The sequence below is a fragment of the Brucella anthropi genome, assembly GCF_046630315.1.
Taxonomy (GTDB): Bacteria; Pseudomonadota; Alphaproteobacteria; order Rhizobiales; family Rhizobiaceae; genus Brucella; species Brucella anthropi_A.
Genome location: NZ_LQBD01000010.1, coordinates 1 through 56,916, shown reverse-complemented (window position 1 = coordinate 56,916; position 56,916 = coordinate 1). Strand labels below are relative to the sequence as shown.

Genomic DNA, 56,916 nt, shown 5'->3' with positions numbered 1-56,916 from the left:
TCGCCTCGCTTGTATGGGTGGTGACGGCGACATTCGCGGTCTTCTGGAAGAAAGCACGGATGGAGACGGCATTGGTGGTGTCGTCGGCGCCCTGATCGATGACCTTCAGCACATCGTCAGGCCCGATGATGGAGGCCGTCACCTGCACGCCGCCGGTGCCCCAGCCATAGGGCATCGGCATTTCGCGGCTGGCGAAAGGCACCTGATAGCCCGGAACGGCGATGGCCTTCAGGATGGCGCGGCGGATCATCCGCTTGGTCTGCTCGTCCAGATAGGCGAAGTTGTAATGGGCCAGATCACTCATTCTGCGGCTTCCCTGTTCTGGTGCTGCGCTTTTTCATATTCCGCGCGCATGCGGCGGATGAGATCGAGTTCGGCCTGAAAATCCACGTAATGCGGCAGTTTCAGATGTTCGACAAAGCCGGTGGACTGCACATTGTCGGAATGGGAAATGACGAATTCCTCGTCCTGCGCCGGTGCTGTCACATCCGTATCGAATTCGCGAACCCGCAATGCGCGGTCGCAAAGCGACATGGACATGGCCTTGCGCTCGCTCTGGCCGAAGACCAGCCCATAGCCGCGCGTGAATTGCGGCGGCTGCCTGGCCGAACCCTTGAACTGGTTGACCATCTGGCATTCGGTGAGCTGCACGCGACCGAGCGAAACGGCAAAGCCGAGTTCCGGCACGTCGAATTCGACATCCACTTCGCCAATGCGGATTTCGCCGACAAACGGATGGTTGTTGCCATAGCCGCGCTGGGTGGAATAGCCGAGAGCCAGCAGAAAGCCCTCGTCGCCGCGCGCCAGTGCCTGCAAGCGCAGGTCGCGCTCCATCGGAAAAGTCCACGGTTCGCGCGTCAGGTCGCCCGGTTCGTGCCCTTCCGGCAGCAAACCGTCCTCCTCGATCATGCCATTGGCGCCCAGAATATCAGTCACGCGCGGCGTTTCCTCCGGCTCCGCGGGGCGCGTCTCCGGTTCCGGCACGGCTGCGTCTCCGGCGAGATCCGGGTCAAGAAGCCGGTGCGTGTAATCGAAGGTCGGCCCGAGCAGCTGGCCACCCGGCAGATCCTTGTAGGTCGCCGAAATGCGGCGTTCGATCAGCATATGCGCGGTTTCCATGGGGCGCGAATAGCCAAAGCGCGGCAAGGTGGTGCGATAGGCGCGCACCAGAAAGATCGCCTCGATCAGGTCGCCACGCGACTGGCGAACGGCCAATGCCGCCAGTTCACGGTCATAGAGCGAGCCTTCGGCCATGACGCGATCGACCGCCAGCGCAAGCTGCTCGACAATCTGGTCGAGCCGCAGGGCCGGGACCGAACGGTCGCCGCGACGGCGATCATCGAGAAGGCGGTGGGCATTGCGGATGGCCGTTTCGCCACCCTTTACGGCAACATACATTTTCAGCCCTCCAGAGCGGAAATCCGGGTTGTGCGGGGCAGTGCCGCGACAGCGCCGTCGCAGACCAGAACAAGATCGACACCCAGCGGATATTGCGCGCCGTTCTCGCGCCACTGCCGGGTGAAATCCTGCGGCAGACCTTCGACATGAAGCGCACGCTCACCGTCGATGCCTGGGCCTTTGAGCACAAAACCCTGCCCGGCCGTCAGCGACGCAACGGCGAGGACAATGGTTGTCGAACGGTCGGGAAACTCGGCATCGCCCTGCGAAAACCCGGCCAGAGGCGGCAGTCCCGAAACATGGCTGACCAGAGCGAATTGCGCCGCATCCGCATGATCGACACGTGGCGCGCCAGTGTGGAAAGTCAGCCAGGCGGTCGCGCTTTCCTGGGCCCTTATGGCGGCATCGCACCAGACCGTCGCATCGTGGTCGAGCAAGGTGGCCGCAATAACCCCCAACTCCGGCGTCAGCGGCTTTGGCGGTGTGGCCGCATGTTGCAGCGGATAGATGCGGCCGGGATTGGCCATGGCGTGCATGACGGCGTGAAAAACCGCTTGCGCATCCGTCACCGGATCGACCAAACCGCCCTCGAAAGCTGGAGAATTATGGCGCATCAATTGTCTCCCCGGACCTTTGTGAAAAAATCGACCTTGGTGGCGGCGGCTTCGCCGCGTGCGGTGGCATCGGCATCGCAGAGCCGCTTGCGCAAAACGTCCAGCACCTGCTTTTCCACCGCATCGCGCCGGCTTTCATCCAGCCACAGCGCATCGAAAAGAGCGGCAAGGCGCGCCTTTTCCCGATCGCGGCCAAGCGCATGGGAATGGCCGACCAAGCCGTCGGAAAGCCGCACCGTCGCGCGCGTGACCGTCGCTTCACCCACATTGAAGGGCGCGCCGCCGCCGCCGATGCGGCCGCGCAGCATCACGAGGCCGGTTTCCGGCCCGCGCAGAACCTCGAATTCCGGCTTGTCGGACCATGCCTGCCAGAGGGCCTGCAATTCTTCACCGCTTGCACGGGCAAGAACCGCCATGCTTGCCTGCCGCGCGGCTTGAACCGGATCCGGCACTGCGGCCCTTCCGCTTTCGGTGGTGGAACCGGGTTCGCTTCTCTTCGTACTTTGCTGCGTACCGTACATGAGCTTCCCTGCCCTCAAATCCTGTTGACGTCATCTTTCAAATTGTCTAGTTATATAGACAACTATACAATATCAAAATGAATACACCCTGCCAATGACAGGACGATGACAATTGATGACAAAGAACCGGCGCATTGAGAGAAACAGCGGTGTGGCGATCTGGCGGCAAATTGCCGAAGAGATACGCGGCGAGATCATGGCCGGAAAGCTCGCTTCCGGCGCGCGCATGCCTGCCGAGATGGAACTTGCCGACAGGTTCGGGGTCAATCGCCATACGGTGCGCAGCGCCATTGCGGCACTCACGCAGGAAGGCGTGCTGCGGGCCGAACAGGGACGCGGCACTTTCGTTGCCAATGCAAGGCGCCTCACCTACCAGATCGGGCGGCGCACCCGCATTTCGCAATCGCTGGCCTCGCAGGTCCGGGAAATGCAGGGGATTTTGCTGGCTTCAGGTATCGAACCCGCCTCCCCGGATATCGCCGATGCGTTGGCGCTGCATCCCGGCGACGACGTGATCCGGCTTGAAACGATGCACAATGCCGACGGCTATTCCATTTCGATTGCGACCCACTGGATCGATGCCGCGCGCTTTCCTTCCTTTGCGAAGGATTATGCGGAAAGCGGCTCGATCACGGCTGCGTTCAAAGCGGCCGGCATTGCCGACTACCTGCGAAAATCGACCGTCATATCGGCCCGTCATGCCGACCCGGAAGACCTTGGAAACCTGAAACTGTCTCCCGGCGCCATCGTGCTTACGGCGCGCGCGGTAAACATCGACACGGAAGGACGGCCGATCCAGTATTCGCTGACCCGTTTTTCGGCTGACAGGATGGAATTTTCTATCGAGAATGACGAAAACAGCTAGGCTGTAGTGACGAATGAACTTCACGGTTTGGTATGGGCAAAAAATCTTCAGCTTTAGGAGCGAAACCGAAGGTGGGGTGGTTCCTCCCCCCAATCCCTTGGCGAGGTTTTGCGACGCCAAGATGGAGGTTTTTTGCCATATCCCGAAGGGACGCGGTGTATTTTGCTTCTGAATGCATCGAAACGCCCTTGTGGAGATCAACTCCACGGCGGTCGTTTCTCCTGTTCAGCAACAAAATACCCTCGCGCCAAACCATAAGTTCATTCGTCACTACAGCCTAAAAAGCACGATTCCTTCATTCACCGGCCACGGCGGAAAATTTCGATGACCATTACGATCTACCATAACCCGAAATGCGGCACCTCGCGCAATACGCTGGCGATGATCCGCGCCAGCGGCGAAGAGCCTGTCATTGTTGAATATGTGCAGAATCCGCCGACACGGGAACGTCTGATCGGCCTGCTGACGGCCATGAAGCTGACGCCGCGTGAACTGCTGCGTGAGAAAGGCACGCCCTATGGCGAACTCGGCCTGTCCGATCCCAAATGGACCGATGACGAGTTGATCGATTTCATGATCGCCCATCCGATCCTGATCAATCGACCCATCGTCGAAACGCCGCGCGGCACCAGGCTGTGCCGCCCCTCAGAACTGGTTCTGCCGCTTCTGGAGAACCCGGTTTCCTCATTCACAAAAGAAGACGGCGAACAGGTTTCATCTGCTAAAGCGTGTCGCATTTTATCGTAGTCATACGACACGCTTTAAGTTTTTGTTTTCCTGCATGTCTTTATCCCATCGTAGCGGGATCAGAAATCAGTCCAGTGGACTGATTTCCCCGCGAAGGCGGTTCCCACTTTTGGGAGACATGCATTAGCAAGGCGGGCTGAGAGGGCTTGTAAAGCCGCAGGCCGACAGTGCGCAGTCAGCCGCTTTGAGCATGTGTATACAAGAGAAAAGGCGCTGTAAAACAGCGCCTTTTCACATTTTGCTTATAAACCGGATGATGCCGGTTCTCAGAACGGGATTTCGTCGTCCAGATCGCGCGAGAAACCACCGCCGCTGCCGCCGCCCGAGGATGGGCCGGACGAGCCGAAATCTCCACCGCCGCCGGAATAGTCCGACATCTGGTTGCGATTGCCGCCGCCGCCGAACGAACGGCCCTCACCGCCGCCTTCGCCACGGCTGTCGAGCATCTGCAGTTCACCGCGGAACTTTTGCAGCACAACTTCCGTCGAGTAACGGTCATTGCCGTTCTGATCCTGCCACTTGCGGGTCTGGAGCGCGCCTTCGATATAAACCTTGGCGCCCTTCTTCAGATATTGTTCCGCGACCTTGGCAAGGTTCTCGTTGAAAATGACGACGCTGTGCCATTCGGTGCGGTCCTTGCGTTCGCCGGTCTGACGGTCGCGCCAGCTTTCCGACGTTGCAATGCGCAGATTGGCAACCACATCGCCGGAATTCAGACGACGAATTTCCGGATCGGCACCAAGATTGCCGACCAAAATGACTTTGTTGACGCTACCAGCCATCGAAAACTTACTCCGGGTCTCGCATGCACACTCTTTCCATGCGACACCGCACGGGCAAGAGGCGCTTTCCAAAAGAAAGGCCAGGCGCAACAATGCGCCATCACCAGAAACTCTACCTTCACCTTACAGGACTGGCTCAATGAGCGCTCAATCCGGGACGGCGAATTTATCAATGTCCACAGAGTTTATGTTCCTGCTTTGTTCAAAATGCAAGCTTTCGACATGAAAAAGTCACAGCTTCGCCACAGATTTCAGTGTGTTTTTGCACCAGATTCCACGCTGAAAATGCGGTTTGCCTCATTTCAGGGCCTAAAACTGCATTTGCCTTAATTTCAAAACAGGCGTCCTTGACCGACATGATACGGACCGGATCAGCCTCCAAGGAAAAGCCCTGCCGCTCACTGTATCTTTGGCGCGCAGGGCTTGGGGTTTGAGCAATGCTCATGTGTCGACAGTAATTCGTCGGCAGATTTTTTCGGATCACAAAGGCGCACGGCCATTTGCATTCCGCGCAAATTCAAATTGTCGGCAATCGCACCTTCGATCAACGAGGCATCATTCCTTGCGAAAAGATGCTGCCGCGACCGAAACGGATTGTGCTTTCATCCTTGTGAAAGCTAGGCAACGTAGTCAGGTGGACTCATGCTCCTTTACCTCCCTACCGGGTTTCCCGCCTCCTGCGGACCTCTTGCCGATGCCGTGTCATCCCACCGCGGCACCTCTCCGCTGTCAGCGAGTGAGAGTAGTCTGCTCCTGTCAGGAGTGACAGTCAACGCTCTTGCGTTCACATTTCGTATCGCCTATCAGAAGGCTGGTTGTTCGATATTTGTTCTGGTGATAAGAGTGCACACGAACGATTGAAAGACCCCTTCTTCTTGGAAGGTCCCACCCCATATAATGGAGCGGCGCGGCGTATTTCCACATTCGGCGCCCGGTTATCCATGGCAGGACGAAGCAGGCAGGACGCGGAATGAGCGATCAGAAATTCATTTCCATACGCGGCGCGCGCGAGCACAATCTGAAAAATGTCGATCTCGATCTGCCGCGCGACAAGCTGATCGTGATGACGGGGCTTTCCGGCTCGGGCAAGTCGTCGCTTGCCTTCGACACGATCTATGCGGAAGGCCAGCGCCGCTATGTCGAAAGCCTTTCGGCCTATGCGCGCCAGTTCCTGGAAATGATGCAGAAGCCGGATGTCGACCAGATCGACGGCCTGTCGCCCGCCATTTCCATCGAGCAGAAGACGACGAGCCGCAATCCGCGTTCGACGGTCGGCACCGTCACCGAAATCTACGACTATATGCGCCTGCTTTTTGCGCGCGTCGGCGTGCCCTATTCGCCGGCGACCGGCCTTCCCATCGAAAGCCAGACCGTCAGCCAGATGGTCGACCGCGTGATGACGCTGGAAGAAGGCACGCGCCTTTACATTCTCGCGCCCATCGTGCGCGGCCGCAAGGGCGAGTACAAGAAGGAGCTGGCTGAGCTTCAGAAGAAGGGTTTCCAGCGCGTCAAGGTCGACGGCACCTTCTATGAAATCGCCGATGTCCCGGCGCTGGACAAGAAATACAAACACGATATCGACGTGGTGGTGGACCGTGTGGTGGTGCGCCCCGACCTTTCGACCCGTCTTGCCGACAGCCTCGAAACCTGCCTCAAGCTTGCCGAAGGCCTGGCCATTGCCGAATTTGCCGACAAGCCGCTGCCGCCCGAAGAAACGGCGGAAGGCGGTTCGGCCAACAAGTCGGCCAATGAGACGCATGAGCGGATTCTTTTCTCGGAAAAGTTCGCCTGCCCGGTTTCTGGTTTCACCATTCCCGAAATCGAGCCGCGCCTGTTCTCGTTCAACAACCCGTTCGGCGCCTGCCCGACCTGTGATGGCCTCGGCACGCAGCAGGCCATCGATCCGAACCTGATCGTGCCCGACGAAACGGCGGTGCTGAAGGACGGCGCGATTGCCCCGTGGGCGCGATCCTCGTCGCCTTACTATAATCAGACGCTGGAAGCGCTGGGCAAAGCCTATGGCTTCAAGATCGGCGCGAAATGGGCTGATCTCTCGGAAGAAGCACAGCAGGCCATTCTTTATGGCACCAAGGGCAAGGAAATCACCTTCCAGTACGATGACGGGCTGCGTTCTTACCAGACGACCAAGCCGTTCGAGGGTGTCATCCCCAATCTGGAGCGTCGCTGGAAGGAGACCGATTCGGCCTGGTCGCGTGAAGATATCGAACGCTTCATGGCCTCGACGCCCTGCCCTGCCTGTGCCGGCTATCGGTTGAAGCCGGAAGCGCTGGCGGTCAAGGTCGGCATGAAGCATATCGGCGAAATCACGGAAATGTCGATCCGCAAGGCGGATCGCTGGTTCCGCGAGATTGACGGCAGCTTCAACGACAAGCAGCGTGAAATTGCCGCCCGCATCCTCAAGGAAATCCGTGAGCGCCTGCAATTCCTCAACGATGTCGGCCTCGACTATCTGACGCTGGCGCGCAATTCCGGCACGCTGTCGGGCGGTGAAAGCCAGCGCATTCGCCTTGCCTCGCAGATCGGCTCCGGCCTGACCGGCGTGCTTTACGTGCTGGACGAACCCTCCATCGGCCTGCATCAGCGCGACAATGCCCGCCTTCTCGACACGCTGCGCCATCTGCGCGACCTCGGCAATACGGTCATCGTGGTCGAACATGATGAAGATGCGATCCTGACTGCCGATTACGTGGTCGATATCGGCCCGGCGGCAGGCGTGCATGGCGGCAGGATCATCGCCCAAGGGTCGCCGCAGGACGTGATGTCCAACGCAAACTCGCTGACGGGTAAGTATCTGTCCGGCGCGATGGAAGTCGCCGTCCCGGCGCAACGCCGCAAGATTGAAAAATCCAAGCGCATCCGGGTGGTGGGCGCGCGCGGCAACAACCTCAAAAATGTCTCGGCGGATATTCCGCTCGGCACGTTTACCGCCGTCACCGGCGTTTCAGGCGGCGGCAAGTCCACCTTCCTGATCGAAACCCTGTTCAAGGCCGCTTCGCGCCGCATCATGGGGTCGCGTGAGCATCCGGCGGAACATGACCGCATCGAAGGGCTGGAATTCCTCGACAAGGTGATCGATATCGACCAGTCACCGATCGGCCGCACCCCGCGCTCCAACCCGGCAACCTATACCGGCGCCTTCACGCCGATCCGCGACTGGTTCGCAGGCCTGCCGGAAGCCAAGGCACGCGGCTATCAGCCGGGCCGCTTCTCGTTCAACGTGAAGGGCGGGCGCTGCGAGGCCTGCCAGGGCGATGGCGTCATCAAGATCGAGATGCACTTCCTGCCGGATGTGTATGTGACTTGCGACGTCTGCCACGGCAAGCGCTATAACCGCGAAACGCTGGAAGTCCTGTTCAAGGGCAAGTCCATCGCCGATGTGCTGGATATGACGGTTGAGGAAGGCGCGGAGTTCTTCTCCGCCGTGCCTGCGGTGCGTGATAAGCTGGAAACGCTCGTCAAGGTCGGGCTCGGCTATATCAAGGTCGGGCAGCAGGCGACGACGCTTTCCGGCGGCGAAGCGCAGCGCGTGAAGCTTGCCAAGGAACTGTCGCGCCGCGCGACGGGCCGCACGCTCTATATTCTGGATGAGCCGACAACCGGTCTGCATTTCCATGACGTGGCAAAACTTCTGGAAGTGCTGCACGAACTGGTCGAACAGGGCAATACGGTCGTGGTGATCGAGCATAACCTCGAAGTCATCAAGACCGCCGATTGGGTGATCGACCTTGGACCGGAAGGCGGCGATGGCGGCGGCGAGATTGTCGCCGTGGGCCGTCCGGAAGACATTGTGCAGGAGAAGCGCTCCTACACCGGCCACTTCCTCAAGGAATTGCTGGAACGCCGCCCCAAGCGCAGTTCAGAGGCTGCTGAATAGCAGCAGGCATTGAGAATTATTGGAAGCCGGGCCCAGTGCCCGGCTTTTTGCTATTCAAGTCGATTTCGGTATCGATCAATCATCCACAGGTGAAGGATTATCCACGATAAAGGCACTGCACTTGTTGTGAAGCCCATGAGAGCGGTCCCGGTTTAAATGGCAACGTCGGAACCGCTCTATCTTTTTGTTTTCAAGCATTTTCCGCAGAACCGCTTCGCACTTTTGGCCTGAAAATGCTCTAAATCAGCTGCAAGCATAGCCGTCCAGATTGGTGTGATCTTCAAGACGCCACATCGCGACAGACTGTAGAAATACGCACCGGCCCCATAACGAAAAAAGCCCGGACAAGCCGGGCCTTCTCGACAGCCATTCGCGATCATGCCGCGAGGGCTGGAAATTTGTCGTCACGATCCGTTCGAAGAGTTTTTACTCTCCAGATCATGATTAGCCGTTTACGGCGTCCTTCAGGCCCTTGCCAGCCGAGAACTTCGGCACGTTGCGCGCCGGGATGGCAACTTCCTTGCCGGTCGACGGGTTGCGGCCGGTCGAGGCAGCGCGATGCGAAACGGAGAAAACGCCGAAGCCAGGCAGACGGACTTCTTCACCAGCCTTCAGGGCGCCGGTGACAGCAGCGAGTACGGCGTCAACAGCAGTACCGGCATCAGCCTTCGTCAAACCGCCCTTTTCCGCAACTGCGGCAACCAATTCGTTCTTGTTCATTGGCATTTCCTTTCTTTATCTACCGGAACGGATAACGTGACCGGATTGGTCGGAGTTTATTCAAAACGCTTCACAAACCAAGCCTGTCAACATGAAAAAACCCCGGAAAACCGGGGTTAAACACAGAAATGCCGGGCATTTTGCCCGGCATTTCAATTATTGGTCCCGATAAGGCACTATTTAGTGAGCCATCGGGGCTCCTGCTTCCTCCTCGACGGAAGGCACAGGCGCCGGTGTTTCCGGCTCGGTCCATTCAATCGGTTCGGGCTCGCGAACCAAAGCGTGCTTGAGCACTTCGCCCACGCGGGACACCGGAACGATCTCAAGGCTGTTCTTCACATTGTCCGGAATATCCGCCAGGTCCTTGGCGTTTTCTTCCGGGATCAGAACCTTCTTGATGCCGCCGCGCAGCGCCGCGAGAAGCTTTTCCTTCAGGCCGCCGATCGGCAGGACACGGCCGCGCAATGTGACCTCGCCCGTCATTGCAATGTCCTTGCGCACCGGAATGCCGGTCAGCACGGAAACGATCGCCGTCACCATGGCGATACCGGCGGACGGACCGTCCTTCGGCGTCGCGCCTTCCGGCACGTGCACGTGGATGTCGCGCTTGTCGAACAGCGGAGGCTCGATGCCGAAATCGATGGCCCTGCTGCGGACATAGGAAGCCGCCGCCGAAATCGATTCCTTCATCACGTCGCGGAGGTTGCCCGTGACGGTCATGCGGCCCTTGCCGGGCATCATGACGCCTTCGATGGTCAGCAATTCGCCGCCCACTTCCGTCCAGGCAAGGCCTGTCACGACGCCAACCTGATCTTCGCCGTCGATCTGGCCGAAGCGGTACCGTTCGACACCCAGATAGTCGGAGAGGTTCTTGTCGGTGACTTTCACCGACTTCTTCTTCGACTTCAGGATTTCCGTCACGGCCTTGCGCGCCAGGGTCATCAATTCGCGTTCGAGGTTACGCACACCTGCTTCCCGCGTGTAAAGGCGGATGACATTGCGCAGCGCATCGTCCGTGACCGAAAACTCCTTCGGCTGCAGGGCGTGGTCCTTGATTGCCTTCGGCAGCAGGTGCCGCCTGGCGATCTCGAGCTTTTCATCCTCGGTGTAGCCGGCAATACGGATGATCTCCATACGATCCAGCAACGGACCCGGAATATTCAGCGTATTGGCCGTCGTCACGAACATGACGTTCGACAGATCATATTCGACCTCAAGATAGTGATCCATGAAGGTCGAGTTCTGTTCAGGGTCCAGCACCTCAAGCATGGCCGATGACGGATCGCCGCGGAAATCCTGGCCCATCTTGTCGATTTCATCGAGCAGGAAGAGCGGATTGGACTTCTTCGCCTTCTTCATCGACTGGATGACCTTGCCGGGCATCGAGCCGATATAGGTGCGGCGATGGCCGCGGATTTCGGCCTCGTCACGCACGCCGCCAAGCGACATGCGGACATATTCACGGCCTGTCGCCTTGGCGATCGAACGGGCGAGCGAGGTCTTGCCGACGCCGGGAGGGCCGACGAGGCAGAGGATCGGGCCCTTGATCTTGGTCGAGCGCGCCTGCACCGCGAGATATTCGACGATGCGCTCCTTGACCTTGTCGAGGCCGAAATGCTCGTCATCGAGCACTTCCTCGGCAAAGTTCAGGTCCTGCTTGATCTTCGACTTCTTGCCCCAGGGAATGGACAAGAGCCAGTCGAGATAGTTGCGCACCACCGTCGCCTCGGCAGACATCGGGCTCATGGAGCGCAGCTTCTTCAGCTCGCCCTGCGCCTTTTCGCGGGCTTCCTTGGAAAGCTTGGTCTTGTTGATGCGTTCTTCCAGTTCAGCCGCTTCATCGCGACCGTCCTCGCCATCGCCAAGCTCCTTCTGGATCGCCTTCATCTGCTCGTTGAGATAATATTCGCGCTGCGTCTTCTCCATCTGGCGCTTGACGCGGCTGCGGATACGCTTCTCAACCTGAAGAACCGAAATCTCGGCTTCCATGAAGGACAATGCCTTCTCAAGGCGCTCGCGCACCGAGAGGATCGACAGCATTTCCTGCTTTTCGGGAATCTTGATCGCGAGATGCGAGGCAACCGTATCGGCAAGCTTCGAATAGTCGTCGATCTGGCTGGCGGCGCCAACCACTTCCGGCGAAATCTTCTTGTTCAGCTTGACGTAGTTTTCAAAGTCGGAAACCACCGAGCGGGCAAGCGCCTCGATCTCGACGGCATCTTCCGCCGGCTCCGGCAGAGCCGCGGCATAGGCCTCGTGATAGTCTTCGCGGTCGGTAAACTTGGAAATCCTGGCGCGCGCCGTGCCTTCGACCAGCACCTTGACGGTGCCGTCCGGCAGCTTCAAAAGCTGCAGCACATTGGCAATCGTGCCGATTTCGTAAATCGCATCCGGTGCCGGATCGTCATCGGCGGCGTTCTTCTGGGTGGCAAGCAGGATCTGCTTGTCCACGCCCATCACTTCCTCCAGCGCGCGAATGGACTTCTCGCGGCCGACAAAAAGCGGAACGATCATATGCGGGAAAACGACGATGTCACGCAACGGCAAAACGGCATAGAGCCCGTCTGCACCGCCCGCTTCAGAACCACCCAATGGTGTCTTCTGTTCAGTACCCGTCATAACTTCAGTCCTTTCTCAGGCCTTGCAACCTGACTGCCACATCCGCGCCCCCTAATCTCATGAGGCAGGTCACGAATGTGCTTCGGTCCATACTTGGAGAGCCGAACCCGGCAATTCAATAGCCGATTGCGGGATGGCCCTTCATAGAATCGTCATCTATCCTGCGCCGTGTCGCGAATGAGTACAATATCTAGCTTGACCTGTACCCTGATTGCTACACCTGCAATAGTGACAGGATGAACCCCGCGCAAGTTTGCACATGAAAAAGGCCGCTCGCGCGGCCTTTTCTTGGAATAATCGCCACCGCTCAAGCGGAAACATTACCCTTTTCGTCCTGCCGCTCGGCATAGATATAGAGCGGACGGGCGCTGCCATCCACCACATCGCCGGAGATGACCACTTCCTGCACGCCTTCCAGCGTCGGAAGCTCGAACATCGTGTCGAGCAGGATCTTTTCCATGATCGAACGCAGACCGCGCGCGCCCGTCTTGCGCTCGACCGCCTTGTTGGCAATCGCCCGCAGGGCATCGTCGTGGAAGCTCAGCTCGACATTTTCCATGTCGAACAGGCGCTGATACTGCTTCACGAGCGCATTCTTCGGCTCGGTCAGGATTTGTACCAGAGCATCGACATCGAGATCCTCAAGCGTTGCGATCACCGGCAGACGGCCGACGAATTCCGGAATGAGGCCGAATTTCAGAAGGTCTTCCGGCTCCAGTTCCTTGAACACATCGCCGATGCGGCGTTCATCGACCGAACGCACCGTGGCGCCGAAGCCGATGGAGGTCTTTTCGCCGCGTGCGGAGATGATCTTGTCCAGACCGGCAAAAGCGCCGCCGCAGATGAAGAGGATGTTCGTCGTATCCACCTGCAGGAATTCCTGCTGCGGATGCTTGCGGCCGCCCTGCGGCGGCACGGAAGCGACGGTGCCTTCCATGATCTTCAAAAGCGCCTGCTGCACGCCCTCGCCCGACACGTCGCGCGTGATGGACGGGTTGTCCGACTTGCGGCTGATCTTGTCGACCTCGTCGATATAGACGATGCCGCGCTGTGCGCGTTCCACATTGTAATCGGCGGCCTGAAGCAGCTTCAGGATGATGTTCTCGACATCTTCGCCGACATAGCCTGCTTCCGTCAGCGTCGTCGCATCGGCCATGGTGAACGGCACATCGATGATGCGTGCGAGCGTCTGGGCAAGATAGGTCTTGCCGCAACCCGTGGGACCCACGAGAAGAATGTTCGACTTCGCAAGCTCGATATCGCTGCTCTTGGACTGATGGGCGAGACGCTTGTAGTGATTGTGTACCGCAACCGACAGAACGCGCTTGGCATCCTTCTGGCCGATGACGTAATCGTCAAGGACGGCCATGATTTCCTGCGGCGTGGGCACGCCCTCGCGCGACTTCACCATGGAGGACTTGTTTTCCTCGCGGATGATGTCCATGCAGAGTTCGACGCACTCGTCGCAGATGAAAACGGTCGGGCCTGCAATCAGCTTGCGCACTTCATGCTGGCTTTTGCCGCAGAACGAGCAATAGAGCGTATTCTTGGAATCGCCGCCGCTGTTGCTGACTTTGCTCATTGCAGTTTCCTTTCAATTGACCGACATGAACCCTGGGCGTCCAGATCGATCGTTTCTTCCGGTTCGGACCCAGTGCCGGAGGAGAAACGCACCTCCCGCAGGTCACAACAGCAGCCGATACGCGCTATCTGTCATCAGGGCCTGTCGTCTCAGCTGTCCTGTCACCGCACGGCTCCCCGACCGAAGGAGCCATTCGGCGACTTTTGCAGAAGCTGCACCGGCGAACAAATGAAAAATAAGTTCCCGGCGGAGATTCGGCATAATCTGACCCAGTTTAGCGCCCCGAACCCCAACAGATGCTTAACGCGGGGCGTTAACCATCACGTAGTTGCAAGAATTAGGCCCCTTTTGTGGCAAAGGGCGCTAAAAACAGGTGTGAGCCGGAGATTCCGGCCCTTACTTCGATTCGTCCGCGCCCAGGTCGCGCGATTCAACCACCTTGTCGATCAGGCCGAAATCGAGCGCTTCCTGCGCGGTCATGAAATGGTCGCGGTCGAGCGTGCGTTCGATGGTTTCGTAATCGCGGCCCGTATGCTTGACATAGATCTCGTTGAGGCGACGCTTCATCTTGATGATGTCCTGCGCATGGCGCTCGATATCCGACGCCTGCCCCTGGAAACCGCCGGATGGCTGGTGGACCATGATGCGCGCATTGGGCAGCGCATAGCGCTGGCCGGTGGCGCCTGCCGTCAGAAGCAGCGACCCCATCGACGCAGCCTGCCCCATGCAAAGCGTGGAAACCGGCGGGCGGATGAACTGCATCGTATCATAGATCGCCATGCCGGACGTCACAACGCCGCCGGGCGAATTGATGTACATGTTGATCTCTTTCTTCGGATTTTCCGCTTCGAGAAAGAGAAGCTGCGCGCAAACCAGCATCGACATTCCGTCTTCAACGGGACCGTTGACGAAGATGATGCGCTCCTTGAGCAGGCGCGAGAAAATATCATAGGCCCGTTCGCCACGGTTGGTCTGCTCAACCACCATCGGGACGAGGTTCATGACGGTTTCGATCGGATCTCTCATTATGGGCCTCTGGATATAGTGATGGCGAAGTGAATGGTTTTTGAATCGTGCGTGTTCCATACATAGGGCGTTGCGCCCCTGTTCCGCAAGTGGCGCGCTACTCCCAGTCGGATTCCACCTTTTCAGGCCGGATGCCGCGCTTTTCGTCCAGCGTTTTGCGGGCCACTTCGGTCATTCGGGCCCGGATGCGCACGGAGCCGTCTTCGAGGTTCTCGCGTTCGACATTGCTGCCATGCTGGTAAATCCAGTCGAGAAGGTGAAGCTCGAAAGGAGACAGCACCACATCGACCGAACCGAGCGCGCCCGCTATCCGCGTTTCGATCAGCGAAAGCAACCTGTCAACACCTTCACCGGTGATGGCCGACAGAGGGATCGGACGTCCCTCCTCGCTGCCGGCGGCGGCAAGGCGCAGGGCGGCTTCGCGTCCGCTTTCGTCGAGATTGTCGATCTTGTTCCAGATTTCGACGACCCGTTTGCGGTCCTGCGGCTCGATGCCGAGCCCGGCAAGAATGCTTTCAACGTCTTCGGCCTGCGCGGCATTGTCCGGATCGGAAATATCGCGGACATGCAGGATGAGGTCCGCTTCGACCACTTCTTCAAGCGTGGCGCGGAAAGCGGCGACGAGATGGTGCGGCAGGTTGGAGATGAAACCGACCGTATCCGACAGGATCACCGTTTCACCATGCGGAAGGCGGATACGGCGCAATGTCGGATCAAGCGTTGCGAAGAGCATGTCCTCGGCCAGCACCTCCGCGCCCGTCATGCGATTGAAGAGCGTCGATTTGCCCGCATTGGTATAGCCGACGAGCGCAACGATCGGGTGCGGCACCTTGCGCCGCTTCTGGCGATGCAGCGTGCGGGTGCGCACGACTGTTTCCAGCTCGCGCTTGATCTTCAGAATCTTTTCCTGCAACAGGCGACGGTCGGCTTCGATCTGGGTTTCACCCGGACCGCCGAGGAAGCCGCCACCGCCGCGCTGACGCTCCAGATGGGTCCAGCTTCGGACCAGCCGGCCCTTCTGATAGTTCAGATGCGCCAGCTCCACCTGCAAGGCGCCTTCCTTGGTGCGTGCGCGCTCACCGAAAATTTCAAGAATGAGACCCGTGCGGTCGATGACCTTGACGTTCCATTCCTTTTCGAGATTGCGCTGCTGCACCGGCGTCAATGCATGATCGACGATGACGAGCCCGATTGCCTTTTCCTTGACGGTTTCGGCAATGGCTTCCACCTTCCCCGCGCCCAGCAGGGTCGCGGGCCGCGGATTGGCGACAAGCGCGATTTCGGCATGTTCGATGTCGAGGTCGATTGCTCGGGCAAGCCCGACGGCTTCCTCCAGGCGCGCCTCGTTGGAACGCTGGAACTGGGGACGCGCGCCCTCTTCGGCGCTCGTGCCCGCATGATAACGCTCCGGCAAGACCGGAACGACAACCGCTGCCCGTGTGGGCTCAGCTTCTGAAAGTTCAAACCCCTTGTCCGCATCGGCGGACGTCGGCTTCTTATCCTTGAATTTGGACAAATATATTCACTCCGGGACGCGGAAACTCTCGGAGACGATCCATTGATCCGACGCGGACCGGACCATCCCCTCTCTGCCCATGCAGATAAGTTGCCGCCAAAGCTGTTTCAAATGAAAGACGCCCCGGATCGTTCAAACGTGACAAATCCGGACGCGCATGACGTGCCCGGCATTCATCAAGCAGAAACAGAACTGGAGCGAAATGGCCACCGCGCTCCAGCGAAACTCGCAAAGCGTCAGGCTTCTTCGCCTTCGAACATCTGCACGGGCTGGCTTGGCATGATCGTCGAAATCGCATGCTTGTAGACAAGCTGCGAATGACCGTCACGACGCAGAAGCACGCAGAAATTATCGAAAGACGTCACAATGCCGGTCAGTTTCACGCCATTGATAAGGAAAATCGTCAGTGAAATTTTCTGCTTGCGGACAGAGTTCAGAAAAAGGTCTTGCAGATTTTGCGATCGTTCAGCCATTGTTTTTATTCCTTTAATCGATCAGCAGCCAGCTCGCGATGTGTTAAACGAACACGCGCATGCGCATAAATCAAGCACCGGAGCGCGCAAAACCGGTCCTCGATCGCAATTGCTGTGGAAAGACAACTGCTTCGCTGTTTAGCCTCGGTTAACAGGATGGAAATCTTTGCGCAACCGGCAATTTTGGGAGTATCGCTGCAAACTTCGACGGACGGTGAAGCCGGGCGGCATCACCCGGCCATGACAAGCCCTTCATTTTGTTGGGATTCAAGCACGGGCCGCACCCGATCCATCGCCCACATATAAAAACTTCCGGGCTGGAACGAAACGACTTCCTTGTGCTTTTTATGTATATGAAAACCTATGAAATCCGGATGATCGACCGGTTCCAGACCATAGGCCGGATCATAAATGCGGGTCGCATCCTTGCCGACCCAGTAATAGAAATTTTCCTGCGGCGCGGCATTGTTGAAAATCCCGTATTTGCGGGCAAGACGCGAGATGCCATCATTGCCAAACACGGTAATGCCAATCGAGGCGGGGGTCACTTCCTTCCCGATCAGCCGATAGTAGAGCGGACGCAATTTGCCCCTGCGCAGGCCAAGCCAATTCGGTAGCGGATAGGTTGCCGCGACGTAAGCTTCAAACTCGCGAATAATCGGATGGTCATGCGGCAGATAAAGTGCAGATACCCCCACACGAAAGCGGTTTTCCCGAGCGAGATATGGCTTGTCTGGATCGGGGTGAAACTGTTTGAGAAGATAGACATCCGTATCCAGCCAGACACCCTGTCGATGCTTCATCAGCATGATGCGGAAAATATCGCTGAATTGAACGATGGTCCGTTTGGAATGAAAGTTCGGATAGTCCGGATCGAGCCTTTTGAATGCGCTTTCAGGCAAAATACCGCCGGCATCGTGCAATTCGACGCCCGGTGGCACATTCTCGATTGGAGCATAGGCAAACAGTTTCACCCGTTGGCCTGTCATCACCATTGACGCCAGACAGATACAATCGACCTCGCGCAGATGCGAGCCGTACCAGAACGTACAGATATCCATGTGAGCCCCCCAAGCCTTGACTCGGGCCGAAGCTAACACAAAGTTGTGATCAGAAGAACTCCAGACTGACGCGGAACATCTGCTCGACGTGCTTTACTGCATCAGCTGTGGCGAAAATGACCACACGATCCCTGGGCTTGATGCGCACATCGCCATTCGGGCGGATCACCTGCCCGTCGCGATAGACGGCGCCGATTCGCAAGCCCTCCGGCAGGTCGAGATCGCGCAGCGGCGCGCCCACCAGCGAGGATGTCTCAAGCGCCTCGGCTTCGATCAGTTCCGCCCTGTCGCGATAAACGCTATAGACGGCACGGATGCGGCCGCGCCGCACATGCTGCAGGATTTTCGAGATCGTGACAGCCTTCGGATTTATATAGGCGTCGATCCCCACCATATGGGTGAAATCCTGATAGGCGACCGTGTTGAGCAATGCCATGTTGGACTTGCAGCCCAGGCGCTTGGCCATGATGCTCGACAGGATGTTGACATGATCCTGATTGGTCAGCGCGACCATCAGGTCGGCATCCTGAATGTCGGCTTCCTGCAGCAGGTTCTGGTCGAGCGCGCTGCCGTGCAGCACCATGGTGCGCTTCAGCTGGTCGGCAATGGCGAAGGCGCGCTCGTGCTCGCTTTCGATCATCTTGACGCGCGTATGCCATTTGCGCTCCTCGATGGCCTTGGCCACGTAAAGGCCGATATTGCCGCCGCCGGCAATGACGATGCGGCTGGCTTCCGGTTTTTCATGGCCGAACAGCGAGAGCGTGCGGCGGACCTGCTCGCGCGTCGTCACGACATAAGCGAGGTCCCCGGCATTCAGCTCGTCGGAGGAACGCGGGATGAACAGGCTGTCATTGCGCACCACGCCGACGACGGTAGCCGCAAGATCGGGAAAAAGATCGGTCAATTGTCGCAGCGGCGTATTGATGACCGGGCATTCCTCGAGGCATTCGATAGCAAGCCCGATGATCTTGTCATCGACGAAGCGCAGCACATCCGTTGCGCCTTGCAGCGCGATGCGCCGCAGGACCACCTCGCCCACTTCCAGTTCCGGCGAGATGATGACGTCGATCGGCAGGTTTTCGCGCAGGAACAGGTCCTGATATTCGGCCTTGAGATAGGACTGGGCGCGGATGCGCGCAATCTTGGTCGGCACATTGAAAACCGAATGCGCCACCTGGCAGGCCACCATATTGACCTCGTCGGACAAGGTGACGGCGATAATCATATCCGCTTCGTCGGCGCCCGCAGCCGCAAGCACGTCGGGCTGCGAACCGTGCCCGACAAAGCCCCGCACATCGAGCGTGTCGCGCACGATCTCGATGTGGCGCGCCGATGTATCGATGACGGAGACGTCGTTTTCTTCCGCCGCAAGCCGCTCGGCAATGCCGTATCCGACCTGCCCCGCTCCGCAAACGATTACCTGCATGACCGCTCCGTGGTTAAAATTACGAGGTGCTTATACGCCGAGTGATTTCAATTTGCGATGCAGGGCCGAACGCTCCATGCCGACAAATTCGGCCGTGCGCGAAATATTCCCGCCAAACCGGTTGATCTGCGCGATCAGATATTCCTTCTCAAAACGCTCGCGCGCCTCACGCAGGGGAAGCGCCATGATGTGCTGGTCGGATTCGGTTGGCGCGCGCGGCAGCGTGTCGCCGATTTCCGCAGGCAGAAGATCGGCCGTCACCGGCGCTTCGGGATCGTCGCCGCGCGCCAGAATCATCAGTCGTTCGACATTGTTGCGAAGCTGGCGAAGATTGCCCGGCCAGCTATGCGCCTGCAAAACCGCCATGGCATCGGGGCCGATCCTGCGCGGCTTGATGCCCGCCTGTTCGGCAATCTGCTTCATGAAATAATCGACGAGGGACGGAATGTCCTCGCGCCGGGCGGCAAGCGGGGGCACCTGCACCGGCACCACCGAAAGCCGATGGAACAGGTCCTCGCGGAACGTGCCTTCCGCGATCATGCCTTCGAGGTTCTGCGCCGTGGAGGAAATGATGCGCACATCCACCTTCACGCGCTTGGTGCCGCCAACGCGCTCGAACTGCTGGTCGACAAGCACGCGCAGGATCTTGTTCTGCGTCTCGCGCGGCATATCCGCCACTTCGTCCAGATAGAGAATGCCGCCATGGGCTTCTTCCAGCGCGCCGACCTTGCGTTCGCCGCCGTCCATTTCTGTGCCGAAAAGCTCGATCTCCATGCGTTCCGGCGTGATGGTTGCCGCATTGACCGTCACGAACGGTCCATTGGCGCGGCCCGACTGGGCATGGATGGCGCGCGCGACCAGCTCCTTGCCCGCGCCCGACGGGCCGGTGATCATGATGCGGCTGTTGGTCGGCGCCACCCGCTCGATGGTCTGGCGCAGCTGGTTCATCGCCAGCGACGCGCCGATCAGTTCCAGATGATCGCCGCTGCGCTTGCGCAGGTTGGAAACCTCGCGCTTCAGCTTCGAGGTTTCGAGCGCCCGTTCCGCAACAAGGATCAGACGGTCGGCCTTGAACGGCTTTTCGATGAAATCATAGGCGCCGCGCCGGATCGCCGATACAGCCGTTTCGATATTGCCGTGACCGGAAATCATCACGACCGGCAATTCGGGATGCTGTTTCTTGATTTCATCGAGCAGCGCCAGACCGTCCAGCCGGCTGCCCTGCAACCAGATATCCAGAAAAACCAGCCGTGGAACGCGATCATTGATCGCGGCGAGCGCGCTGTCCGCGTCGAAAGCCGTGCGGGTTTCGTGGCCTTCATCGCTCAGAATGCCTGCAACAAGTTCCCGGATATCCGCTTCGTCATCAACTACAAGAATATCGGCCGCCATATCAAATCACCTGTCCAGCTATGTTCTTCTCGTCATTTTCCGCGCTTGCGCCAGCTTCGCCGGCAGGCGCCTGCGGAAAGACCATACGTATCATCGCGCCCCGCCCTGCGTGGAAATCCGGTGGCGCGTCATGCAATTCCAGATGTCCGCCATGATCCTCGACGATCTTGCGGACAATCGCGAGGCCAAGGCCGGTGCCCTTTTCCCGCGTCGTCATGTAGGGTTCGAGCAGCTTCTGGCGGTCGTCGCCCGGCAGGCCCTTGCCATTGTCGATGACATCGACAATGAGCTGCCCATCCGACCCATAAGAGCGGATAAGGATGTGACCTTCCTCGCGCTCTTCCTTCGGCAGTCCGTCGATGGCCTCGCTCGCATTCTTGATGACATTGCCGAAGGCCTGCCCGATCAGGCGGCTGTCAAAGGAACCGATGAGCTTTTCCGCCCCGAAATCATTCTGGAACCGGATATCGCTGCGGCTGACCTCGATGAGGAAGGAGGCTTCGCGCAGGGCCTCGCGCATGTCCATGAGCCGCATTTCCGGCTTCGGCATGCGGGCAAAGGCGGAGAATTCATCGACCATGCGCCCGATATCGCCCACCTGGCGAATGATCGTATCCGTGCACTGGTCGAAAACCTCGCGATCCTCGGTAATCACCTTGCCGTAACGGCGGCGAATGCGCTCGGCGGAAAGCTGGATCGGCGTGAGCGGGTTCTTGATCTCATGCGCGATGCGGCGCGCGACATCCGCCCAGGCGGACGAACGCTGCGCCTGCACCAGGTCGGTAATGTCATCCACCGTCACCACATAGGAGTGATCTTCGGATTCCGTGTCCTCGACAGTCACCTGCACGTTGAAGGTGCGCGCCACGCCGCCGCGGGTCATGCTGACCTGCTCGCGATGGACCGCGCGCCCCGTTGAACGCGCGACCTCGAAAGCCTGCCCGATCTCCGGCGCGATACTGGTGAGGTTCCTGCCGACTGCATCTTCCGATGTGACGCCGAACATATGTTCGGCCGAGCGGTTCAGGATGGAAATACAGCCATCGGTTTCGATGCTGATGACGCCCGCGGTCACACCCGACAGCACGGCCTCGGAGAAGCGGCGGCGCTCATCGATCTGGTCCTTGGCGGAAATAAGCTCATTGCGCTGGCTCTTGAGTTCCGCGACCATGTTGTTGAACGTGCCGGACAAGGCGCCGACGTCGCCATCGGAGGTGCGCACCGGCACGGATACGTCGAGATTGCCCGCCGCGACGTCATCCGACGCCCCGATCAAAAGCCGGATCGGGCGCACCAGCCGGTCGGCCACGGCAATGCCGGTCCAGATCGCCGAAAGCAGAACGATCAGCGTCAGGCCGAAATAGAGCAAGGCGAACGCGATCTGCGTTGGAATGCGGTTTGCATCCATTTCCTGATAGCGTTTGGTATTGGCCTCCATCAGGCGCATGGCGTCGAGAATCTGCGGATCGACGGCGCGAACCGTATAGAGATAGACATCCGGTATCTCGCGCATTTTGATGATGGCGCCGACGAAATTGCTGTTTCCCGGCGGGATGATGACGGGTTTTCCGTCCGGGGCCGTCTTCAATGCGTCTTCGGTCGGCGGCGGCAGGCGGTTCTCGACGCCCGTATCGCTTTTGACGACGACATCGCCGTTTTCGCGCACCAGAAAAGCACCAAGCAGGCCGCGGCCTCGCGTCTGCAGCGTCATCAGCTGGATGAAACCGCCGCGGTCGAGACTGTAAATGGTGCGCTGCGCATCAAGGTCCTGCAACATGGAATAGGACGTGCTTTGCAGGTTGAGCGCGGTTTCGCGGATATAGGCCGTGGTCAAGCTCTGCGATGAACTGACAATGTCGCGCGTATTGGTATCGAACCAGCGATCCAGACCGAGATTGAGCGTGACGGACGCCACGATGGCGACCACGATTGCCGGCACCGCCGCGATCAGCGAAAACAGCGCGACGATACGCACGTGAAGGCGCGACGCGGCCTTTCCAAGCCGGCGGGCCATGATGATGCGATAGACTTCGCGGCAGATCAGCAGAATGAGGAACAGAATCAGCGCGACATTGATGATGACCAATGCCAGCGTGACGGTACGGTCCGGCGTGATTGGCGTGATGCCGATCAAAATGGCGAACGAGATGGAAGCCGTAACCAGGGCTGAAATAACGGTGATGATGCCCGGCAGGGCCAGAAGCCTGCGCCCCTCCCCACCTTGCGATGCCTGCTTCTCGCTGTTCATGTCCGCCGTCAGATTCGCCGTGTTCATGTTAACCATGTTACCCAATAGCGTTGCATCTATGCAACGCATTGTGGCGAAAATGCAACGTTATTCTGCATGTACCTCGCGGGACTTTGAATATGCAGGACAATACACATGAATTCGACAGTTCCAATGCCGCCACCTATGCGGCTGATGGTGATGCACCCAATCTAAGACTGTTCGATTTTCCTAAACGCTGCAAACCTGGCGGCGCATACGCCCCCCTCCCCACCGACCGGGTTGCCGTCGCGGCGATGCGATAATTCCGAGAGAAGTATATCAGCCTAACAACAACGCCGCCCCAATTGGGCGGCGCTGTAAAATTCAGGTACTCCAACCGGCGTTTTCGTTCCGCGCGATCAGTTTTCGGCGCCGTAAGCGTCGAAATCGAAGTACTTGTCGTTGACTTCCTTGTATTTTCCGTTCGCGCGGATCGCCTTGATGGCATTGTTGAACTTTTCGACCAGTTCCGGGCGGCCCTTCTTCAGGGCAACGCCGACGCCGACGCCGTGGATGCTGTCAACGGGCGGATAGGTGCCGACCATCTTGCAGCAGGCGCCGTCCGGCGTCTTCAACCATTCGCTCAGCGTCACACTGTCGTCGTTGACGGCATCAAGGCGGCCATTGGCCATGTCCAGCCGATATTCTTCAGCCGTCGGATAGGCCTTGATCGTGCTGTCGGTGAAGGCGTGCTCGGCATAATTGGCGTGCGTCGTCGACACCTGAACGCCGATCGTCTTGCCAGCCAGATCCTCCTTGGTCACGCCCTTGATGTCGCTGTCCTTGGGGACGGCGATGCCGGGAGGCGTGTTATAGTATTTGTTGGAAAAATCGACCTGCTTCTTGCGCTCTTCCGTGATCGACATGGATGAGACATAGGCGTCGAATTTGCCCGCCTGGAGTGCCGGGATAGTGCCATCCCATTCCTGCGTGATGAAGGTGCACTCGGCTTTCATCTCCTCGCAAAGCGCCCTTGCGATATCGACGTCGAAGCCCGACAGCGAGCCATCCGGATTGATGAAATTGAACGGCGGATATGCGCCTTCTGTTCCGATTACAAGTTTCAGCGGTTCTTCGGCATTTGCGGTGCCCATTGCCAAACCACCTGCCGTGGCCACGATCCCCACAATCGAAGCCGCCACAGCGATACGCTTTAAAACGCGCATTCAAGTTCCTCCCATTTATCATGGCCGGTTCCAGAATCGATGTTCCGGTTCAGCCCTTTCAAAGGGGAAGTTTCACAATTGTCATTGCGAATTGCCGACTCATGATGATGTCTCCCCCGTTGCTATCAATAGATGGTTCGGTGGAGCTTGCACACTATCTTTTTGCCTGGAGAAAGTCCGGTCCTCGAAGAGAACAGGTTTCGGCGCGATTGCGCATCAATGACAATGCTGAAGCAAATGGCGCACCCGACAGGATTCGAACCTGTGACCTCTGCCTTCGGAGGGCAGCACTCTATCCAGCTGAGCTACGGGTGCATTGCCGGAAGGCTCGAAGCCTTTTCATGCGCGTTTCTAGCCGAACCGCGCATATGCATCAATGGCTTATTTTGAGAAATAAGAGCAAACTTGCCCCGATATGCGCTGTTACGAATGCAATCCCGGAGCCTCTTGCCCCGTGCGCTCCACATATTCCGTGTAGCCGCCGCCATATTGGTGAATGCCGTCCGGCGTCAGTTCCAGAACCCGATTCGACAATGCGCCGAGGAAATGCCGGTCGTGCGACACGAACAGCATCGTGCCTTCATAGGCGGAAAGCGCCTTGATGAGCATTTCCTTCGTGTCGAGATCAAGATGGTTGGTCGGCTCGTCCAGAACCAGGAAGTTCGGCGGGTCGAACAGCATCGCCGCCATGACCAGACGGGCCTTTTCGCCGCCCGAAAGCACGCGACATTTCTTTTCGATATCGTCGCCGGAAAATCCGAAGCAACCGGCAAGCGCGCGAAGCGGTGCCTGGCCGGCCTTCGGAAAACGCTCTTCCAGCCATTCCAATATCGTTGCGTCGCCGTCGAGCACATCCATCGCATGCTGCGCGAAATAGCCGAGCTTGACGCTGGCGCCGATATTGACCTTGCCCTTGTCCGGCTCCGCCGCACCTGCAACCAGCTTCAGCAGCGTCGATTTTCCCGCACCGTTGACACCCATGATGCACCAGCGTTCGCGGCGGCGAACCATGAAATCGAAACCGTCATAGATCGTGCGGCTGCCATAGGTCTTGTGCACGCCCTTCAGGCTCACAACATCCTCACCCGAACGCGGCGCAGGCGCAAAGTCGAAGGCAACCGTCTGGCGGCGGCGGGGCGGCTCCACGCGGTCGATCTTCTCCAGCTTCTTCACACGGCTTTGCACCTGCGAAGCGTGGGAAGCACGCGCCTTGAACCGCTCGATGAACTTGATTTCCTTGGCAAGCATCGCCTGCTGGCGCTCGAACTGGGCCTGCTGCTGCTTTTCATTCAGCGCCCGCTGCCCCTCATAGAAGGCATAATCGCCGGAATAGGTCGTGAGCGAGCCGCCGTCGATTTCAATGATCTTGGTCACGATGCGGTTCATGAACTCGCGGTCGTGCGAGGTCATCAGCAGCGCGCCGTCATAATTCTTGAGGAATGCTTCCAGCCAGATCAGGCTTTCGAGATCGAGATGGTTGCTCGGCTCGTCGAGCAGCATCACGTCCGGCCGCATCAGCAGAATGCGCGCCAGCGCAACACGCATTTTCCAGCCGCCGGAGAGTTTTCCCACATCGCCGTCCATCATTTCCTGCGTGAAGCTCAAGCCCGCCAGAACCTCGCGCGCGCGGCCATCCAGACCATAGCCGTCCAGTTCCTCATAGCGTGCCTGCACTTCGCCATAGCGTTCGATGATCGCATCCATCTCGTCCATGCGGTCCGGATCGACCATCGCAGCCTCCAGCGCGCGGAGTTCCGCCGCAACCACGCTGACGGGGCCTGCCCCTTCCATCACTTCCGCAACGGCGGAACGGCCGCCCATTTCGCCGACATTCTGGTCGAAATAGCCGATCGTCACGCCTTTTTCGACGGAAACCTGCCCTTCGTCCGGCTGTTCATCGCCGGTCATCATACGAAACAGCGTCGTCTTGCCCGCCCCGTTCGGCCCGACAAGACCGATCTTTTCGCCGCGATTCAAGGCGGCGGAAGCTTCGATAAACAGAATGCGATGGCTGTTGGACTTGCTGATATTGTCGATGCGGATCATGAGAAGGCGCGCTTTGCGAGATGGCGTTGAGTGGGAGGTGGTCGCGTTGCGCGCCTCCTATGCCATGGCCGCTCCGTCAAGTCACCCCGCTTTGCGTGTGAGAGCTCGTTGCCTCAGATCATGGAATATTGTGCAGCCATTGCTGCGTCGAGAATTTTTCGGCCACAAGCTTTTCAGCCGCTGCATATTCTTCTGGCGTAATCTTGCCGCCCACGCCGCCATTCAGCGATACGAACATATCCTTCATGCGCTTGATGACGTCTTCGCGCGGCAGCCCCGTCTGGCTGCGAACCGGATCGACGCGCTTCACCGCGCTCGTCGTGCCCTTGTCGCTCAGCTTCTCGCGCCCGATCCGCAGAACCTTCACCATCTTCTCGGCATCCATGTCATAGGCCATGGTGACGTGATGGAGAACCGTGCCCCCGGAAAAACGCTTTTGCGCCGCGCCGCCGATCTTGCCCCTAGAGCTCGAAATGTCGTTGAGCGGCTTGTAGAAGGCGTCGATGCCAAGCGCATTGAGTGCTTTCAGCACCCAGTCATCCAGAAATGCATAGGAATCGGCAAAACTCATGTCGCGCACCAGTTCGCCCGGCGCATAGAGCGAATAGGTGATGGTGCTGCCCGGTTCCACGAACATGGCGCCGCCGCCGGTAATGCGGCGGACAGTCTCGACGCCGAACGCCCGCGTTGCGTCCATATCGACTTCGTTGCGCAGTGACTGGAACGCGCCGATGACGATGGCCGGGCGCTCCCATTCCCAGAAACGCAATGTCGGCGCGCGGCGTCCGGCGGCGACTTCCTTTGCCAGAACCTCGTCGAGCGCAAGATGCATGGCGGGCGAAACCGCCGGCATTTCAACGATCTGCCATTCAAAATCCCGCCATGTGCGTGCAACGCCCAAGGCTCGCCGAACAGCAATCGCCACCGCTTCCGGGCTGAAACCGAGCATCATCGCATCAGGGCGAAGCCCCGCCCTCACCGCATCCGCAATCTGCTCGGACGACGCATCGGCGGAAAGCCCTTCTACCGCGTTGCAGATATCATCCAGCGCCTCATCCGGTTCAAGGAAAAAGTCGCCGGCCACCTGCACGTCGCTCAGGCGTCCGTCACGGACCTCCAGATCGACAACGACCAGTTTTCCGCCATGGACTTTGTATTCGCCGTGCATGTTCGCAGCCTTCCGAAAGGTGAATATGAGCGTTTCATTCCATGAAACCTGCGGGAAAGAAAGCCGGTTCCGGCACGGCAGGCCAGACTATATCCAAACTTCTATGTCGAAACTTCTATATTCCAACTTCCGGGGGCGCGCCGCGTTGCACAAGCGAGGTCTGGCGCACTTCTTTCGTCTTGTGGCCGACATAAAAACCGACAGCAATCATGGCCGCCAGAACAATAATGATCGATTTGAAACTGAAAGGCAGACGGTGCATTTCTAATCCCCATTCTGCCTCAAAGGAAACCAAAACAAACTCCGGTTGTCGACCCCTGCATCATACAGCTTGAGACGCCATCTGCAAAATTTCCGCCAGGCGTTGCAGCCTTGCCGCTTTTGACGGCTGCACATTCATCCCCTGTTCAAGATATCGGAGTTAAAGCATATTTCATCCATATCAGAGGGACTCATGATGATACCTGCACTCAAGAAAACCGTTGCTTCCCTATGCCTTGGCGGCCTGGTGGCCGTTCTCTCGCCGCTTGTTCCCCAGGCTTCCGCGGCCCAATTGCAGCGCTGCGCAAGCGAGAACGGCGTCTGCCAGCTGCCCTATCCGGCGGAAGTGGTCTACGGAACAGGCGGACAGAATACGTCGCGCTTCATCAACCGCCCGCAGGTGAGCTGCTCCAACCGTGTCTTCGGCGATCCCGCGCCGGGCAAAAGGAAGAGCTGCTCCTTCGTCGTGCAGGATCGATGGGACAGGCCGGATCGTCCTGGCCGTCCAGATCGCTACGACCGTTATGACCGTGACCGCGAATGGAGCCGTTGTGCGAAGGAAGGCGGGTTCTGTGATTTCTACGGCCGCAAGCGCGTCCGCTATGGCGCGGAAGGCCGCTTCACGGAAGGCGTCTTCCGCAATGGCGTTCGGTGCGACAACCGCACCTTCGGAGACCCGGCACGGGGCAAGGCCAAGACCTGCTACGTCCTCGATTGAGATCGGACAGAAGAGGCCCGGACCATGCTGTCCGGGCCTTGACGTTGAGGCAGAGCCGCAAAATAATATAATATACTGATATTGTTATCTTTTATTCTGGATTTTCCGATACTCATCCTGTTGTTTTCAAGCATGTCTTTATCCCGTTGCAGCGGGACACAACACGAGCACCGAAAATAATTAAATAATAATATTTCGGCTTTGCGCTTGTAAAATATAATATTACTGGTTAGAGTGAGCATTATCGATTTTGTCATCGAACGACGTGGCGCATAGTACGCCCTGACTTTTCTTTCAATTTCGTGATAATCGCAACGAATTCTATTTCGTTGTTCCTTAAACTGTGCGAATTGAAAGGAATTCAATATGGCAAACGGAACAGTAAAATTCTTCAACGGCGGCAAGGGATTTGGGTTTATTCAGCCCGAAGACGGTTCTCCTGACGTGTTCGTTCACATCTCTGCTGTCGAGCGTGCAGGTTTGCATACGCTCAACGAAGGTCAGAAGGTGAGCTTCGACCTGGTGGCGGACCGCCGGTCAGGCAAGAAGGCTGCCGATAACCTTCAGTCGCTTTAAATCAAGCGCGCTCTTATTGACCCCGATCCTTGACCACGGATGTACTGGCATTGATCGTTTGGGGCGATTGAAAGGTCGGGTTCTCCCGGCCTTTTTGTTTTTCTGCCCGGTAGAGGGAACAAAACTCGAAGGGAGTTCTTATATGGACAGTTTTGAAATCGGCGGTCCCGGCCATGCCAACGGGACAAGCCCAGGCAACCAGACTGGACGCTCGGTTGCGAGCAAGCAGGATATGGCCCGCGCGCATGAGCAAATGTCTGCGCCCTCTCAGGATTGGACCAAATTGTCGAATATTCTGCGGCGGTCATGTGGAGGGTCGTCTCGCACGCGTGCATTTCATAACCGGAAAGTTTGACCGTTTCAGGAGTAGAACAATGCTTGAACGCAAGCCTGTGGAATTGAACCGCGATACGCTCTTCAAGAAGCCCATGTCGCGCATGGAAACCAAAAGCGCGATAACGGATAAAACCGCAAAAGCCATTCTCGAGACAGAAAAAGCTGCGGTGGACGCCAAAACGCAACGGCTTCGGGCGGCGCGATTGGAGCGCAGGCAAACACAAAAATCATAGTTGGGAATGAGATGCAGGTACTCGTACGGGATAACAATATTGACCAGGCGCTCCGCGTACTAAAAAAGAAGTTGCAGCGGGAAGGTGTCTTTCGTGAGATGAAAGCACGCCGCGCCTATGAAAAACCTTCAGAAAAGCGCGTCCGGGAAAAGGGCGAGGCGATTCGCCGGGCTCGCAAGGACGCGAAGAAGCGGGCGCAGCGCGAAGGCTTGCTGCCAAAGCCGAAACGCAAAACACCAACAGCGCGCCCGAAAACCACGCCCTCTTCTTTGACCGCATAAGAGAGAAGAGGCCTCCATCGAGGGAATCGAAAAGCTGTTCCGGTTCGCAAAGGTCGGGACGGCTGGATTGAGACACCCGGAAAGACCGGGCATTACGGGCTGTTATGCGCAGAATGCTGGTGGCAGAACAATGGCGATTGATGCGCGGCCTGCATGATCGGGATTATGCCTGGAACAGCCGCTGGAGCGGACCATTGAATGGTGGGCGTGACAGGGATTGAACCTGTGACCCCTCCCGTGTGAAGGGAGTGCTCTCCCGCTGAGCTACACGCCCGATGAGCAATGCTCAATCAAGGTGGTGCGATATACCGGCCTGCGGCGGCATAAGTCAAGCGTCTGGCAAGACTGTTTCCAAAGAGATTTTCATTACCTGCCTCGCAACGGTGCGGCGCAACGAAAAACGGCAATCATCCACCGATGATTGCCGTTCCATTTTGCCATGGAGCGAAGCTCAGAGCGCCGCCAGACGCGATTCCTCCGTCTTGTCGAAAGCCTTTTGCAACCCGGAATCACGGTCGTAGACATCGCCGTAATAATGGATCTTTCCGTCCGCTTCCGGCCAGGCGGTAAAATAGGAAACATAGACCGGCACCGGCTCCTTGACCTTGATGCCGCGCTCGTTCTTGCCAAAATATTTTTCCAGATCCGTCACCGACGTTCCAAGAACCGCAGCCGCCATATCGCGCGGGCGCTCCAGGCGGATGCAGCCATGGCTCAGTGCACGCATGTCGCGGCTGAAATAGGATTTGGCCGGGGTGTCATGCATGTAGATATCATGCGCGTTCGGAAACAGTATCTTGAGTTCGCCCAGCGCATTGTCGAGGCTTGGCTTCTGGCGAATGCCGACATGGGCCTTGCCCGCAGCAACCGCGCTCCAGTTGACGGCGCTGGCCGAGACCTTCTTGCCGCCCGCATAGACTTCATAGCCATTGCGGTCGAGATAGCTGGTATCGCGCATGACCTTGGGCAGCATTTCGTTGAGGATGATCGAACGCGGCACGCCCCATGACGGGTTGAAAACCACCGTCTGGACCTTGTTGTAGAAGAAATAGGTCTGATGGGTTGGAGAGCCGATGACCACATTCATGGCCAGCTTTTCCTTTCCATCCTCGAAATATTCCGCCCGGTAGGCCGGCTGGTTGACCATGACATAACGCTGGCCGAAATCATGCGGCAGCCAGCGCAGGCGCTCCATGGAATAGAGAATGCGGTCGCGCCTGATGGAAGACTGCTCGCCCTGCAAGGCGGATAGCGTATTGCGGCCGATAATGCCATCCGGCGCGCCGCCGGAAAGCTTCTGGTAATCCTTGATGGCGGCAACGAGTTCAGGATCGTAGACATCGCCGCCGGCATGTGCATCCAGCACCTGCCGGTGCTGCGCCAGGTAATCGGCGGGGGCGTGTCTCGAAATCAGCGCAACCACCTTGCCAAGCTGATCGCTGGTATCGCCCGGCCGGATGACGCCCTTCAGCGAAATGCGGATTGGTTCGGCGGATGGCGGTTCGGTATTCGCCAGTTCGCGCTTCAGGGCTGCATATTGCGCATTGTCCGGCTGGAAGCCGTGCAGATAGGCAGCCGGATCGCTTTCGGTCGCAAGCCTTTCCAGAACGGCTTTCGGATCGACGCGGTTGCGCGGCAGGTCGTGGAAACCGCTGAGACGGTCGGCGACAACACGCCCCTCGCCTGCATCGATGGCATAGCGCAGCGCGCGGGCCGACATGCGAATTTCGAACGCGGCAAGTTTCTGCTGGCGGTCGGCTTCGGCGGCGGCATCGAAATTGTCAGCGGGAATCGTGACCGCATATTCATCCGGGTTGAGGCCGTCTTCATCCGCGCGCGCAAAGAAGGCCGCGACATTCTTGGCGCGGTCGAGCACCTTGTCGTCGGCCGACCACATGAAGGAACGCTGATTGGAATAATAGTCGACGATTGCCTGTGCGATCGCTTTCTCGGCTTTGACATTCACGGATTTCAGATAATCCGTCGCCGCATCGAAAGCGCGCTGGCCCGGTGTTTCCTCACGGGGCTGAGGACGAATCGGCGACATGCCGGATGTCAGCGGATCGGCATTTGCCGGTTCGGTTGCCGCCGTCACCTGCATGTCGAGCGCGCTGAAATCGATATCGACCAGAGCATCCGGCTTGTAGTCGTAAATCTGCGGGCCCTTGACGGTCACGCGCTGGGCTGGCGGCAGACTGCGCACGGCGGCACGCGGAGCGGAAACTGCGTTTGGCGCTGCCGGTGCCCGCGGTGGAGCGACCTGCGGCTGGACCGGCTGCGCCTGCTGCTGGCGACGCTGCTGAAAAAGCTCCATCAACGAATTTGCGGCTTGAGCCTGGATTGTAGGGAGAAACACCGAAGCTGCCAGAGCCAGCACCGCGGTGCGACGGATATGTCGTCCACGCCCAGCGCCGCTCTTTTCATCCACCTGCGAGTGTCTGGAAAACTGCATTTCAAACCGCCAAAGTTGATGCGTTCGCCACGAAGCGAAACCGTCCGAATCTCGCAGCTAGAATTTATCAATCTCGTATAGAAACTTTTAACGGTAATGTTTTTTGAAGCAATTTTCCCTTTTGTGCCGATCACAATTATTTGTGTATTCCCGCCCGGAGCCGGACCGACGTCCCGCATGAACAAAGTGACGCAGTGGCATCCATCCCGCATCGCGCTAAAAGCCCCACAGACTATGGTTCCGGGGCTCGCCTCCGGGGCTTCGATCAACATTCAGCGCAAGCCGGATATGATGACGTTTCCGGCGCGTGCAGCAGGCAAGCAAGCGAGGTACCACGATGGCAGAAGCAAGCGCCGCCGATCTTTTTCCTCTTGGTGAAGACGACACCCCCTATCGCAAGCTGACGTCCGATTACGTCTCGGTCGACACGTTCAAGGGACAGGACGTCCTGACGGTCGATCCGGAAGGGCTTCGCCTGCTTTCCGAAGCGGCCTTTGCCGATATCAACCATCTGCTGCGCCCCGGCCATCTTCAGCAGCTTGCCAAAATTCTCGAAGACCCGGAAGCGACCGACAATGACCGTTTCGTCGCCTATGATCTTCTGAAGAACGCCAATATCGCCGCCGGCGGCGTGCTGCCCATGTGTCAGGATACCGGCACGGCGATCATCATGGGCAAGAAGGGCCGCCGTGTGTGGACCGAAGGCGGCGACGCGGATGCGCTGGGCGCGGGCGTCCTCGACGCCTATAACAAGAAGAACCTGCGTTATTCGCAGCTCGCCCCCCTTTCCATGTTCGAGGAAAAGAACACCAAGAACAACCTGCCCGCACAGATCGACATTTATGAAGAAGGCGAAGACGCCTACAAGTTCCTGTTTGTCGCCAAGGGCGGCGGCTCGGCCAACAAGACGTTTCTCTATCAGGGGACGCCGTCGCTCCTGACGCATGACCGCATGATCGACTTCCTCAAGGACAAGATCCTGAGCCTCGGCACCGCCGCCTGCCCGCCTTACCATCTGGCAATTGTCATCGGCGGCACTTCGGCCGAGATGAACCTGAAGACGGTCAAGCTTGCCTCGACGCGCTATCTGGACAGCCTGCCGACCAAGGGTTCAGAAACCGGCCACGCCTTCCGCGACCTCGAAATGGAAGCGGAAATTCACAAGCTGACGCAGTCGCTCGGCGTCGGCGCGCAGTTCGGCGGCAAATATTTCTGCCATGACGTGCGCGTCATCCGCCTGCCGCGCCACGGGGCTTCGCTGCCGATCGGCATCGGCGTTTCCTGTTCGGCCGACCGTCAGGCCAAGGGCAAGATCACCAAAGACGGCATCTTCCTGGAAAAGCTCGAAACCAATCCGGCCAGGTACATGCCGGATATCGACGAGGAAAAACTGTCGTCGCATGTGGTCAAGATCGACCTCAACCAGCCGATGCAGGACATTCTCAGGGAATTGTCGAAACATCCGGTCAAGACGCGGCTGTCGCTTTCCGGTCCGATTATCGTGGCGCGCGACCTGGCGCATGCGAAAATCCGCGAGCGGCTGGAAAACGGCGAAGCCATGCCGGATTATTTCAAGAACCATCCGATCTATTATGCAGGCCCGGCCAAGACGCCCGCGGGCTATGCCTCCGGCTCGTTCGGCCCGACCACGGCAGGCCGCATGGATTCCTATGTCGACCAGTTCCAGTCCTTTGGCGGTTCGATGGTGATGCTCGCCAAGGGCAACCGTTCGCGTCAGGTGCGCGAAGCCTGTGGCCAGCACGGCGGCTTCTATCTGGGCTCCATCGGCGGCCCGGCCGCCCGCCTGGCGCAGGATTGCATCAAGAAGGTCGAGGTCGTGGAATATCCCGAACTCGGCATGGAAGCGATCTGGCGTATCGAAGTGGAAGATTTTCCCGCCTTCATCGTCATCGACGACAAGGGCAATGATTTCTTCAAGGAACTTAATCTGGGCTAAGAATATTGAAGGGGCGGCACGAGCTGCCCTTTTCATTGCATCATGAAGTTTCCACGGCGATCGCGCGCCGTATATCTATTTTCACGCACGTACTTCCCACATTTTTAGGGGGCAATAACACAGTATTGCGCCGGGATGGGAGTTCGACTATTTCGCACCCTCAGCAAAAGTTGGACACAACAGCTTGCCGTTATCCGGGCTGCTGCCATGTCCTCACGAGGGGTAAATCTCCTCATCAGCCGATATTTTACCTGCCTGCACTGATCCGGCGTGACTTTCTGTTCTGTCGCCGAAGCATTCGCACCGGCAGATGGAAAACAATTCAAGGAGATTAAATGCTGATCGTCGGTGCCGGCATATCTGGATTGGCTTTGGCGCGTGCGCTGCGGCAACTCAATATCGAAGCGCGCATTCTCGACAAGCGCGATCAACATGCCGAAGCCGGATTGGCTATCAATCTGCCGGGCAATGCCATTCACGCGCTGGAACGTCTCGGGCTGAAAGAGCAGGTCGATGCGCTTGGCTATCCAACCAAACGGCGTGAATACCGGACAGCAAAAGGCAAGTTGCTGTTTTCAGTCGACGAAACCGACTTCTGGGGCGAACGCCATCAGCCGCGCTGCATTCTGCGCTCGGACCTGCTGTGCATCCTGCAAGCAGGAAATTCACAGGACAATCCCCTCTACGACAAGGAAGTCACCGGAATCTCCCAGGAAGACGGGCATGTCTCGATCGCCCTTTCCCACGGCGAAACAATGGTGACGGAACGCCTGATCGGCGCCGATGGCGTGAATTCCGTCACCCGCAAGCTGGTCTTCAACGGCAATGCGGTCCGGACGGCGGCGCTTTCCAATTTCAGCTGGCGCTTCATGGCTCCAAATCCGGGCGTCGATTGCTGGTCGCTCTGGGTCGGTGCCGGAAGCATGATCCTGCTTATTCCCGTGAGTGAGCAAAGCGTTTATGTTTGGGCGACACTTACCGGCAACCGGGCCGATGGCGGCCCGGTGGGTCTGAGCGGCGAACATTTTTCCGATTTTCCCTCTCATTTGAGGTCGATCATCGAAAATGCGGTGAAGGTGCCTGAAACCATCCATAATTCGCCCTTGCAGGAGGTGCGCATGGATCGCTGGTCCGCTGGAAATGTATTGCTTCTGGGCGATGCGGCCCATGCGACCGCGCCCGTTTGGGCGCAGGGTGCCGCCCTTGGCATGGAAGCGGCCCTCACACTGGCAACGCTCGTTTCACAAAGAATAGAGCAGCCCGAACTTTTCGACCGGTTTGAAAAGCTGCATCGGCCGCGCGTCGACCATGTCGTGGCCATGACGGACAAGATGTCCAAGGCGGCCAAGATTCCGGCCTTCGCGCAAAAGCTGCTTCTGCCGATTGTCGGACCGCGCAATTATGCGGCGACATACGGCCCCTTGCGGGATGGCAAACTCTGATTTCAATTTGCCGCGGCGGGCCGGATCAGCGGTCCCGCTTCAGGCCCTTTTCCGCAAGCTCATCGAGATAGGTTTGCCATAGCGTGTCCTTCTCGGTGCCGAGCTTGTGGAGATAGGTCCATGAGAAAAGGCCGGTGTCGTGCATGTCGTCGAACCTGATGCGCACGGCATAATTGCCGACGGGCTCAACCTGCATGATTTCGACATTGCGCTTGCCGCCAACGGTCACGCGCTGTTCCGGCGAATGGCCCTGCACTTCCGCCGAAGGCGACAGGACGCGCAGCAATTCGGCGGTCAGTTCGAATTTCCGGCCGTCGTCGAAGGCCACCGTCAGCAGCCTGCGGTCGCGCGAAATGCGCAATTCAGTCGGCCAGACCTCACTCATCGCCATTCTCCAGCTTGGTTTTTCGCCCGCTTTTGATAGGCCCCGCGTTAAAATATCGCAAGGGTCGCGGTCTTTATTGAAAGAGCTTCGCGCGCCGGAAACTGGACATTGGAGACCCCAGATCCTATTTCTAGGCAAATGAAGCGGATATCCCTCCGCATCTTGTGGAAACAACGGCTTAATGATGCACACAAACCAGGTCCAGCCCCTTGTTTCCCCGACAGGACCCATGATCGATCCTTTCGGGCGCGCCATCACCTATCTTCGCGTTTCAGTGACGGATCGCTGTGACTTCCGCTGCACCTATTGCATGGCGGAACATATGACCTTCCTGCCCAAGAAAGATCTGCTGACGCTTGAGGAACTGGATCGGATCTGCACCGCCTTCATCGACAAGGGCGTCAGGAAACTGCGCCTGACCGGCGGCGAGCCTCTGGTGCGCAAGAATATCATGCATCTGATCCGGCAATTGTCGCGGCATCTGAAGTCAGGCGCGCTCGATGAGCTGACGCTGACCACGAACGGGTCGCAGCTTTCCCGCTTTGCCGATGAGCTGGCCGAATGCGGCGTGCGCCGCATCAATGTTTCGCTGGATACACTCGATCCGGAAAAATTCCACCAGATCACCCGCTGGGGCGACCTCCCCCGTGTTCTCGACGGGATTGAAGCCGCAAAGCGCGCCGGCATCAGCGTCAAGATCAATGCCGTCGCATTGAAGGGTTTCAACGATCACGAAATCCCGGAACTGATCCGCTGGGCCCATGGCCGCGGCATGGATATGACGCTCATCGAAACCATGCCGATGGGCGAGATCGAATTCGACCGCACGGACCAGTATCTGCCGCTTTCGCAGGTGCGGGACGACCTGTCGCGGCAATTCACGCTTTCCGACATTCCCTACCGGACAGGCGGCCCTGCCCGCTATGTGACGATTGCCGAAACGGGCGGCCGGCTCGGTTTCATCACGCCGATGACGCATAATTTCTGCGAAAGCTGCAATCGCGTCCGGCTCACCTGCACCGGCATGCTCTATATGTGCCTCGGCCAGGACGACGATGCCGATCTGCGCAAGGCCCTGCGCGAAAGCGACAGCGATCTGCTGCTCGGCCAGGCTATCGACGAGGCCATTGCGCGCAAGCCGAAGGGCCATGATTTCATCATCGACCGCGATCATAACCGTCCGGCGGTCGCGCGCCATATGAGCCTGACCGGCGGCTGAGCGATTTATACTTCAAAAGAGCAGATGATCTGAAATAGTTGTCGCGGGATCGACTTTAAAGCGGTATGCAATCCAAGGCTCAGGCCTCAACCGGATTCTGTATCGTGCCGCAGTCAGCAAACTTCCGCGCAAGTATTTTCATGCTCCTCGCCATGGGAACCTTCACCATCGGCGATACAATCACAAAATACCTCCTGACCGAGATGAACAGCGGACAGTACATGCTGATCCGCGGTCTGTTCGCCACGGTGCTGATCGGCTTTCTGGCCTGGCGGCGCGGCGCATTGCGCAATCTGTCGCTGGAAAAGATGACGATCCTGCGTGTGGTGGGCGAAGTCGTTGCCACCGTCACCTATATTTATTCCCTCGGCCATCTCTCGCAGGCTTTCTGTTCCGCCGTCTTCCAGGCAACGCCGCTTGTCGTGACGCTGGGGGCGGCACTGTTCCTGAAAGAAAAGGTGGGGTGGCGTCGCTGGTCCTGCATTCTTGTCGGTCTTGTCGGCGTGCTCATCATCATCCGGCCCGGAACCGATGGCGCGGCAAGTTTCACCGCCATTGTCGTGCTTCTGGCCAGCGTGGGCTTTGCCGCGACGCGGGATATCGCCACGCGCCGCGTGCCCGCGCATGTCCCCACCCTTTATCTGTCCACATTGACTGCGGGCGCGATAATGCTGACCGGCGGGGCGTTGACCGCACCGATGGGCGGGTGGCAGCCCGTCGGCATTGTTGCAGTCGGCGCCATGGCCATTGCCGCCGTTCTTCTTCTCGTCGGATATCATTTCATCATTCTGGCCATGCGCGAAGGCGAAGTGTCGTTCGTTTCGCCGTTCCGTTACTCCAGCCTTCTCTGGGCAATCGGTCTTAGCACTTTGATTTTCGGCGAAGCGCCCGACATATATACGATCGCGGGGTCAATTCTGGTGGTCGGGAGCGGCGTCTACATGGTCTATCGCGAGAATGTCCTGAAGAAGCGGGAACGCAACAAGAGCACACTTGCAACCATCCCGACCGGCGTGGAACCTTCATGATTGCTGGCGGCATCATCGCTGGCGGACTTTCCAGCCGCATGCGGGAGGGCGGCGTCGCGGGCGACAAGTTTCTTCAGCCGCTCGGTGAAACAGGCACCGTCATTTCCCATGTCGTCAAAAGGATCAGGCCGCAGGTTCAAAGCCTTGTCATCAACGCCAATGGCGATGCTGCCCGCCTGGGCAGGCTGGACGTCCCGGTGGTGCCCGACCTTCCGGCGAAACATGGCGGGCCTCTCATCGGCATCCTGACCGCGCTCACGCATATGCGGCAAGCTTCGCTGCTGCTGACGACGGCAGCCGACACACCCTTCCTGCCGGGCAATCTTGCAGAGCGTCTTCTGTCCTGTCGGAATGAAAGCGGAGCGCGCGTCGTTCTTGCCAGTTCCCGCGGGCGGGTTCATCCGATTTTCGGCCTGTGGGAGACCGGACTGGCGGATGAACTTGCGGCCTGGCTTGAAAATACCGGTAAGGCCAGTGTCTTCGCATTTGCCGAGCATATCGGATGTGAGACGGTCGAATTTCCGCTTGCCTTCGCGGGCGATAGTTCGGAAACATATGATCCGTTCTTCAACATCAACCGGCCCGACGACCTTGCTGCGGCCCGGAAACTGGCTGAGGCGATGGAATGAACCCGAAGCTTTTCGGCATTACCGGCTGGAAAAACTCCGGCAAGACGACAATGACCGAACGTCTGGTCGCCTGTCTTGCGGCGCGCGGATACCGTATCGCGACCGTCAAGCATGCCCATCATGATTTCGATATCGACCATGAAGGCACCGATTCCTGGCGTCATCGAAAGGCGGGCGCGGCGGAAGTCGCCATTGTCTCCTCGCAGCGCCATGCGATCATGCATGAGAATATTGGCGGGGAAGCAGAGCCATCGCTGCGCGAAATCGTGGCCAAACTCGCACCATGCGACCTGATTCTGGTTGAAGGCTACAAGCGCGAAAAGCACAAGAAAATCTTACTGCGCCGTCAAGGCGGCCATGAAGGCCCGGCACTTTCGGCCAGCGATCCCAACATCGTCGCCATTGCCAGCGACCATCCGCTTGCCGATGAAACCGTGCCGGTATTTCCCATCGACGATATCGAGCAAATAGCCGATTTCATCGAACGCGAAATGGCTCTTTGAGTAACTCCCTATAATTTATCGTTTTTACGGGGCATTTCACGGTCCTGCTGCAATGACATGCGGAAACCACCGCGAATATCTCGCGTAAGACACACAATTTAATTACGTTGAGCATCTTGCCATTCATCGCCAAATGGTGGGAATATCGTCGCCAGATCGGATGGTGGAAACGAAAGCGCGAAAAAATATTGCGCATGATCGGCTCCACCCTCTATTGGTAACGGGCGGGGAAACGCTACCAGACGTGCAATTTAAAGTTTCACGGTCGTGACGCCCCCTTAAGCGGCTGAACCAGAAGAAAAAATCAGGGAACCAGCCAGAACTAAACGAGAGGACCTAAAATGCGCGTATTGAAGCGTATCGCCACTGCTGCATCGGTGGCAGCCCTGGCAATCACGATCGGCGGCATGGCTGCCGGTGTCGCAAATGCGGAAGAACCGCTGAAGCTCAAGATCGGCACCGAAGGCGCCTATCCTCCCTTCAATTTCATCAAGCCGGACGGCACGCTGTCGGGCTTCGACGTCGATATTGCAAGGGCGCTTTGCGATGAAATGAAGGCCCAGTGCGAATTCGTCACCCAGGAATGGGATGGCGCGATCCCTGCCCTCCAGTCGGGCAAGTTCGATGCATTCATCGCCTCCATGTCGATCACGGATGAGCGCAAGAAGCAGGTCGACTTCTCCAACAAATATTACAACACGCCTCCCGGCATTGCAGCGCCGAAGGATACCGACATCAAGGGCGTGACCAAGGAAGACCTCGCCGGCAAGACCATCGGCGTTCAGGTTTCCACCACCCACGCCAATTATTCCGAAAAGACCTTTACCGACAGCACCATCAAGGCCTATCCGACCGCAGAGGAATATCGGCTTGATCTCGCCAATGGCCGTCTCGACGCCGTCAACGACGACAGCGTGACACTGGCCGAATGGCTGAAGACGCCGGACGGCGCCTGCTGCAAGATGGTCGGCACCTTCCCGCCGGTTGTCGAAATCCACGGTCCGGGCGCAGGCGTCGCCTTCAAGAAGGGACGCCCCGAACTGGTTGAAAAGTTCAACGCAGCCATCAAGGCGATCCGCGCGAACGGCAAATATAAGGAAGTCAACGACAAGTACTTCGATTTCGATGCTTATGGCGCCGAAAACTGATCCCATCTGACACTTTTGCGCCGGTTTGCTCTCCCGCAAACCGGCGCAGGACATTTTGTACGGGCATGCCGCACAAGCCTTGCCGGACAGGACCGCGCAGGCAATAAAAACACAGGCATATGCCTTCAGGAAAAAGAATAGGCGCATGGAACACTACGCCACTTTGTTGAGTTTCGGCCCCGATGGCTGGGGCGCCAGTATCGCCTGGGGGCTTCTGGTCACTGTCTCGCTGGCTCTTGCGACACTTCCCGTGGGGCTTGCTCTCGGATTTCTGGTTGCGATCGGCAAGCAATCCGACGAACCGTCGATACGGCTGGCGGCAAACATCTACACCACCATCTTTCGCGGATTGCCTGAGCTTCTCACGCTCTTCCTCGTTTATTTCGGCGCCTCGCTTGGCCTGCAAAGGCTCTTGAGCCTGTTCGGCATCGATGCCAATGTCGAAATCAATGCCTTCGGCGCGGGCATGGTCGCGCTCGGCTTCGTCTTCTCATCCTATTCGAGTGAAGTCTTCCTTTCCGCATTTCGTGCGATCCCGCGCGGACAATATGAAGGCGGCTATGCCGTCGGCCTGTCTCACTGGCAGACAATGCGCAAGGTGATCCTGCCGCAGCTGATCCGCATCGCCCTGCCCGGCCTTGCCAATCTGTGGCTGGTGCTGCTCAAGGACACATCGCTGGTCTCGGTCATCACGCTCTCCGATATTCTGCGCCAGACCTCCATCGCTGCGCGCGTGACCAAGGAACCATTCCTGTTCTTCGGCGTGGCCTGCCTGCTTTATCTCGCTCTCGCGATCATCTCGTCCTATTTCATCGACCGCATTGGCCGCTGGGCCGACGCGGGCGCCAACCGCTCGCGAGGTGCGTGATATGAACCAGACCATCTCCAACACCGCAGGCGACGTGATGGCTCCGCCGCCGGTGGTCAGGCAATGGACGCGCATGCGCATTGCAGGCCACATCATCGTGGCTCTGTGGTTCCTGCTTTTCGCCGGCCTTGCGATCTATCTCTATGATGCATGGCGTATCGACCTGTTCGAAACCTATGGACCGCGCTACTGGTCCGGCCTGCTGGTGACGCTGAAACTGGTCGCCATATCGATCACCATCGGCGCCCTGCTTTCATTGCCGATCACAGCCGCGCGCATGTCCGGCAATCGATGGCTGCGGGGCCTGGCTTTCGGCTACGTCTATTTCTTTCGCGGCACGCCGCTGCTCGCACAGACATTCCTTATTTATTATGGCTTCGGCACCTTCCGGCCATTCCTTGAAAGCATCGGTCTCTGGGTGTTTTTCCGCGATGCGTGGAACTGCGCCATTCTGGCGTTTTCGCTCAATACCGCGGCCTATCAGGCCGAAATCCTGCGCGGCGCCATCCAGAGTGTAGCCGTCGGCCAGTGGGAGGGCGCTGCCGCGCTCGGTATTTCCAAGCGGGTGACGTTCTGGAAGGTTATTCTTCCGCAGGCGCTTATCGTGGCGTTGCGTCCTTATGGCAATGAGATCATCCTGATGATCAAAGGATCGGCCATCGTGGCGATCATTACCGTTCTGGACCTCATGGGTGAAACGCGCCGCGCCTATTCGCGGACGTTCGATTTCCAGACCTATCTGTGGGCGGCGGTCATCTATCTGCTGATTGTCGAATGCCTGCGCCACATCTGGGATTTCCTCGAACGGCGCCTCACCCGGCATCTGGTTCGCTAAAGATTCTCGAACTGGCATAAACCGAAAATATCGCCCCCGGCAGCCTTGCGGCTTGCGGGGGCGATCTGTTTAGAGCATTTCCAGCAAAAGTGCGAAGCGGTTTTGCGTCGGATAATGCGTTAAAACAAATAGATAGAGCGGTTCCGACGATTCCATTTAAACCGGAACCGCTCTAGAATGCGGCTTCCAAAAGCAATGCAACAGGTTGAGTCATGCTGAAAATCTGGGGTCGTATCAATTCCACAAATGTGAAGAAGGCGCTCTGGACAGCGCATGAACTCGATCTGGAATATGAGCAGATCAATATTGGCGGTCCGTATGGCGGATTGAAAGATCCGGCATATCTCACCCGCAATCCGAACGGGCTGATCCCCCTGCTGGAGGACGGTGACATGGTGCTTTGGGAATCCAACACCATCACACGCTATCTGGCAGCCGCTTATGGCAAGGGCGGGCTGTGGATCGATGATCCGGCCAAGCGCGCCCAGGCCGAAAAATGGATGGATTGGGCTTCGGTGTCCTTCGCGACCAGCTTCAGCGATGTCATGAAGCACCTGATCCGCCTGCCGGAAGCGGAACGCGATCCTGCCATTTTGCAACGCGGCCTTGAGGGGCTGGCGCATTCGATGCAGATTGCCGACGAGGGCCTCAAGGAAGCGCCGTGGTTCTCGGGCGAGAATTTTGGCATCGGCGATATTCCCATCGGCTGTTACGCCTATGCTTGGTTCGAATTTCCGATCGAGCGCCCCGCCCTTCCCCGGCTGGAGGACTGGTATGGCCGTCTCAAGCAGCGCCCAGCCTATCAAACGGCCGTGATGACGCCTCTCACCTGATTTGTGACATTTATCCAGAGGAATGAACGAATGACGACAACTGCCAAAGTTGCCTTTCTGGGCCTCGGCGTCATGGGCTATCCCATGGCAGGGCATCTCAAGAATAAGGGCGGACACGACGTCACGGTCTATAACCGCACGACGGCAAAGGCCGAAAAATGGGCCAGGGAATTCGGGGGCCATTTTGCCGCGACGCCGGCGGAAGCGGTGCAGGACGCAGATTTTGTGTTCGCCTGCGTCGGCAATGACGACGACCTTCGTTCCGTGACCATTGGTCCGGACGGCGCTTTCTCCGCCATGAAGAAGGGAGCCATTTTCATCGATAACACCACCGCATCCGCGGAAGTTGCCCGCGAACTGGACATCGAAGCGCAAAAGCGCGGCTTTCATTTCATGGATGCGCCGGTTTCCGGTGGACAGGCCGGTGCGGAAAACGGTGTGCTGACGGTGATGGTGGGCGCATCGGAGGCGGATTTCGAGCGCGCCAGGCCGGTTATCGATGCTTATGCGCGCATGGTGGGCCTCATGGGGCCGGTTGGTTCCGGGCAGCTTGCGAAGATGGTCAACCAGATCTGCATTGCGGGCCTTGTGCAGGGACTGGCGGAAGGCATCCATTTCGGTAAGAAGGCAGGGCTTAATATCGAAAAGCTGATCTCGGTCATTTCGAAGGGCGCGGCAGGTTCCTGGCAGATGGAAAACCGGTCGGGCACGATGAATGCGGGCAAATATGATTTCGGCTTTGCCGTCGACTGGATGCGCAAGGACCTCGGCATCTGCCTTGAGGAAGCCGACCGCAATGGCGCGCTTCTACCTGTCACCGCACTCGTGGACCAATTCTACAAGGAAGTGCAGAAAATCGGCGGCAATCGCTGGGATACGTCCTCGCTGCTTGCCCGGCTGGAACAATAATCCAGACCACGCCAAACGAAAAAAGCCCGGCAATGCCGGGCTTTTTCATGCATATCAAGACCTTAGAACTTGACCTTGGCGGTGAGCGAAAGCGCGCCGACAAAATCGTTTCCGAATTCACCCTTGGAGCCGGTTTTGTTCAACTCACCATTGATGTACCTATCATCCAATTCACCCGACGAAAGCCACCCCGCAGCACCTGCAAGGCGAACTTCGAACTGATCGTTTGGCTTGTAATTGGTACCGAGTCCGAAGAGCCAAACATCGGTCTGAGAAGTCAGGCCCGTGCTGGTCCCGCGATCCCAGGTAACGGTTGCAGCAGCCGACCATTGGTCGTTGAATTTGTGGCCAACACCGCCGCTTACCGTCCAGCCGTCCTGATAATAGAGATTCAGGCTGGTGATTTTCGTTCCCTGTGCAACGATCCTGCTGTCTGCGGAATTGAAGTCCACAGACGTGATGCTTGACCAGTCGGTCCATTTGACCGAGCCGAATGCAAGCCAGTCTGGCGCGATACCGCTCTGGAACTTGAATTCAATCGACTGCGGGGTTGCAACATCGCTCTCGACATTGATCGGCATACCACGGCCGGTCAGCGGATTAAGCGCAAGATTATCGATCGTGCCTTCGAGGTTGTACTTGACTTCCGACTGATAGACGAGCGTTGCGCGCATCGCATATTCAGGGATTTCATAAGCTGCACCAAGACGCCAGCCGACCGATTGATCCTCGACATCCAGCGAAGCTACCCGGAACGAGCCGCCGAACGCCGAGCCAGGGGGAATCATTCGTGTCTGTTCGCCCTTGAGCTCCTGATAGCTCACGCCGCCGAGAATGCGGAAATAGCTCTTCTCTCCGGCTGCAAAACGATAGGAGCAGTTCACGCCATAATCGTTGGAGGAAATCTTCTGTTCGATTGCGGTGAACATCCGCACAGTATCGACCCCGACATCGGTCTCGATACCCCAAGGCTGGCGATATTGCGCCGCGCAAGCGAGATCATTTGTGAGGTCAAATTTAGCCGAAACTTTCGGAACCCAGTAGCTCTTGGCTTCATCGACTTCCGTTTCATAAGGACGACGGGTAATCGGATTGATTCCCCCTGTCGATGCACCGACCAGAGAGCCCCCAATATTCTTCAGCTTGCGCTGCGGGGCGACAAAAGTACCCGTCGCATCGACAGCATTGCCCTGTTCAAAAAGAATATCGAAATCCTGCGAGCTACGCTCGAAGCCGCCTGCATTGGCAGCGACCGCGCTCCCGAGGAGAGCCGCAACCATTCCTGCCATTTTCACGCGCTGTACACTCATAAATGTCCTCCCAAACAGCAACGGTATTAACGTTGACGAAAACGTAAATCAGGAAGGATTCAGCCCGCAAGGTCCATTCGTCTGGATTAGCGCTATCGGATTTTCAGCCTGTTCGTCGAAAATGGCTAAAACATCAATCCAGTCGCTATTTCATTAGAAGAAATCGTCCAAGCACATGGCAAAACATGCCCAAATTGGCCTGTTTTTCGCCCTTTTTTCGCCTTGTTGCGAAAGCGCAACATTGCACAAAAACAATCGAAACGGCAGTTCGATCAAGGGTGCCGCTGCCCGGAGCACACCGAAATTTCGCTTATGCCAATAAAAATGCCCGGCAGTGCAGCTCACTGCCGGGCATTGATTCGAAAACGAACCGTCGCCTTTCAATCAGCTCGCATCACGGATGCGTGCCTCGGCGGTCGCCACGCGCTGTGCAGCTTCCTTCAGTTCGGCCAGCCGCTCGCGTTCCGCTTCAACGACGTCCTCGCGCGCATTGGCAACGAATTTCTCGTTGGAGAGCTTCTTCTCGATGCGATCCATTTCAGCGGCAATCTTGCCCGCCTCCTTGGCAAGGCGCGCGGCTTCGGCCTTGAGATCGATCAGCTTGCCGAGCGGGATGCAGATCGTCGCCTCACCCAGCAGCATCTGTGCCGATCCCTTGGGAGCCTGAGCTTCAAACGATATGCTTTCCACACGGGCAAGGCGCTTGATGGCCGCATCGTGGCGGGCAAAGCGCTCGACACTTGCCGGATTGGCATCGAGAACCACGACCGGCGCAATCGCGCCAGCGGGCACATTCATCTCCGCGCGGACCGAACGGATTCCGGTGACGAGATCGACAAGCCAGTTGATATCGGCAGCGGCTTCCTCGTCCTCAAAGGACAGTTCCGGCCAGGTCGCAAGCGCCAGAACCGTTTCGCGCTTTCCGCCCTCGCCTGCGGTCAGGGTCCACAGCTCCTCCGTCATGAACGGCATGAACGGATGCAGGAGCTTGTAGATCTGGTCGAGACAATAGGCGGCCGTGGCCTGGGCTTCGGCCTTTGCGGTTTCATCATCGCCCATGAAGATCGGTTTCAGCAGCTCCAGATACCAGTCGCAGAACTGGTTCCAGACGAAGCGATAAGCGGCACCCGCAGCCTCGTTGAAGCGATAGGTGGCGATGCCTTCGGTGACAGAACGGGTCGCCTTGGTCAGTTCGGTCAAGATCCAGCGGTTGACGGCGAGTTTTGCGTCTTCCGGCTTGAAACCGGCGTCGAGCTTCACACCGTTCATCTGGGCAAAACGTGTCGCATTCCACAGTTTGGTGCCGAAATTGCGATAGCCTGCAATACGCGCCGGGTCGAGCTTAACGTCACGCCCCTGAGCGGCCATGATGGCCAGCGTGAAGCGCAACGCATCGGCACCATATTCATCCATCAGCTCCAGCGGATCGATGACATTGCCTTTCGACTTCGACATTTTCGCGCCGTGCTTGTCGCGAACCAGAGCATGCAGATAGACGGTATGGAACGGGATTTCCTCCATGAAATGGAGGCCCATCATCATCATGCGCGCAACCCAGAAGAACAGGATATCAAAACCCGTAACCAGCACGCTGGTTGGATAATAGGTCGCAAGTTCCGGCGTCCTGTCCGGCCAGCCGAGCGTCGAGAACGGCCACAATGCGGATGAGAACCACGTATCGAGAACGTCGGTATCGCGCTCCAGCGCAACATCTTCGCCATAGTGGGCGCGTGCGGACGCCTTGGCCTCCGCCTCGCTCTTTTCGACGAAGCATTTGCCATCCGGGCCATACCAGGCCGGAATCTGGTGTCCCCACCAGAGCTGGCGCGAGACGCACCATGGCTGGATGTTTTCCATCCAGTCGAAATAGGTTTTTTCCCAATTCTTCGGGACGATCTGCGTGGTGCCATTGCGAACGGCGGCCATGGCCGGCTTGGCAAGCTCGGCCGCATTCACATACCACTGGTCCGTCAGATAGGGCTCGATCGGAACGCCGCCGCGATCGCCGTGCGGAACGGCGTGGGTATGATCCTCGATCTTTTCCAGATAGCCGCGCTCGTCCATCAGTTCGACGATGCGCTTGCGAACGGCAAAGCGATCCTGACCGTCCAGCTCGGCGATGAGCGCCTTCAGTTCCGGGGTCAGTTCCAGACCTTCGAGGAAATCGTTATTCCCCTTCAGGGTAATCGCCGCCTCGGGCGTCAGGATGTTGATCGCGCGCAGATCGTTGCGCTTGCCGACCTCGAAGTCATTGAAATCATGCGCTGGCGTGATCTTGACCGCGCCCGAACCGGCTTCCGGATCGGCGTAATCGTCGGCAACGATGGGAATGTGGCGCCCGACGAGGGGCAGCACGACATCATTGCCGACCAGTGCGTGGTAGCGCTCGTCCTTCGGGTTGACCGCAACGCCGGTGTCGCCCAGCATGGTTTCCGGGCGCGTGGTCGCAACGACGATATAGGTATGCGGGTTATCCTGATCGAAAGGAACATTTTCGAGCGGATAACGGAAATGCCAGAGATGGCCCTTCGTTTCACGCGATTCGACCTCGATGTCGGAAATCGCCGTCAAAAGCTTCGGGTCCCAGTTGACCAGGCGCTTGTCGCGATAAATCAGGCCCTGCTTGTAGAGTGAGACAAAAACTTCCAGAACCGCGCGCGAAAGCCCTTCATCCATGGTGAAGCGTTCACGCGACCAGTCGCACGAGGCCCCAAGACGGCGCAGCTGGTTGGAAATCATGCCGCCGGATTCGGCCTTCCACTGCCAGATCCGTTCGATGAACTTCTCGCGGCCCATGGCGTGACGGTTCGGCTCCTGCCGTTCGGCCAGCTGGCGTTCGACAACCATCTGCGTCGCAATGCCCGCATGGTCCATGCCGGGCTGCCACAGCACATTCTTGCCGCGCATGCGCTCGAAGCGAACCATGATGTCCTGGATCGTGTTGTTGAGCGCGTGGCCCATATGCAGCGATCCGGTGACGTTCGGCGGCGGAATAACCACGGCGAACGGATCGGCTCCCGGCTTTGCGCCCGCACCCGCCTTGAATGCACCCGCTTCTTCCCAGCGTTCAGCAATTTTCGGCTCTATCGCCGCGGCGTCATAGGTCTTCTCAAGCATGGAATTATCCGGTCTTTATGCGCGATGAATGGATTGAGGGCTCAATAGCAACTAACAGGTGACAAATCACTTTAAAAGTGAAAACCCGCCTGCTGAACAGACGGGCAACATCTTCAAAAGCGGCCGCAATGGTCCTGGGGGACTGGTTAACGCTCGCCGCGCACCACGCGCTCGATTTCTTCCCGCACAAGCCGCTCGACCAGTGTTGGCAGATTATTGTCGAGCCAGTCCTGCAACATTGGGCGCAACAGTTCCGCGGCAATATCGTCGAACGACCGGCGCGGCTCGGCGCGGACCGCATGGTTCAGATCCTGGAATGCCGCGGCCACCTGACGTTCGGCGACCTGCGACAGCATATGGGCAGGGGGCTGCATCTTTGCAACAGGCTCCGCGATTGGCGCCGCAGCCTTGGGCTGCACGGCAGTTTCCTGATCTGTCACCGCCTGCTCCGGTTCAGCGCCGGGTTCAGGCTTGAGCGGTGCATCGACCACCCCGGCAATTTCCGCCTCGACCGAAAGGTCCATTTCTTCCAGCGATCTTTCCGCCTCGCCCGGCTGGTGCGCGGATGGCTCCGGCCTGACGTTGGAGTGGTCGTCATTCTCGGCGTTGAGAACAACATCGTCCTCATCATCGGATTCGATCTCAGGCGCAGCCTGGGTCGGTTCATCAATCGGACCGCGCAATGCCGGCTCGTCATGAAAGACGTTGCGCATCATTGCGGGCTTTTCCGGCGGCGTGACCGGCTGCTCCACAGCGGGACGGCGGAATTCCGCGACCTCACCCCGGACCGGGGAACCGGCCAATGGCGTGGGCTGGCGGGTGACATCGCTGTCCTCGATGATCCTGCGGATGGAAGCGAGTATCTCTTCCATCGACGGTTCCCGTGCTGCGCTGGATGTCTGTGCCATGGCTGCTATCCGCTTTCCCGTATTGCGACATTGTCTGCAAAAGACAGAGAATCAATGGATTAAGGGTAGCGGACGATCCCGCATTTGAGAATCCCCAGCCAGGGCTGGCGGGTTCAAACTCACAGCTTTATGGATTTGTTAAGATTTGCCGAGGCGGAGAATGTCGAATCGGCGGCAAAACAAAAGGCACCCGAAGGCGCCTTTTCGATTGACGGTCCTCGTCGGGAAACGATCAGCGGCCATCCGGCGTGCGCAGGCCGAACCACTTGTCCTTGACCGCGTTGTAATGCTCTTCCGGCTTGTATTCGGCAACCTGCAAGCCCATCTGGCTTGCGGTCATGCGGCCCGTTGCATTCAGGAGCGCATAGCTGGCGACAACGACATTGCGCTCGGATTCAACCAATGCAATCTGCGCGGTGATGAGGTCGTTTTGCGCATTCAAGACGTCAAGCGTGGTGCGCTGTCCGACCTTGCGCTCCTCGATCACGCCGTCGAGAGCAAGCTGCGCAGCGGCAATGCCGTCACGGTTCGCCTTGACCGATGCGCGCGCCGCTTCGAGCTGCGACCATGCCGAGCCGATTGCCTGACGGACCTGATCGCGAACGACATCGACTTCGATGCGTGCCTGACCGAGCTGTTCCTTGGACTGGCGAACCTGCGCCGAACTCCGGCCACCGGTGTAGATCGGAATGCTGACGCCGACGCCAATCGACGCCGAATTGCCATCGGTCAGCGAGCCGCCTTCGCCAGAATAGGTATCGAGACGGCTGGCGCTTGCCGTCAGGCCGACGGATGGCAGCAAGGCGCCTTCCTTGGCTTTCACATTGTATCCGGCGGCATTGACGGCATATTGCGTCGCAAGAATGCCGGGATGGCCGGCGGTCGCAATGGCAAATGCCTGGCTTGGCGAGCTTGGCAGGTTTTTGGCCGCGGCGGCGGTCGCAAGCTTGTCCGGCTGAACGCCGATCACCTGCACATAGGTCGCTTCCGCGGACTTGACGTCCGCACGCGCCGCGTTCAGCGCGGCAACGGCGGTCGAACGGCTGGCATCCGCCTGGGCAACGTCCGTGCGCGTCCCCTCGCCCACATCGAGGCGAGCGCGCGCGGCGCGAACCTGTTCGTTGAGGGCAGCAAGGTTGCGCTCACGCAGAACCGCGATCTGGCGCGCCTGATAGACATCCATATAGGCGGTTACTGCCTCGTAGAGCCTGTTCTGCTCTTCGTTGCGGAGGTTTTCGCGCTGGGCGAAGACCTGCGTTTCGGCGGCGGCGACATTGTTCTTGGTTTGAAACCCGTCGAACAGCATCTGGTTCAGCTCGATGCCGAACGTGCCTGTTGTGCGGTATCCCTGGCTGGTCGGCGTCTTGCCGTGCCCTACATTATAGGAGCCGGTGATCTGCGGACGATAACCGGACTTGGCAATGGCGACATCCTCATCCGTGACGCGGACGCCCGCGCGGGAATAGTTCAGGTTTGCATTGTTCTTGTAGGCCTTCACAAGAGCGCCGGTCAACGTTTCCGAGAACGCCGCCTGCCCCGTTAAAATGGTGCCAGACAACAATGCTGCGGCCGCTACCAGTCCTTTGCACGTTTTGAACACCGGGTACCTCATTTTCAGAACAAACGAATCCAACTATCGAACCGATCGGTTCGGACAATTTCTAATAACCTCTAAATTCGGTTATTTCCATCGCCCCCGCCAGAGCTTGCACAAACAAATTCCGTAGCGTTGCAGAATTGTATCATCCGCTAAAATTAAAATTCGAACTGCGCAACGCGTTCGAATCCGGGCAGCGGACGAACCGCAGTGTTGAACACACCGCGTCCCGATGCAACACCATTCTCCTTGACGTAAATCCGCGCGACACCGGCATTTCCGCGACCTTCCACGACGACGAGACGTCCGCCGTCCTTCAACTGGCCGAGCAATGCGTCCGGAACGAAATCGACGGCGCCTTCGATCACGATCACATCGTAAGGGGCTTCCGACGGATAGCCGGACTGCAACTCGCCTGAAACGATCACAACATTGTCATAGCCCAATTCAGCGAGGCGGGCCGTCGCCGCAGCCGACAATGCGGAATCACTTTCCAGGCCGATGACCGAGCCTGCGAGCCTTGAAAGAATGGCTGCCGAATAGCCGGTGCCGCAGCCCACATCGAGAACCACGTCGGTCTTCCTGACGCGCGCAAGCTGCACGAGCTTGGCGAAAGGCGAAGGTTCCATGAGGTAGCGCGGCTGCGTGCCTTCGCTTTCAAGAAGCTGGTCTTCATCGATATAGGCAAGCACCTGACGGGCGGCGGGAACGAAAGCCTCGCGCGGGACGGTCAGGAAAGCATCGATAACCGCCAGATCGGTTACGTCCGTCGTGCGGATCTGATTGTCGACCATCTTTGTGCGAAGATCCTGGAAATCGGCTGCCATAGCCCTAAACCCTTCCTTGTCGCGGAATGCGATGTTTCATGCCATTGGAGCGGCGCGCGTCCTTTTCGAACGCACGAAAAGCACCATAAACGAGATTTGCCGTTGATGTGGCAAAAATCGCGGGTCCAGTCAATGAAACACAGCGTTTGCGGCATTTATGCTCATGGATACCCGCTTCCCGTGATTGGCATCGGGACATGAAAATGCCGGAAAGCCTCTGGCTTCCCGGCATCCGATGCGCGCTTCAAGCACGCATCCCGAAACCGTTTCACACGTGTCGGAATGCGCTCTATCTTTTGCAGGGGTCTGAAACAAGCGCCACTGAAATCACATTATCGAGCGCTCGACGCCGGATAACCGGCAGCAGCCAGTGCGGAAAGCACGGCATCCTCGGAAACCGCGCCGCCGAATTCCACCTCTTTCCTGTCGAGATCGATTTCGATGGGGGCGGCCGCGTCGAGCTTGCGCAGCGCGACGGTGATATTATCGGCACAGCCGCCGCATTTCATCTTGGGAACGGAAAACTTCATCATTTCGGTCACTCCTTCTTGGGAACTGACACCAGGATGGAGCTTCCCATCGTGGCAAGGTCAAGGGCAATTTTTCCGTTTTTTCCTATGGCGCTTCGCACTCTTCCGGCACGCTCTTTTCCAGCGCCAGCGGCGACCTGGTCAGCGATCCCGTCATGATCTGCATCGGCTTGAACGGCGGCTCTTCCTGCATGGCGGGATTTGTGAGGTGGATCGTGTAGCAGCCTGTAAAGACTTCCCTTTTGCCATCCGCAGTCTCGGCTTCGATCGCCAGAGGCTGGCTCCAGTAGATCTGGCCGGCGCCCGGATCGGGATCGGTCTTGCGCAGCGCGACCTTGACGCTTCTGGAGTTTTCATACCCCTTCACGAAGGTCTTGAAATCGGGCTCCCGCCCTTCCTCGGAATAATAGCCGTAGGCGCGCGCATATTCCTTGCGATTGATCGCATTGTAATAGGATTCGATCAGCGCCTGCGGCGTGGAACGGTCGTCGCGATAGTCCGGGACCGTCACGCCGCCCGCAGCCTCCTGTGTCTGCTCGGAAGGCTTGGTTTCCTCAATCGGCTGGGAAGCCTTGTCATGCTTCTCCTGCACGTTGCGGGGCGTTTCCTCAGGCGCGGCTTTCGGCGGATTTTGCGCCCATGCCCCTCCAGCCGAAAGAAGGCCGATGACAGCAGCCAGCATGAGAGGTTTCATCCGGTCGTTCGACATTCGCTTCTCCTCTTCCTAGCAAACTTTTGTGGAGCGGGTCCGGCTCGCTCCCGATTTGGTGTATTGCAGTAATGATGTTACAACACTAACTATAGTGAAAACGTGGCAATCGCAGAGGAAACTCAACCTGTTGCGACAAGATTGGACGATTCTCCGTCCATATGCCAGCACCGTAGCGGAAGAGAGAAAATGGGCCGTTTCGCAGTCATGACGCTAACCGACAAGGCAGCTGATCGCGTTCGCGAGATTATCGCTTCGCGGGACGGCGCGCTTGGCATCCGGGTGGGTGTGAAAAAAGGCGGTTGCGCCGGGATGGAATATACGATCGATCTCGTCACGGAAGCCAAACCCGGCGACGATGTGATCGAGAAGGACGGCGCCCAGGTTTTCATTGCACCTGAAGCGGTTCTTTTCCTGCTCGGCACGCAGATGGATTTTGAAGTGACGACATTGCGGACCGGGTTCGTCTTCAACAATCCGAACCAGACATCAGCCTGCGGCTGCGGCGAATCCGTTGAAATCAAGGCCGCTTCGCCCGAAAGCCTTCGCCAGATGCAGGGTGCGGCCTGATCCGGGACAAGGTGCCCGCCAATGGATGACGAAGCCCTTCGCGATCTGTTGCAGGATTTTGGCCCCATCAGCATCCGGCGCATGTTTGGCGGCAAGGGGATTTACCATCAGGGCCTGATCTTTGCGCTTGTCGTGCGTGACGAGCTGCTTTTCAAGGCCGATGACATAACCATACCGGACTTTATCGACGCTGGCGCGACCCAATGGACCTATGACGGTCGCAAGGGCGGCAATCCTGTGGCCATGCCTTACTGGAGTGTGCCGAGCGAGGCCTTTGACGACCCTGAAATCATGACGCGCTGGGCGCGCCTCGCCTATGATGCCGCTCTGCGCAGCGAGAAAACCGGGCCCAAAAAGAAATCGGCCGCAAAGCCTTAGCTTCGCAACCGATTGATTCATTTCCCTGCTGTTTCCGTCAGATTCCGGTTGGAATCAGCATGAAGGCCGGAATGTCATTGCCGAAACCAACAGGCGTCGGGCCATCATCGTCGCGGTCGCGACGGCGCTTCTGTTCGTGCTGCGGCTTGCCGCGGCGCTCATCATTCGAAGCGCGGATCGCCTCGCGACGTTCGCTGGCTTCGACCACCGGCTGCGGCTGTTCGGCCGGATCAAGATCGGGCTTGGCCTTTGCCTTGTCCTTCACCTTGTCCTTGGGCTTTTCCTTGCCCTTGGCATCCTTGCTCTTGCCGCGGGCATTCTTGCCCTTGCGCTCATCCGTCTCATCGGAGGCCGGCAGTGTCGACAGATCGCCGTCGAGCCATTCGATCTTTTCGCCGATCATGTTTTCGATGGCGGCCAGATATTTCGTATCCGAAGGCGTTACGATGGTGAAAGCCTTGCCGGAGCGCCCCGCGCGACCCGTACGGCCGATGCGGTGAACATAATCCTCCGCATGGATGGGAACGTCGAAGTTGAACACATGGCTCACATCGGGAATATCGAGCCCACGCGCCGCGACATCGGAAGCGACCAGCAATCGCAGCTTTCCATCCTTGAAGTTGGAAAGCATCGTCATGCGGGCGCGCTGATCCATATCGCCATGCAGCGCGCCGGCATCGAATTCATGCCGCGTGAGCGAGCGGAAAAGCTCCGACACATCCTTCTTGCGATTGCAGAAGATGATCGCATTCTTGAGCGTGTCGCCTTCCGCACGGATGAGATCGCGCAGCACAGCGCGCTTGTCCCAATCCTTCTTGCTGGATTTCACCAGACGCTGGGTGACGGTCTTGGCCGTGGAGGAGGCTTTTGCAACCTCGATGCGCGTCGGGGAGTGCAGGAACTGCTCCGTCAGCTTGGTGATTTCCGGCGGCATGGTGGCCGAGAAAAACAGCGTCTGGCGCGTAAACGGAATGAGCTTGCAGATACGCTCGATATCCGGAATGAAACCCATGTCGAGCATGCGGTCGGCTTCGTCGATGACGAGAATTTCAACGCCGGTCAGAAGCAGCTTGCCGCGTTCGAAATGATCGAGCATACGGCCAGGCGTCGCGATGAGGACATCGGCGCCGCGTTCCAGCTTGCGCTCCTGTTCCTCAAACGAAACGCCGCCAATCAGAAGCGCCACGTTCAGCCGGTGATTGATGCCGTATTTGACGAAATTTTCCTCGACCTGCGCCGCGAGTTCTCGCGTCGGTTCCAGAATGAGCGTGCGCGGCATACGCGCCCGCGCCCGGCCCTTTTCCAGAAGGGTGAGCATCGGCAGCACGAAAGACGCCGTCTTTCCGGTTCCCGTCTGCGCAATACCGAGAACATCCCTGCGTTCAAGGGCTGGAGGAATGGCTCCGGCCTGAATGGGTGTGGGCGCAGTATATCCCGCTGCTTCTACAGCAGCGATCACTTTCGGGGAAAGACCGAGTTCGGCAAATGTCGTCAATGGAGGCGCAGCTCTCTGGTTTGGAAATGATTTCCACCCATCCTGTCATTGCAGCCGCGTCATCGGGCGCAGGAACCAAGGCAGAATAAGGCGTCTGCAACGCAATATGCGTCTTCTTGCAGCATCGGGTACGTCCACAGCGTGCAAAAGTCAACTAAAATACCATCGAAAGATATCAAATTGCTTCAATTGTGCTGCAACAGGCGAAATCAACGCACGATCTGAACAATTTTACTCAAATTATCAAAAGCTAAAGAGCATTTGTGCCGGTGAACTGATACGCCGCCAATCTGCTGCAACTCGTATGACATTGAGCCCGAAATCTGATGGAGACCGTGCTCCAAAGCGGCGGCGAAAGCTTTTGTTTTCGTGCATGTCGCCCCCCCGCAGCGGGGCCAGAAATCAGTCCGGCGAGCCGATTTCTCTGCCGAGGCTTTCGGGAGACAGCTTAATGCCTGAACTGTTCGGTCAGGATACGCTCATCCCAGGAATGATTGCGATCGAAAAGGATGGCGACCTGGCTGTTCGGCGCTTCGCGTACCGTTACGGACCGGACCGACTTGACCTCATTATTGTCCGCAACCGCATTGACCGGGCGTTTTTCAGTCTCCAGCAGGTCCATGCGGACAGTCACATGTTTCGGCAGAAGCGCCCCGCCCCACCGGCGCGGACGGAACGGACTAACCGGCGTCAGCGCCAGAAGCGGCGCCTCCAGCGGCAGGATGGGCCCCTGCGCCGAAAGATTATAGGCTGTGGAACCGGCCGGCGTCGCCACCATGACACCATCGCAAACGAGCTCGTCCAGCCGGACCTTGCCGTCGATCGTTATCCGAACCTTGGCGGCTTGATAAGACTGGCGAAACAAAGAGACCTCGTTGATAGCCAGAGCCTCGAACGATTGCCCGGCTTCCGTTTCCGCCACCATGACAAGCGGGCGAATGGTTTCCATCTGTGCCGCCAGAATACGTTCCGGCAGATCGTCCACGCTGAACTCGTTCATGAGGAAACCGACAGAGCCGCGGTTCATGCCATAGATCGGCGTACCATGGTTCATGAAATCGCGAAGCGCCTGAAGCATGGTTCCGTCCCCGCCGAGCGCCACGATGATATCCGCATCTTCAGCGGCAACATGACCGTAGCGAGCCACGAGCTCCTTTTGGGCGACAAGTGATTCTGCGGTACCCGAGGACAGAAAATGAAGCGCGAGCGATTTATCTTCCATATAGACAGTCCCGAATCCGGCCCGACTCTGACAAGCCTGCCACTGTTTTCCCAACCCACTACTGGGTATCACATGAAAAACCCGGTTGCCATGAGTGACTTGCGACGAATTTTCGTTTTACAGAAGCCGCATTTATGCTAATCGGTCGCAAGTGCCCTTATAGCTCAGTTGGTAGAGCACCTGATTTGTAATCAGGGGGTCGGGAGTTCGAGTCTCTCTGGGGGCACCACTTTTTCGACAGACGCCCATCCTGTTGTTTTTTTTGCGATGGTGCCATTACCTCTGTTCAGAGGAAATTTCCCGCTATTCCACCTTTTCAACATCATTTTTCCACACGACAATATTATATACACG

General features: G+C 58.1%; 52 protein-coding genes, 3 tRNA genes and 2 pseudogenes (1 of these 57 only partly in view). 23 read left to right on the top strand and 34 right to left on the bottom strand.

Going from position 1 to position 56,916, the window contains the following annotated elements:
* The 4 genes in view from AVM02_RS07215 to phnG are tightly spaced (at most 2 nt apart) and all read right to left on the bottom strand, a layout consistent with a single transcriptional unit that may run on beyond the window.
* On the bottom strand, positions 1–304 hold the beginning of the coding sequence (locus tag AVM02_RS07215; RefSeq protein ID WP_411506288.1) for an alpha-D-ribose 1-methylphosphonate 5-phosphate C-P-lyase PhnJ. 575 nt of this gene lie to the left of the window's left edge; the window shows 304 of its 879 coding nt (coding positions 1–304); its start codon is at positions 302–304; its stop codon lies beyond the left edge, outside the window.
* Entirely contained in the window at positions 301–1,398 is a 1,098-nt protein-coding gene (locus AVM02_RS07210; protein ID WP_411506287.1) for a carbon-phosphorus lyase complex subunit PhnI, read from the bottom strand. The genes AVM02_RS07215 and AVM02_RS07210 overlap by 4 nt, the downstream gene beginning before the upstream one ends.
* 2 nt (positions 1,399–1,400) lie before the next feature.
* Entirely contained in the window at positions 1,401–2,012 is a 612-nt protein-coding gene (phnH, locus tag AVM02_RS07205) for a phosphonate C-P lyase system protein PhnH (protein ID WP_411506286.1), read from the bottom strand.
* Positions 2,012–2,533 (bottom strand): phosphonate C-P lyase system protein PhnG, encoded by a 522-nt coding sequence (gene phnG / locus AVM02_RS07200; RefSeq protein WP_411506285.1) that lies wholly within the window; start codon positions 2,531–2,533, stop codon positions 2,012–2,014. Before phnG ends, phnH begins: the two co-directional genes overlap by 1 nt.
* A gap of 112 nt (positions 2,534–2,645) precedes the next feature.
* Here phnG and phnF point away from each other — a divergent pair, with 112 nt between their 5' ends.
* The 3 genes and pseudogenes from phnF (at position 2,646) to arsC (ending at position 4,145) form a co-directional block, all read left to right on the top strand.
* On the top strand, positions 2,646–3,398 hold the full coding sequence (gene phnF / locus AVM02_RS07195; protein ID WP_411506284.1) for a phosphonate metabolism transcriptional regulator PhnF: 753 nt from the start codon (positions 2,646–2,648) through the stop codon (positions 3,396–3,398).
* Between the two features lie 172 nt (positions 3,399–3,570).
* Positions 3,571–3,711, top strand: a pseudogene (locus tag AVM02_RS07190) (low molecular weight phosphotyrosine protein phosphatase); the annotation flags it as partial.
* A gap of 11 nt (positions 3,712–3,722) precedes the next feature.
* Positions 3,723–4,145: an arsenate reductase (glutaredoxin) gene (gene arsC, locus AVM02_RS07185; RefSeq protein WP_411506283.1), complete on the top strand. Its 423-nt coding sequence runs from the start codon at positions 3,723–3,725 to the stop codon at positions 4,143–4,145.
* 266 nt (positions 4,146–4,411) lie between these two features.
* On the opposite strand, the gene ssb is transcribed toward arsC, so the two are convergent.
* Both ssb and AVM02_RS07175 read right to left on the bottom strand, forming a co-directional pair.
* Positions 4,412–4,927 carry a single-stranded DNA-binding protein gene (ssb, locus tag AVM02_RS07180; RefSeq protein WP_006470425.1) on the bottom strand — a complete coding sequence of 172 codons (516 nt, stop codon included), beginning with the start codon at positions 4,925–4,927 and terminating at the stop codon, positions 4,412–4,414.
* Positions 4,928–5,129: 202 nt separating this feature from the next.
* Complete coding sequence (locus AVM02_RS07175; RefSeq protein WP_411506282.1) at positions 5,130–5,372, bottom strand: hypothetical protein; 243 nt, start codon at positions 5,370–5,372, stop codon at positions 5,130–5,132.
* A gap of 525 nt (positions 5,373–5,897) precedes the next feature.
* On the opposite strand from AVM02_RS07175, the gene uvrA reads away from it, so the two are divergent.
* Positions 5,898–8,822, top strand: coding sequence for an excinuclease ABC subunit UvrA (gene uvrA / locus AVM02_RS07170; protein ID WP_411506281.1), 2,925 nt, complete (start codon positions 5,898–5,900; stop codon positions 8,820–8,822).
* A 444-nt stretch (positions 8,823–9,266) separates the two neighbouring features.
* Here the strand turns inward: uvrA and AVM02_RS07165 are convergent, their stop codons facing one another.
* The 11 genes and pseudogenes from AVM02_RS07165 to AVM02_RS07115 form a co-directional block, all read right to left on the bottom strand.
* The gene (locus AVM02_RS07165; protein ID WP_006470422.1) at positions 9,267–9,542 is read right to left on the bottom strand and encodes an HU family DNA-binding protein; all 276 of its coding nucleotides are present in this window, start codon (positions 9,540–9,542) and stop codon (positions 9,267–9,269) included.
* A 180-nt stretch (positions 9,543–9,722) separates the two neighbouring features.
* Entirely contained in the window at positions 9,723–12,161 is a 2,439-nt protein-coding gene (gene lon, locus AVM02_RS07160) for an endopeptidase La (protein WP_411506280.1), read from the bottom strand.
* A 307-nt stretch (positions 12,162–12,468) separates the two neighbouring features.
* Entirely contained in the window at positions 12,469–13,743 is a 1,275-nt protein-coding gene (clpX, locus tag AVM02_RS07155; protein ID WP_139975880.1) for an ATP-dependent Clp protease ATP-binding subunit ClpX, read from the bottom strand.
* Positions 13,744–14,139: 396 nt separating this feature from the next.
* A complete protein-coding gene (locus tag AVM02_RS07150) occupies positions 14,140–14,769 on the bottom strand; it encodes an ATP-dependent Clp protease proteolytic subunit (protein WP_411506279.1) in 630 nt (209 codons plus the stop codon).
* A 97-nt stretch (positions 14,770–14,866) separates the two neighbouring features.
* The gene (gene hflX / locus AVM02_RS07145; protein WP_411506278.1) at positions 14,867–16,285 is read right to left on the bottom strand and encodes a GTPase HflX; all 1,419 of its coding nucleotides are present in this window, start codon (positions 16,283–16,285) and stop codon (positions 14,867–14,869) included.
* Positions 16,286–16,521: 236 nt separating this feature from the next.
* Positions 16,522–16,758: an RNA chaperone Hfq gene (gene hfq / locus AVM02_RS07140; protein WP_002964239.1), complete on the bottom strand. Its 237-nt coding sequence runs from the start codon at positions 16,756–16,758 to the stop codon at positions 16,522–16,524.
* A gap of 5 nt (positions 16,759–16,763) precedes the next feature.
* Positions 16,764–16,943, bottom strand: a pseudogene (locus AVM02_RS07135) (hypothetical protein); the annotation flags it as partial.
* Positions 16,944–16,988: 45 nt separating this feature from the next.
* Entirely contained in the window at positions 16,989–17,819 is an 831-nt protein-coding gene (locus AVM02_RS07130) for a glycosyltransferase (protein WP_411506277.1), read from the bottom strand.
* A gap of 49 nt (positions 17,820–17,868) precedes the next feature.
* The gene (gene trkA / locus AVM02_RS07125; protein WP_411506276.1) at positions 17,869–19,245 is read right to left on the bottom strand and encodes a Trk system potassium transporter TrkA; all 1,377 of its coding nucleotides are present in this window, start codon (positions 19,243–19,245) and stop codon (positions 17,869–17,871) included.
* A gap of 30 nt (positions 19,246–19,275) precedes the next feature.
* Positions 19,276–20,637, bottom strand: a complete 1,362-nt coding sequence (locus AVM02_RS07120) for a sigma-54-dependent transcriptional regulator (RefSeq protein ID WP_411506275.1) — start codon at positions 20,635–20,637, stop codon at positions 19,276–19,278.
* A 1-nt stretch (position 20,638) separates the two neighbouring features.
* On the bottom strand, positions 20,639–22,954 hold the full coding sequence (locus tag AVM02_RS07115; protein ID WP_411506274.1) for an ATP-binding protein: 2,316 nt from the start codon (positions 22,952–22,954) through the stop codon (positions 20,639–20,641).
* 50 nt (positions 22,955–23,004) lie between these two features.
* Here AVM02_RS07115 and AVM02_RS07110 point away from each other — a divergent pair, with 50 nt between their 5' ends.
* Complete coding sequence (locus AVM02_RS07110) at positions 23,005–23,169, top strand: hypothetical protein (protein ID WP_411506273.1); 165 nt, start codon at positions 23,005–23,007, stop codon at positions 23,167–23,169.
* Between the two features lie 96 nt (positions 23,170–23,265).
* On the opposite strand, the gene AVM02_RS07105 is transcribed toward AVM02_RS07110, so the two are convergent.
* The 5 genes from AVM02_RS07105 to AVM02_RS07085 all read right to left on the bottom strand — a co-directional run bounded on the left by AVM02_RS07105 (position 23,266) and on the right by AVM02_RS07085 (position 27,548).
* Positions 23,266–24,072 (bottom strand): ABC transporter substrate-binding protein, encoded by an 807-nt coding sequence (locus AVM02_RS07105; RefSeq protein ID WP_411506272.1) that lies wholly within the window; start codon positions 24,070–24,072, stop codon positions 23,266–23,268.
* A gap of 238 nt (positions 24,073–24,310) precedes the next feature.
* Positions 24,311–24,387: transfer RNA gene (locus AVM02_RS07100), tRNA-Arg, on the bottom strand.
* Positions 24,388–24,495: 108 nt separating this feature from the next.
* Positions 24,496–26,118: an ABC-F family ATP-binding cassette domain-containing protein gene (locus tag AVM02_RS07095; RefSeq protein WP_411506271.1), complete on the bottom strand. Its 1,623-nt coding sequence runs from the start codon at positions 26,116–26,118 to the stop codon at positions 24,496–24,498.
* A 118-nt stretch (positions 26,119–26,236) separates the two neighbouring features.
* Complete coding sequence (locus AVM02_RS07090) at positions 26,237–27,286, bottom strand: biotin/lipoate A/B protein ligase family protein (protein ID WP_411506270.1); 1,050 nt, start codon at positions 27,284–27,286, stop codon at positions 26,237–26,239.
* A gap of 115 nt (positions 27,287–27,401) precedes the next feature.
* Positions 27,402–27,548: a hypothetical protein gene (locus AVM02_RS07085; RefSeq protein ID WP_411506269.1), complete on the bottom strand. Its 147-nt coding sequence runs from the start codon at positions 27,546–27,548 to the stop codon at positions 27,402–27,404.
* A 195-nt stretch (positions 27,549–27,743) separates the two neighbouring features.
* Between AVM02_RS07085 and AVM02_RS07080 the strand changes: the two genes are divergently transcribed.
* The 4 genes from AVM02_RS07080 to rpsU all read left to right on the top strand — a co-directional run bounded on the left by AVM02_RS07080 (position 27,744) and on the right by rpsU (position 29,691).
* On the top strand, positions 27,744–28,265 hold the full coding sequence (locus AVM02_RS07080; protein ID WP_411506340.1) for a hypothetical protein: 522 nt from the start codon (positions 27,744–27,746) through the stop codon (positions 28,263–28,265).
* A 366-nt stretch (positions 28,266–28,631) separates the two neighbouring features.
* Complete coding sequence (locus AVM02_RS07075; RefSeq protein ID WP_411506268.1) at positions 28,632–28,841, top strand: cold-shock protein; 210 nt, start codon at positions 28,632–28,634, stop codon at positions 28,839–28,841.
* Positions 28,842–29,215: 374 nt separating this feature from the next.
* Positions 29,216–29,410: a hypothetical protein gene (locus AVM02_RS07070; RefSeq protein ID WP_411506267.1), complete on the top strand. Its 195-nt coding sequence runs from the start codon at positions 29,216–29,218 to the stop codon at positions 29,408–29,410.
* Positions 29,411–29,421: 11 nt separating this feature from the next.
* A complete protein-coding gene (rpsU, locus tag AVM02_RS07065; protein WP_411506266.1) occupies positions 29,422–29,691 on the top strand; it encodes a 30S ribosomal protein S21 in 270 nt (89 codons plus the stop codon).
* 199 nt (positions 29,692–29,890) lie between these two features.
* On the opposite strand, the gene AVM02_RS07060 is transcribed toward rpsU, so the two are convergent.
* Positions 29,891–29,965, bottom strand: a tRNA-Val gene (locus AVM02_RS07060).
* A gap of 177 nt (positions 29,966–30,142) precedes the next feature.
* The gene (locus AVM02_RS07055) at positions 30,143–32,143 is read right to left on the bottom strand and encodes a L,D-transpeptidase family protein (protein WP_411506265.1); all 2,001 of its coding nucleotides are present in this window, start codon (positions 32,141–32,143) and stop codon (positions 30,143–30,145) included.
* Positions 32,144–32,480: 337 nt separating this feature from the next.
* Between AVM02_RS07055 and AVM02_RS07050 the strand changes: the two genes are divergently transcribed.
* Positions 32,481–34,100 carry a fumarate hydratase gene (locus AVM02_RS07050; RefSeq protein ID WP_411506264.1) on the top strand — a complete coding sequence of 540 codons (1,620 nt, stop codon included), beginning with the start codon at positions 32,481–32,483 and terminating at the stop codon, positions 34,098–34,100.
* 335 nt (positions 34,101–34,435) lie between these two features.
* Positions 34,436–35,542: an FAD-dependent oxidoreductase gene (locus AVM02_RS07045; RefSeq protein ID WP_411506263.1), complete on the top strand. Its 1,107-nt coding sequence runs from the start codon at positions 34,436–34,438 to the stop codon at positions 35,540–35,542.
* Positions 35,543–35,567: 25 nt separating this feature from the next.
* Here AVM02_RS07045 and AVM02_RS07040 read toward each other — a convergent pair whose 3' ends face one another.
* Positions 35,568–35,927, bottom strand: a complete 360-nt coding sequence (locus tag AVM02_RS07040) for a gamma-butyrobetaine hydroxylase-like domain-containing protein (RefSeq protein WP_411506262.1) — start codon at positions 35,925–35,927, stop codon at positions 35,568–35,570.
* Between the two features lie 184 nt (positions 35,928–36,111).
* Between AVM02_RS07040 and moaA the strand changes: the two genes are divergently transcribed.
* The 9 genes from moaA (at position 36,112) to AVM02_RS06995 (ending at position 43,899) form a co-directional block, all read left to right on the top strand.
* Entirely contained in the window at positions 36,112–37,146 is a 1,035-nt protein-coding gene (gene moaA / locus AVM02_RS07035; RefSeq protein WP_411506339.1) for a GTP 3',8-cyclase MoaA, read from the top strand.
* Between the two features lie 140 nt (positions 37,147–37,286).
* On the top strand, positions 37,287–38,174 hold the full coding sequence (locus AVM02_RS07030) for a DMT family transporter (RefSeq protein WP_411506338.1): 888 nt from the start codon (positions 37,287–37,289) through the stop codon (positions 38,172–38,174).
* Complete coding sequence (gene mobA / locus AVM02_RS07025) at positions 38,171–38,803, top strand: molybdenum cofactor guanylyltransferase (RefSeq protein ID WP_411506261.1); 633 nt, start codon at positions 38,171–38,173, stop codon at positions 38,801–38,803. Before AVM02_RS07030 ends, mobA begins: the two co-directional genes overlap by 4 nt.
* Positions 38,800–39,306, top strand: a complete 507-nt coding sequence (gene mobB, locus AVM02_RS07020; RefSeq protein ID WP_411506260.1) for a molybdopterin-guanine dinucleotide biosynthesis protein B — start codon at positions 38,800–38,802, stop codon at positions 39,304–39,306. Before mobA ends, mobB begins: the two co-directional genes overlap by 4 nt.
* A gap of 341 nt (positions 39,307–39,647) precedes the next feature.
* Positions 39,648–40,454, top strand: a complete 807-nt coding sequence (locus tag AVM02_RS07015) for an ABC transporter substrate-binding protein (RefSeq protein WP_411506259.1) — start codon at positions 39,648–39,650, stop codon at positions 40,452–40,454.
* 145 nt (positions 40,455–40,599) lie between these two features.
* The gene (locus tag AVM02_RS07010) at positions 40,600–41,322 is read left to right on the top strand and encodes an ABC transporter permease (RefSeq protein WP_411506258.1); all 723 of its coding nucleotides are present in this window, start codon (positions 40,600–40,602) and stop codon (positions 41,320–41,322) included.
* A gap of 1 nt (position 41,323) precedes the next feature.
* On the top strand, positions 41,324–42,157 hold the full coding sequence (locus AVM02_RS07005) for an ABC transporter permease (protein ID WP_411506257.1): 834 nt from the start codon (positions 41,324–41,326) through the stop codon (positions 42,155–42,157).
* Between the two features lie 212 nt (positions 42,158–42,369).
* Positions 42,370–42,990 (top strand): glutathione S-transferase family protein, encoded by a 621-nt coding sequence (locus AVM02_RS07000; protein ID WP_411506256.1) that lies wholly within the window; start codon positions 42,370–42,372, stop codon positions 42,988–42,990.
* A gap of 30 nt (positions 42,991–43,020) precedes the next feature.
* The gene (locus AVM02_RS06995) at positions 43,021–43,899 is read left to right on the top strand and encodes an NAD(P)-dependent oxidoreductase (protein ID WP_411506255.1); all 879 of its coding nucleotides are present in this window, start codon (positions 43,021–43,023) and stop codon (positions 43,897–43,899) included.
* A 62-nt stretch (positions 43,900–43,961) separates the two neighbouring features.
* On the opposite strand, the gene AVM02_RS06990 is transcribed toward AVM02_RS06995, so the two are convergent.
* The 7 genes from AVM02_RS06990 to AVM02_RS06960 all read right to left on the bottom strand — a co-directional run bounded on the left by AVM02_RS06990 (position 43,962) and on the right by AVM02_RS06960 (position 52,897).
* Positions 43,962–45,179 (bottom strand): OmpP1/FadL family transporter, encoded by a 1,218-nt coding sequence (locus AVM02_RS06990; protein ID WP_411506337.1) that lies wholly within the window; start codon positions 45,177–45,179, stop codon positions 43,962–43,964.
* A gap of 414 nt (positions 45,180–45,593) precedes the next feature.
* Positions 45,594–48,326 carry a valine--tRNA ligase gene (locus AVM02_RS06985; protein WP_411506254.1) on the bottom strand — a complete coding sequence of 911 codons (2,733 nt, stop codon included), beginning with the start codon at positions 48,324–48,326 and terminating at the stop codon, positions 45,594–45,596.
* A 146-nt stretch (positions 48,327–48,472) separates the two neighbouring features.
* The gene (locus AVM02_RS06980) at positions 48,473–49,234 is read right to left on the bottom strand and encodes a DUF2497 domain-containing protein (protein ID WP_411506253.1); all 762 of its coding nucleotides are present in this window, start codon (positions 49,232–49,234) and stop codon (positions 48,473–48,475) included.
* Positions 49,235–49,466: 232 nt separating this feature from the next.
* Positions 49,467–50,846: a TolC family outer membrane protein gene (locus AVM02_RS06975; protein WP_411506252.1), complete on the bottom strand. Its 1,380-nt coding sequence runs from the start codon at positions 50,844–50,846 to the stop codon at positions 49,467–49,469.
* A 143-nt stretch (positions 50,847–50,989) separates the two neighbouring features.
* Positions 50,990–51,658, bottom strand: a complete 669-nt coding sequence (locus AVM02_RS06970) for a protein-L-isoaspartate O-methyltransferase family protein (protein ID WP_411506251.1) — start codon at positions 51,656–51,658, stop codon at positions 50,990–50,992.
* 332 nt (positions 51,659–51,990) lie between these two features.
* Positions 51,991–52,191 (bottom strand): heavy-metal-associated domain-containing protein, encoded by a 201-nt coding sequence (locus tag AVM02_RS06965; protein WP_411506250.1) that lies wholly within the window; start codon positions 52,189–52,191, stop codon positions 51,991–51,993.
* Between the two features lie 82 nt (positions 52,192–52,273).
* Positions 52,274–52,897 (bottom strand): hypothetical protein, encoded by a 624-nt coding sequence (locus tag AVM02_RS06960; protein WP_411506249.1) that lies wholly within the window; start codon positions 52,895–52,897, stop codon positions 52,274–52,276.
* A 189-nt stretch (positions 52,898–53,086) separates the two neighbouring features.
* Here AVM02_RS06960 and sufA point away from each other — a divergent pair, with 189 nt between their 5' ends.
* Entirely contained in the window at positions 53,087–53,467 is a 381-nt protein-coding gene (gene sufA, locus AVM02_RS06955; protein WP_411506248.1) for a Fe-S cluster assembly scaffold SufA, read from the top strand.
* A 21-nt stretch (positions 53,468–53,488) separates the two neighbouring features.
* The gene (locus AVM02_RS06950; RefSeq protein ID WP_411506247.1) at positions 53,489–53,845 is read left to right on the top strand and encodes a TfoX/Sxy family protein; all 357 of its coding nucleotides are present in this window, start codon (positions 53,489–53,491) and stop codon (positions 53,843–53,845) included.
* Positions 53,846–53,882: 37 nt separating this feature from the next.
* Here AVM02_RS06950 and AVM02_RS06945 read toward each other — a convergent pair whose 3' ends face one another.
* Positions 53,883–55,340 (bottom strand): DEAD/DEAH box helicase, encoded by a 1,458-nt coding sequence (locus AVM02_RS06945; RefSeq protein ID WP_411506246.1) that lies wholly within the window; start codon positions 55,338–55,340, stop codon positions 53,883–53,885.
* 448 nt (positions 55,341–55,788) lie between these two features.
* Complete coding sequence (locus tag AVM02_RS06940) at positions 55,789–56,562, bottom strand: NAD kinase (protein ID WP_411506245.1); 774 nt, start codon at positions 56,560–56,562, stop codon at positions 55,789–55,791.
* Between the two features lie 153 nt (positions 56,563–56,715).
* On the opposite strand from AVM02_RS06940, the gene AVM02_RS06935 reads away from it, so the two are divergent.
* Positions 56,716–56,791 (top strand) — tRNA-Thr (locus AVM02_RS06935).
* The last annotated feature ends 125 nt before the right edge of the window (positions 56,792–56,916 follow it).

Excerpts from the sequence above, each read along its gene's own strand:
- phnG (WP_411506285.1), bottom strand. The coding sequence starts at position 2,533 with ATGTACGGTACGCAGCAAAGTACGAAGAGAAGCGAACCCGGTTCCACC.
- AVM02_RS07000 (WP_411506256.1), top strand. The coding sequence starts at position 42,370 with ATGCTGAAAATCTGGGGTCGTATCAATTCCACAAATGTGAAGAAGGCG.
- AVM02_RS07030 (WP_411506338.1), top strand. The coding sequence starts at position 37,287 with ATGCTCCTCGCCATGGGAACCTTCACCATCGGCGATACAATCACAAAA.
- AVM02_RS06940 (WP_411506245.1), bottom strand. The coding sequence starts at position 56,562 with ATGGAAGATAAATCGCTCGCGCTTCATTTTCTGTCCTCGGGTACCGCA.
- AVM02_RS07095 (WP_411506271.1), bottom strand. The coding sequence starts at position 26,118 with ATGATCCGCATCGACAATATCAGCAAGTCCAACAGCCATCGCATTCTG.
- moaA (WP_411506339.1), top strand. The coding sequence starts at position 36,112 with ATGCACACAAACCAGGTCCAGCCCCTTGTTTCCCCGACAGGACCCATG.
- AVM02_RS07150 (WP_411506279.1), bottom strand. The coding sequence starts at position 14,769 with ATGAGAGATCCGATCGAAACCGTCATGAACCTCGTCCCGATGGTGGTT.
- AVM02_RS07075 (WP_411506268.1), top strand. The coding sequence starts at position 28,632 with ATGGCAAACGGAACAGTAAAATTCTTCAACGGCGGCAAGGGATTTGGG.
- clpX (WP_139975880.1), bottom strand. The coding sequence starts at position 13,743 with ATGAGCAAAGTCAGCAACAGCGGCGGCGATTCCAAGAATACGCTCTAT.
- mobA (WP_411506261.1), top strand. The coding sequence starts at position 38,171 with ATGATTGCTGGCGGCATCATCGCTGGCGGACTTTCCAGCCGCATGCGG.
- AVM02_RS07110 (WP_411506273.1), top strand. The coding sequence starts at position 23,005 with ATGCAGGACAATACACATGAATTCGACAGTTCCAATGCCGCCACCTAT.
- ssb (WP_006470425.1), bottom strand. The coding sequence starts at position 4,927 with ATGGCTGGTAGCGTCAACAAAGTCATTTTGGTCGGCAATCTTGGTGCC.
- AVM02_RS07130 (WP_411506277.1), bottom strand. The coding sequence starts at position 17,819 with ATGGATATCTGTACGTTCTGGTACGGCTCGCATCTGCGCGAGGTCGAT.
- AVM02_RS07005 (WP_411506257.1), top strand. The coding sequence starts at position 41,324 with ATGAACCAGACCATCTCCAACACCGCAGGCGACGTGATGGCTCCGCCG.
- sufA (WP_411506248.1), top strand. The coding sequence starts at position 53,087 with ATGGGCCGTTTCGCAGTCATGACGCTAACCGACAAGGCAGCTGATCGC.
- AVM02_RS07105 (WP_411506272.1), bottom strand. The coding sequence starts at position 24,072 with ATGCGCGTTTTAAAGCGTATCGCTGTGGCGGCTTCGATTGTGGGGATC.
- AVM02_RS07050 (WP_411506264.1), top strand. The coding sequence starts at position 32,481 with ATGGCAGAAGCAAGCGCCGCCGATCTTTTTCCTCTTGGTGAAGACGAC.
- rpsU (WP_411506266.1), top strand. The coding sequence starts at position 29,422 with ATGCAGGTACTCGTACGGGATAACAATATTGACCAGGCGCTCCGCGTA.
- AVM02_RS07040 (WP_411506262.1), bottom strand. The coding sequence starts at position 35,927 with ATGAGTGAGGTCTGGCCGACTGAATTGCGCATTTCGCGCGACCGCAGG.
- arsC (WP_411506283.1), top strand. The coding sequence starts at position 3,723 with ATGACCATTACGATCTACCATAACCCGAAATGCGGCACCTCGCGCAAT.
- AVM02_RS06960 (WP_411506249.1), bottom strand. The coding sequence starts at position 52,897 with ATGTCGAACGACCGGATGAAACCTCTCATGCTGGCTGCTGTCATCGGC.
- uvrA (WP_411506281.1), top strand. The coding sequence starts at position 5,898 with ATGAGCGATCAGAAATTCATTTCCATACGCGGCGCGCGCGAGCACAAT.
- AVM02_RS06970 (WP_411506251.1), bottom strand. The coding sequence starts at position 51,658 with ATGGCAGCCGATTTCCAGGATCTTCGCACAAAGATGGTCGACAATCAG.
- AVM02_RS06990 (WP_411506337.1), bottom strand. The coding sequence starts at position 45,179 with ATGGTTGCGGCTCTCCTCGGGAGCGCGGTCGCTGCCAATGCAGGCGGC.
- AVM02_RS07010 (WP_411506258.1), top strand. The coding sequence starts at position 40,600 with ATGGAACACTACGCCACTTTGTTGAGTTTCGGCCCCGATGGCTGGGGC.
- AVM02_RS06995 (WP_411506255.1), top strand. The coding sequence starts at position 43,021 with ATGACGACAACTGCCAAAGTTGCCTTTCTGGGCCTCGGCGTCATGGGC.
- AVM02_RS06965 (WP_411506250.1), bottom strand. The coding sequence starts at position 52,191 with ATGATGAAGTTTTCCGTTCCCAAGATGAAATGCGGCGGCTGTGCCGAT.
- AVM02_RS06980 (WP_411506253.1), bottom strand. The coding sequence starts at position 49,234 with ATGGCACAGACATCCAGCGCAGCACGGGAACCGTCGATGGAAGAGATA.
- AVM02_RS07070 (WP_411506267.1), top strand. The coding sequence starts at position 29,216 with ATGCTTGAACGCAAGCCTGTGGAATTGAACCGCGATACGCTCTTCAAG.
- trkA (WP_411506276.1), bottom strand. The coding sequence starts at position 19,245 with ATGCAGGTAATCGTTTGCGGAGCGGGGCAGGTCGGATACGGCATTGCC.
- lon (WP_411506280.1), bottom strand. The coding sequence starts at position 12,161 with ATGACGGGTACTGAACAGAAGACACCATTGGGTGGTTCTGAAGCGGGC.
- AVM02_RS06950 (WP_411506247.1), top strand. The coding sequence starts at position 53,489 with ATGGATGACGAAGCCCTTCGCGATCTGTTGCAGGATTTTGGCCCCATC.
- AVM02_RS06985 (WP_411506254.1), bottom strand. The coding sequence starts at position 48,326 with ATGCTTGAGAAGACCTATGACGCCGCGGCGATAGAGCCGAAAATTGCT.
- AVM02_RS07045 (WP_411506263.1), top strand. The coding sequence starts at position 34,436 with ATGCTGATCGTCGGTGCCGGCATATCTGGATTGGCTTTGGCGCGTGCG.
- mobB (WP_411506260.1), top strand. The coding sequence starts at position 38,800 with ATGAACCCGAAGCTTTTCGGCATTACCGGCTGGAAAAACTCCGGCAAG.
- AVM02_RS07055 (WP_411506265.1), bottom strand. The coding sequence starts at position 32,143 with ATGCAGTTTTCCAGACACTCGCAGGTGGATGAAAAGAGCGGCGCTGGG.
- AVM02_RS06975 (WP_411506252.1), bottom strand. The coding sequence starts at position 50,846 with ATGAGGTACCCGGTGTTCAAAACGTGCAAAGGACTGGTAGCGGCCGCA.
- phnH (WP_411506286.1), bottom strand. The coding sequence starts at position 2,012 with ATGCGCCATAATTCTCCAGCTTTCGAGGGCGGTTTGGTCGATCCGGTG.
- AVM02_RS07165 (WP_006470422.1), bottom strand. The coding sequence starts at position 9,542 with ATGAACAAGAACGAATTGGTTGCCGCAGTTGCGGAAAAGGGCGGTTTG.
- AVM02_RS07115 (WP_411506274.1), bottom strand. The coding sequence starts at position 22,954 with ATGCGTTGCATAGATGCAACGCTATTGGGTAACATGGTTAACATGAAC.
- AVM02_RS07175 (WP_411506282.1), bottom strand. The coding sequence starts at position 5,372 with ATGAGCATTGCTCAAACCCCAAGCCCTGCGCGCCAAAGATACAGTGAG.
- AVM02_RS07080 (WP_411506340.1), top strand. The coding sequence starts at position 27,744 with ATGATACCTGCACTCAAGAAAACCGTTGCTTCCCTATGCCTTGGCGGC.
- AVM02_RS07210 (WP_411506287.1), bottom strand. The coding sequence starts at position 1,398 with ATGTATGTTGCCGTAAAGGGTGGCGAAACGGCCATCCGCAATGCCCAC.
- AVM02_RS07120 (WP_411506275.1), bottom strand. The coding sequence starts at position 20,637 with ATGGCGGCCGATATTCTTGTAGTTGATGACGAAGCGGATATCCGGGAA.
- AVM02_RS07015 (WP_411506259.1), top strand. The coding sequence starts at position 39,648 with ATGCGCGTATTGAAGCGTATCGCCACTGCTGCATCGGTGGCAGCCCTG.
- AVM02_RS07085 (WP_411506269.1), bottom strand. The coding sequence starts at position 27,548 with ATGCACCGTCTGCCTTTCAGTTTCAAATCGATCATTATTGTTCTGGCG.
- AVM02_RS07090 (WP_411506270.1), bottom strand. The coding sequence starts at position 27,286 with ATGCACGGCGAATACAAAGTCCATGGCGGAAAACTGGTCGTTGTCGAT.
- hfq (WP_002964239.1), bottom strand. The coding sequence starts at position 16,758 with ATGGCTGAACGATCGCAAAATCTGCAAGACCTTTTTCTGAACTCTGTC.